The organism is Actinokineospora terrae, assembly GCF_900111175.1.
Lineage (GTDB): Bacteria > Actinomycetota > Actinomycetes > Mycobacteriales > Pseudonocardiaceae > Actinokineospora > Actinokineospora terrae.
Map to the genome: position 1 here is coordinate 342414 of NZ_FOGI01000009.1, position 57671 is coordinate 400084.

At 70.3% G+C, this 57671-nt stretch carries 54 protein-coding genes (2 of these 54 cut by a window edge); 28 read left to right on the forward strand and 26 right to left on the reverse strand.

The window, feature by feature from the left end; all coding sequences use genetic code 11:
* Together BMY07_RS22505 and BMY07_RS22510 are read left to right on the forward strand one after the other, a co-directional pair.
* Nucleotides 1-194: the 3' portion of a response regulator transcription factor gene (locus BMY07_RS22505; protein WP_092782060.1), read on the forward strand. The gene continues 520 nt to the left of window position 1, outside the view; 194 of the gene's 714 nt are visible here — the last part of the coding sequence; the start codon falls outside the window, past its left edge; it ends in the stop codon at nucleotides 192-194.
* Nucleotides 195-318: 124 nt separating this feature from the next.
* On the forward strand, nucleotides 319-2151 hold the full coding sequence (locus BMY07_RS22510) for an acyl-CoA dehydrogenase (RefSeq protein ID WP_092782064.1): 1833 nt from the start codon (nucleotides 319-321) through the stop codon (nucleotides 2149-2151).
* A 209-nt stretch (nucleotides 2152-2360) separates the two neighbouring features.
* On the opposite strand, the gene BMY07_RS22515 is transcribed toward BMY07_RS22510, so the two are convergent.
* From BMY07_RS22515 to BMY07_RS22555, 9 genes are all read right to left on the reverse strand, one after another.
* A complete protein-coding gene (locus BMY07_RS22515; RefSeq protein WP_245782568.1) occupies nucleotides 2361-3161 on the reverse strand; it encodes a DUF1206 domain-containing protein in 801 nt (266 codons plus the stop codon).
* A gap of 106 nt (nucleotides 3162-3267) precedes the next feature.
* Nucleotides 3268-5157 carry a VanW family protein gene (locus BMY07_RS22520; RefSeq protein WP_092782066.1) on the reverse strand — a complete coding sequence of 630 codons (1890 nt, stop codon included), beginning with the start codon at nucleotides 5155-5157 and terminating at the stop codon, nucleotides 3268-3270.
* 30 nt (nucleotides 5158-5187) lie between these two features.
* Nucleotides 5188-5481 (reverse strand): GroES family chaperonin, encoded by a 294-nt coding sequence (locus BMY07_RS22525; protein WP_092782310.1) that lies wholly within the window; start codon nucleotides 5479-5481, stop codon nucleotides 5188-5190.
* Nucleotides 5482-5551: 70 nt separating this feature from the next.
* Nucleotides 5552-7366 carry an NHL domain-containing thioredoxin family protein gene (locus BMY07_RS22530; protein WP_092782069.1) on the reverse strand — a complete coding sequence of 605 codons (1815 nt, stop codon included), beginning with the start codon at nucleotides 7364-7366 and terminating at the stop codon, nucleotides 5552-5554.
* A gap of 54 nt (nucleotides 7367-7420) precedes the next feature.
* A complete protein-coding gene (locus BMY07_RS22535; RefSeq protein WP_281245083.1) occupies nucleotides 7421-7843 on the reverse strand; it encodes an Imm1 family immunity protein in 423 nt (140 codons plus the stop codon).
* 99 nt (nucleotides 7844-7942) lie between these two features.
* A complete protein-coding gene (locus BMY07_RS22540; RefSeq protein ID WP_245782570.1) occupies nucleotides 7943-10141 on the reverse strand; it encodes a translocation/assembly module TamB domain-containing protein in 2199 nt (732 codons plus the stop codon).
* A 59-nt stretch (nucleotides 10142-10200) separates the two neighbouring features.
* On the reverse strand, nucleotides 10201-10950 hold the full coding sequence (locus tag BMY07_RS22545; protein ID WP_092782075.1) for an amino acid ABC transporter ATP-binding protein: 750 nt from the start codon (nucleotides 10948-10950) through the stop codon (nucleotides 10201-10203).
* Between the two features lie 7 nt (nucleotides 10951-10957).
* Nucleotides 10958-11788, reverse strand: coding sequence for an amino acid ABC transporter permease (locus BMY07_RS22550; RefSeq protein WP_092782077.1), 831 nt, complete (start codon nucleotides 11786-11788; stop codon nucleotides 10958-10960).
* Entirely contained in the window at nucleotides 11785-12624 is an 840-nt protein-coding gene (locus tag BMY07_RS22555) for an ABC transporter substrate-binding protein (protein WP_218150727.1), read from the reverse strand. The genes BMY07_RS22550 and BMY07_RS22555 overlap by 4 nt, the downstream gene beginning before the upstream one ends.
* 298 nt (nucleotides 12625-12922) lie before the next feature.
* On the opposite strand from BMY07_RS22555, the gene BMY07_RS22560 reads away from it, so the two are divergent.
* From BMY07_RS22560 to BMY07_RS22595, 8 genes are all read left to right on the forward strand, one after another.
* On the forward strand, nucleotides 12923-14038 hold the full coding sequence (locus BMY07_RS22560) for an ADP-ribosylglycohydrolase family protein (protein WP_245782571.1): 1116 nt from the start codon (nucleotides 12923-12925) through the stop codon (nucleotides 14036-14038).
* A gap of 82 nt (nucleotides 14039-14120) precedes the next feature.
* Nucleotides 14121-14666 carry a YbaB/EbfC family nucleoid-associated protein gene (locus BMY07_RS22565; protein ID WP_245782572.1) on the forward strand — a complete coding sequence of 182 codons (546 nt, stop codon included), beginning with the start codon at nucleotides 14121-14123 and terminating at the stop codon, nucleotides 14664-14666.
* Between the two features lie 14 nt (nucleotides 14667-14680).
* A complete protein-coding gene (locus BMY07_RS22570; protein ID WP_092782086.1) occupies nucleotides 14681-14989 on the forward strand; it encodes a type VII secretion target in 309 nt (102 codons plus the stop codon).
* Nucleotides 14986-16938 (forward strand): WXG100 family type VII secretion target, encoded by a 1953-nt coding sequence (locus BMY07_RS22575; protein ID WP_092782089.1) that lies wholly within the window; start codon nucleotides 14986-14988, stop codon nucleotides 16936-16938. Before BMY07_RS22570 ends, BMY07_RS22575 begins: the two co-directional genes overlap by 4 nt.
* Nucleotides 16938-17375 carry a hypothetical protein gene (locus tag BMY07_RS22580; protein ID WP_092782092.1) on the forward strand — a complete coding sequence of 146 codons (438 nt, stop codon included), beginning with the start codon at nucleotides 16938-16940 and terminating at the stop codon, nucleotides 17373-17375. Before BMY07_RS22575 ends, BMY07_RS22580 begins: the two co-directional genes overlap by 1 nt.
* Complete coding sequence (locus tag BMY07_RS22585; protein WP_092782095.1) at nucleotides 17372-17995, forward strand: hypothetical protein; 624 nt, start codon at nucleotides 17372-17374, stop codon at nucleotides 17993-17995. Before BMY07_RS22580 ends, BMY07_RS22585 begins: the two co-directional genes overlap by 4 nt.
* Nucleotides 17992-18420 carry a hypothetical protein gene (locus BMY07_RS22590; RefSeq protein WP_092782098.1) on the forward strand — a complete coding sequence of 143 codons (429 nt, stop codon included), beginning with the start codon at nucleotides 17992-17994 and terminating at the stop codon, nucleotides 18418-18420. The genes BMY07_RS22585 and BMY07_RS22590 overlap by 4 nt, the downstream gene beginning before the upstream one ends.
* A gap of 116 nt (nucleotides 18421-18536) precedes the next feature.
* On the forward strand, nucleotides 18537-19202 hold the full coding sequence (locus tag BMY07_RS22595) for an endonuclease V (protein ID WP_245782573.1): 666 nt from the start codon (nucleotides 18537-18539) through the stop codon (nucleotides 19200-19202).
* On the opposite strand, the gene BMY07_RS22600 is transcribed toward BMY07_RS22595, so the two are convergent.
* Nucleotides 19199-20620 (reverse strand): M20/M25/M40 family metallo-hydrolase, encoded by a 1422-nt coding sequence (locus BMY07_RS22600; RefSeq protein ID WP_092782319.1) that lies wholly within the window; start codon nucleotides 20618-20620, stop codon nucleotides 19199-19201. The genes BMY07_RS22595 and BMY07_RS22600 overlap by 4 nt on opposite strands.
* Nucleotides 20621-21066: 446 nt before the next feature.
* On the opposite strand from BMY07_RS22600, the gene pdhA reads away from it, so the two are divergent.
* From pdhA to BMY07_RS22615, 3 genes are read left to right on the forward strand one after another with little or no spacing between them, the layout of a single operon-like run.
* On the forward strand, nucleotides 21067-22272 hold the full coding sequence (gene pdhA, locus BMY07_RS22605) for a pyruvate dehydrogenase (acetyl-transferring) E1 component subunit alpha (RefSeq protein ID WP_092782104.1): 1206 nt from the start codon (nucleotides 21067-21069) through the stop codon (nucleotides 22270-22272).
* Nucleotides 22272-23297, forward strand: a complete 1026-nt coding sequence (locus BMY07_RS22610; RefSeq protein ID WP_092782107.1) for an alpha-ketoacid dehydrogenase subunit beta — start codon at nucleotides 22272-22274, stop codon at nucleotides 23295-23297. Before pdhA ends, BMY07_RS22610 begins: the two co-directional genes overlap by 1 nt.
* 3 nt (nucleotides 23298-23300) lie before the next feature.
* Nucleotides 23301-24725, forward strand: coding sequence for a dihydrolipoamide acetyltransferase family protein (locus BMY07_RS22615; RefSeq protein ID WP_092782110.1), 1425 nt, complete (start codon nucleotides 23301-23303; stop codon nucleotides 24723-24725).
* Between the two features lie 395 nt (nucleotides 24726-25120).
* Here BMY07_RS22615 and BMY07_RS22620 read toward each other — a convergent pair whose 3' ends face one another.
* Together BMY07_RS22620 and BMY07_RS22625 are read right to left on the reverse strand one after the other, a co-directional pair.
* A complete protein-coding gene (locus tag BMY07_RS22620; RefSeq protein WP_092782113.1) occupies nucleotides 25121-25720 on the reverse strand; it encodes a hypothetical protein in 600 nt (199 codons plus the stop codon).
* Between the two features lie 55 nt (nucleotides 25721-25775).
* Nucleotides 25776-26345: an SCP2 sterol-binding domain-containing protein gene (locus BMY07_RS22625; protein WP_245782574.1), complete on the reverse strand. Its 570-nt coding sequence runs from the start codon at nucleotides 26343-26345 to the stop codon at nucleotides 25776-25778.
* A 135-nt stretch (nucleotides 26346-26480) separates the two neighbouring features.
* Between BMY07_RS22625 and BMY07_RS22630 the strand changes: the two genes are divergently transcribed.
* Nucleotides 26481-27140 (forward strand): TetR/AcrR family transcriptional regulator, encoded by a 660-nt coding sequence (locus tag BMY07_RS22630; RefSeq protein WP_092782116.1) that lies wholly within the window; start codon nucleotides 26481-26483, stop codon nucleotides 27138-27140.
* A 665-nt stretch (nucleotides 27141-27805) separates the two neighbouring features.
* Here BMY07_RS22630 and BMY07_RS22635 read toward each other — a convergent pair.
* Together BMY07_RS22635 and BMY07_RS22640 are read right to left on the reverse strand one after the other, a co-directional pair.
* A complete protein-coding gene (locus BMY07_RS22635; protein WP_092782119.1) occupies nucleotides 27806-28609 on the reverse strand; it encodes a MaoC/PaaZ C-terminal domain-containing protein in 804 nt (267 codons plus the stop codon).
* Nucleotides 28609-29940: a 3-oxoacyl-ACP reductase gene (locus tag BMY07_RS22640; RefSeq protein ID WP_092782122.1), complete on the reverse strand. Its 1332-nt coding sequence runs from the start codon at nucleotides 29938-29940 to the stop codon at nucleotides 28609-28611. The genes BMY07_RS22635 and BMY07_RS22640 overlap by 1 nt, the downstream gene beginning before the upstream one ends.
* A gap of 77 nt (nucleotides 29941-30017) precedes the next feature.
* Here BMY07_RS22640 and BMY07_RS22645 point away from each other — a divergent pair, with 77 nt between their 5' ends.
* The 4 genes from BMY07_RS22645 (at nucleotide 30018) to BMY07_RS22655 (ending at nucleotide 34253) form a co-directional block, all read left to right on the forward strand.
* A complete protein-coding gene (locus BMY07_RS22645; RefSeq protein ID WP_092782124.1) occupies nucleotides 30018-31298 on the forward strand; it encodes an acetyl-CoA C-acetyltransferase in 1281 nt (426 codons plus the stop codon).
* Between the two features lie 112 nt (nucleotides 31299-31410).
* Nucleotides 31411-32604, forward strand: coding sequence for an ATP-binding protein (locus BMY07_RS22650; protein WP_092782127.1), 1194 nt, complete (start codon nucleotides 31411-31413; stop codon nucleotides 32602-32604).
* Nucleotides 32605-32885: 281 nt separating this feature from the next.
* Nucleotides 32886-33029, forward strand: a complete 144-nt coding sequence (locus tag BMY07_RS34485) for a hypothetical protein (protein ID WP_170224059.1) — start codon at nucleotides 32886-32888, stop codon at nucleotides 33027-33029.
* A 765-nt stretch (nucleotides 33030-33794) separates the two neighbouring features.
* Complete coding sequence (locus BMY07_RS22655; protein WP_092782130.1) at nucleotides 33795-34253, forward strand: hypothetical protein; 459 nt, start codon at nucleotides 33795-33797, stop codon at nucleotides 34251-34253.
* A 58-nt stretch (nucleotides 34254-34311) separates the two neighbouring features.
* On the opposite strand, the gene mctP is transcribed toward BMY07_RS22655, so the two are convergent.
* The 8 genes from mctP to BMY07_RS22695 all read right to left on the reverse strand — a co-directional run bounded on the left by mctP (nucleotide 34312) and on the right by BMY07_RS22695 (nucleotide 43916).
* On the reverse strand, nucleotides 34312-35946 hold the full coding sequence (mctP, locus tag BMY07_RS22660) for a monocarboxylate uptake permease MctP (protein WP_092782133.1): 1635 nt from the start codon (nucleotides 35944-35946) through the stop codon (nucleotides 34312-34314).
* Complete coding sequence (locus tag BMY07_RS22665; RefSeq protein ID WP_092782136.1) at nucleotides 35943-36212, reverse strand: DUF3311 domain-containing protein; 270 nt, start codon at nucleotides 36210-36212, stop codon at nucleotides 35943-35945. Before BMY07_RS22665 ends, mctP begins: the two co-directional genes overlap by 4 nt.
* Nucleotides 36213-36476: 264 nt before the next feature.
* Nucleotides 36477-36695, reverse strand: a complete 219-nt coding sequence (locus tag BMY07_RS22670; protein WP_092782139.1) for a hypothetical protein — start codon at nucleotides 36693-36695, stop codon at nucleotides 36477-36479.
* A gap of 161 nt (nucleotides 36696-36856) precedes the next feature.
* Nucleotides 36857-38680, reverse strand: coding sequence for a phosphoenolpyruvate carboxykinase (GTP) (locus tag BMY07_RS22675; protein WP_092782143.1), 1824 nt, complete (start codon nucleotides 38678-38680; stop codon nucleotides 36857-36859).
* A gap of 422 nt (nucleotides 38681-39102) precedes the next feature.
* Complete coding sequence (locus BMY07_RS22680) at nucleotides 39103-39825, reverse strand: DUF6802 family protein (RefSeq protein ID WP_092782146.1); 723 nt, start codon at nucleotides 39823-39825, stop codon at nucleotides 39103-39105.
* Between the two features lie 99 nt (nucleotides 39826-39924).
* Nucleotides 39925-41754: a dynamin family protein gene (locus BMY07_RS22685; protein WP_092782149.1), complete on the reverse strand. Its 1830-nt coding sequence runs from the start codon at nucleotides 41752-41754 to the stop codon at nucleotides 39925-39927.
* A complete protein-coding gene (gene grpE, locus BMY07_RS22690; protein WP_092782152.1) occupies nucleotides 41751-42248 on the reverse strand; it encodes a nucleotide exchange factor GrpE in 498 nt (165 codons plus the stop codon). The genes BMY07_RS22685 and grpE overlap by 4 nt, the downstream gene beginning before the upstream one ends.
* An 87-nt stretch (nucleotides 42249-42335) precedes the next feature.
* Complete coding sequence (locus BMY07_RS22695; RefSeq protein WP_092782155.1) at nucleotides 42336-43916, reverse strand: dynamin family protein; 1581 nt, start codon at nucleotides 43914-43916, stop codon at nucleotides 42336-42338.
* 168 nt (nucleotides 43917-44084) lie between these two features.
* Here BMY07_RS22695 and BMY07_RS22700 point away from each other — a divergent pair, with 168 nt between their 5' ends.
* Nucleotides 44085-45245 (forward strand): sensor histidine kinase, encoded by a 1161-nt coding sequence (locus BMY07_RS22700; protein WP_425426340.1) that lies wholly within the window; start codon nucleotides 44085-44087, stop codon nucleotides 45243-45245.
* Between the two features lie 21 nt (nucleotides 45246-45266).
* A complete protein-coding gene (locus tag BMY07_RS22705; RefSeq protein ID WP_092782158.1) occupies nucleotides 45267-45923 on the forward strand; it encodes a response regulator in 657 nt (218 codons plus the stop codon).
* A 390-nt stretch (nucleotides 45924-46313) separates the two neighbouring features.
* Here BMY07_RS22705 and BMY07_RS22710 read toward each other — a convergent pair whose 3' ends face one another.
* A complete protein-coding gene (locus tag BMY07_RS22710) occupies nucleotides 46314-47219 on the reverse strand; it encodes an SDR family oxidoreductase (RefSeq protein ID WP_425426341.1) in 906 nt (301 codons plus the stop codon).
* Between the two features lie 2 nt (nucleotides 47220-47221).
* The gene (locus tag BMY07_RS22715; RefSeq protein WP_092782164.1) at nucleotides 47222-47818 is read right to left on the reverse strand and encodes a TetR/AcrR family transcriptional regulator; all 597 of its coding nucleotides are present in this window, start codon (nucleotides 47816-47818) and stop codon (nucleotides 47222-47224) included.
* Nucleotides 47819-48068: 250 nt separating this feature from the next.
* Between BMY07_RS22715 and BMY07_RS22720 the strand changes: the two genes are divergently transcribed.
* The 8 genes from BMY07_RS22720 to BMY07_RS22755 all read left to right on the forward strand — a co-directional run bounded on the left by BMY07_RS22720 (nucleotide 48069) and on the right by BMY07_RS22755 (nucleotide 55034).
* Nucleotides 48069-49013: an ABC transporter ATP-binding protein gene (locus BMY07_RS22720; protein WP_092782167.1), complete on the forward strand. Its 945-nt coding sequence runs from the start codon at nucleotides 48069-48071 to the stop codon at nucleotides 49011-49013.
* 4 nt (nucleotides 49014-49017) lie between these two features.
* Nucleotides 49018-49785 carry a hypothetical protein gene (locus tag BMY07_RS22725; RefSeq protein ID WP_092782170.1) on the forward strand — a complete coding sequence of 256 codons (768 nt, stop codon included), beginning with the start codon at nucleotides 49018-49020 and terminating at the stop codon, nucleotides 49783-49785.
* Nucleotides 49785-50510 carry a hypothetical protein gene (locus BMY07_RS22730; RefSeq protein WP_092782173.1) on the forward strand — a complete coding sequence of 242 codons (726 nt, stop codon included), beginning with the start codon at nucleotides 49785-49787 and terminating at the stop codon, nucleotides 50508-50510. Before BMY07_RS22725 ends, BMY07_RS22730 begins: the two co-directional genes overlap by 1 nt.
* Before the next feature lie 147 nt (nucleotides 50511-50657).
* Nucleotides 50658-51608 carry an ABC transporter ATP-binding protein gene (locus BMY07_RS22735; protein WP_092782176.1) on the forward strand — a complete coding sequence of 317 codons (951 nt, stop codon included), beginning with the start codon at nucleotides 50658-50660 and terminating at the stop codon, nucleotides 51606-51608.
* On the forward strand, nucleotides 51605-52354 hold the full coding sequence (locus tag BMY07_RS22740) for a hypothetical protein (protein ID WP_092782179.1): 750 nt from the start codon (nucleotides 51605-51607) through the stop codon (nucleotides 52352-52354). Before BMY07_RS22735 ends, BMY07_RS22740 begins: the two co-directional genes overlap by 4 nt.
* A 169-nt stretch (nucleotides 52355-52523) precedes the next feature.
* Nucleotides 52524-53135, forward strand: a complete 612-nt coding sequence (locus BMY07_RS22745) for a hypothetical protein (protein WP_342741552.1) — start codon at nucleotides 52524-52526, stop codon at nucleotides 53133-53135.
* Between the two features lie 62 nt (nucleotides 53136-53197).
* Complete coding sequence (trmB, locus tag BMY07_RS22750; protein ID WP_218150732.1) at nucleotides 53198-53836, forward strand: tRNA (guanosine(46)-N7)-methyltransferase TrmB; 639 nt, start codon at nucleotides 53198-53200, stop codon at nucleotides 53834-53836.
* Between the two features lie 79 nt (nucleotides 53837-53915).
* Complete coding sequence (locus tag BMY07_RS22755) at nucleotides 53916-55034, forward strand: nitric oxide synthase oxygenase (protein ID WP_245782576.1); 1119 nt, start codon at nucleotides 53916-53918, stop codon at nucleotides 55032-55034.
* Between the two features lie 13 nt (nucleotides 55035-55047).
* Here the strand turns inward: BMY07_RS22755 and BMY07_RS22760 are convergent, their stop codons facing one another.
* Both BMY07_RS22760 and BMY07_RS22765 read right to left on the reverse strand, forming a co-directional pair.
* Nucleotides 55048-56571, reverse strand: coding sequence for a glycosyltransferase family 87 protein (locus tag BMY07_RS22760; protein ID WP_425426342.1), 1524 nt, complete (start codon nucleotides 56569-56571; stop codon nucleotides 55048-55050).
* Between the two features lie 301 nt (nucleotides 56572-56872).
* Nucleotides 56873-57671, reverse strand: the final stretch of a protein-coding gene (locus BMY07_RS22765) for a transglycosylase domain-containing protein (RefSeq protein WP_092782185.1). It continues 1526 nt past the right edge of the window; only the last 799 of its 2325 coding nucleotides appear in the window; its start codon lies off the right edge, out of view — the gene reads right to left on this strand; the stop codon is at nucleotides 56873-56875.

Consider the following 57671-nt stretch of genomic DNA (forward strand, 5'->3'; position numbering starts at 1 on the left):
TGCAGCTGATCGCCGACGGGCTGGAGAACCAGGAGATCGCCAAGGTGCTGTTCGTCTCGGTGGAGACCGTGCGGACGCACGTCAAGAGCATCCTGCGCAAGCTCTGCGCCAGGGACCGCACGCACGCGGTGGCCGTGGCGTTCAAGTCGGGTGTGCTCATCGCTCCCGCCCGCAGGCCGCGCACCGGCACGTGAGCGGGATCTCGACCACCGACCGGGTGAAGCACCCCCCGCGCCTTGCCGCTCCTACCAGCCGGTAATAGACTCAAGTTACCGATGAGTAGCCGCTGCTCACGAGCGTGACACACGGAGCGACGAGATGGGCCACTACAAGAGCAACGTCCGCGACCTCGAGTTCAACCTGTTCGAGGTGTTCGCCGTCGGGGACCGGTTGGGCAAGGGGGTCCTGGCGGAGTCGGACGAGGAGACCGCGCGGGGCGTGCTCAGCGAGTTGAACAAGCTCGCCGTGGGTCCGCTGGCCGAGTCCTTCGTCGACGCCGACCGCAACCCGCCCGAGTACGACCCGAAGACCTTCAGCGCCACGCTGCCGGAGTCGTTCAAGAAGTCGTACCAGCAGATGTGGGACGGCGAGTGGTGGCGGCTCGGCCTGACCAACGAACTGGGCGGCTTCGGCCTGCCGCCGACGGTCCAGTGGGCGGCCTCCGAGCTGATCCTCGGCGCGAACCCGGCGCTGTTCATCTACCTGGCCGGGCCGAACTTCGCGATGGTCGTGCACAACAACGGCACCGAGGAGCAGAAGCGCTGGGCCCGGCTCATGATCGACCGCGGCTGGGGCGCGACGATGGTCCTCACCGAGCCGGACGCCGGGTCGGACGTCGGCGCGGGCCGCACCAAGGCGGTCAAGCAGGACGACGGCTCCTGGCACATCGACGGGGTGAAGCGGTTCATCACCTCGGGGGACCAGGACCTGACCGAGAACATCATGCACCTGGTGCTCGCCCGCCCCGAGGGCCACGGCCCGGGCACCAAGGGCCTGAGCCTGTTCCTGGTGCCCAAGTTCCACTTCGACACCGAGACCGGTGACCTCGGCGAGCGCAACGGCGCGTACGTGACCAACGTCGAGCACAAGATGGGCCTGAAGGTGTCGACGACCTGCGAGGTCACCTTCGGCCAGCACGGCACCCCGGCCAAGGGCTGGCTGCTCGGCGAGGTGCACGACGGCATCGCGCAGATGTTCCAGGTGATCGAGTACGCCAGGATGATGGTCGGCACCAAGGCCATCGCGACGCTGTCCACCGGCTACCTGAACGCGCTGGAGTACGCCAAGGAGCGGGTCCAGGGCGCCGACCTGCCGAACATGCTGGACAAGACCGCACCCAGGGTCACCATCACCCATCACCCGGACGTGCGACGCAGCCTCATGCTGCAGAAGGCGTACGCCGAGGGCCTGCGGTCGCTGTACCTGTACAACGCGACTTTCCAGGACCAGCTGTGGACCCGCGAGGGTGACGAGGAATCCCTGAAGCTCGCCGAACGGGTGAACGACCTCCTGCTGCCGATCGTCAAGGGCGTCGGCTCCGAGCGCGCCACCGAGCAACTGGTGCAATCCCTGCAAACCCTCGGCGGCTCGGGCTTCCTGCAGGACTACCCGCTCGAGCAGTACATCCGCGACTCCAAGATCGACTCGCTGTACGAGGGCACCACCGCGATCCAGTCCCTGGACTTCTTCTTCCGCAAGATCATCCGCGACAAGGGCCAGGCGCTGGCGTTCGTGGCGGGCGAGATCACCAAGTTCCTGGACTCGGAGAGCGGCAACGGTCGCCTGAAGCGGGAACGCGAACTCCTGAAGCAGGCCCTCGAAGACGTCCAGGGCATCCTCGGCGCGATGGTCGGCCACCTGACGGCGTCGCAAGAGGAACCGCGCAGCATCTACCGGGTCGGCCTGCACAGCGTGCGCCTGCTGATGGCCACCGGCGACCTGCTTGTCGGGTGGCTGCTCCAGCGCCAGGCGGAAATCGCCCTGGCCCGGCTGGATGCCGGGGTCACTGGGCGCGACAAGGCGTTCTACGAGGGCAAGGTGGCCGTGGCGTCCTTCTTCGCCAAGAACGTCCTGCCTGAGCTATCGGCGGCCCGCAAGATCGTCGAGGCAGCGGACCTGGACCTGATGGACGTCGACGAAGCCGCGTTCTAGGAACTCGCTTGACGATGGCCCGCTACCTGCGTGGTGGCGGGCCATCGGCATCATCCGGGACGGCATCCACTGTCCACGATGGATGTTTCCGCACGGCATCTCTTGCCAGTTGGAGATCGCAGAGACACACGCCCGCGGATCGCCGAGAAGGCTCGATCACGGGGCGGTGAGGAGTTGGTTCAGCGCGTGCTGAAGTACCGCTCCGACGCTCAGGTGCGGTGGGCCTTGGCGGCGGCGATGGCGTAGGTGCCGAAGGCGGCGAAGCCTGCGGCTACCACCACCAGCAGCACGGTGCCGAAGGGTTGGTTGGCGAGGGTTCGGAGGGCGGAGTCGAGGCCGCCTGCTTCGGAGGCGTTGGCGTCGAGGGCGGCGATGCCCAGGAGGACGCCGACGATGGCGATGCCGAGGCCCTTGGCGATGTAGCCGATCTGGCCGAGGCGTTCGACCACGCGGGGTTTGGGGAGGTCGCTGGTGTCGAGGTCCTTCATGAAGGACTTGCGGAAGCCGGAGACGATGCTGGCGATGCCCGCGGCGATCACACCCACGGCGATGGCGCCGACGAGGAAGCGGCCTGCGGGCAGGGCCATCAGCTCGGCCGTCATCTGCTTCTGCTTCTGGTCGCCGCTCTGGCTGCCGTTGCCGGTGGCGATGCGGATGGCGGCGATGCCGAGGGAGATGCCGACGATGCCGCGCACGCCCGCGCCGAGGCGCTTGAAGACGCGCTTCCTGCCCTCGTGCCACTGGTAGCTCACGGCGGCCATCAGCAGCTGCCAAACGCCGAAGGCCAGTAGGCCGATGGCGAGGACCCACAGGATCACCGCGCCGAACGGGGTGCTGGCGATCTCCTGCAGCGCGCCGGTCTGGTCGGCTTCCTGGCCGCCGCCGCCGAAGGCGACCTGCAGGGCCAGGTAGGCGATGATCACGTACACGGCCCCGTAGCAGGCCATGCCCGCGCGGCCCAACCCCTTGACCACGTCGTTGTGGTGCGCGCTGTGCACTGCGCTGGTCATGCGGCCTCCTCGGTCACGGTCCGGGGATGACGTGTCACCTGATCGGGTCGGTCAAACGTGAAAGGCCCGGTGACCACACGCGGTCACCGGGCCTCGACGGGCGGACTCAGGCCGGTGGGGGCGGCACCTGCGGGGCGGGAGCGCACACGATCTTGGGCTGCGGGTTGTAGCGGACCGTGCGGGTGTCGCGGCGGACCTCGCGGCCGGTGGCGGCGTCGCGCAGGACGCGGGTGTCGGAGGTGGTGAAGCCGTTGGCGCCGTTGCTGGGGGTGCACTTGCCGGTGGTCGGGCCGGGCTTCTCCTGCGGGGTGGTCTCCGCGGAGCGGCCGCCGGTGATCGACTCGACGGAGTAGCGCTTGGTGCCCCAGATCTTCACCGTGATCGAGCCGGAGGTCCAGATGGTCTGGATGGCCACGCCGGTCGTCGCGTCGTTGGTGAACTTCAGGTCGATGACGCTGCTGCCGTCGTGGTTCTGGAACACCGTCGCCTCGCGGGCGGCCGGGTAGCGGCTGATGTAGTAGCTGTGCTCCTTGTGGCCCGCGTCCTTGAGACCGGCGAAGTACGAGGCGTTGTACAGCGTGGTGGCGAACTGCGAGATACCGCCGCCGACCTCACGGCCCGGTGCGCCGTCCTTGATCACGCCCGCCTCGACGTAGCCCTGGACCGAGGTGCGCGGGCCGGTGAACCCGTTGAGGCTGAACGTCTCGCCCGGCTTGACGATGGCGCCGTTGACCTTCGCCGCGACGGTGCGGATGTTGATCCCGGAGTCGGCGGCGAAGCCCTTGGTGCTGAACTCGCCGATGACCTCCTTGATGCCGAGCTGGGTGGCCTGCTCGGTGGTCACCTTGGCCGGGGTCTTGGTGTACTCGACCTTGAGCTCGCGGCCGTCCGGCTCCTTCAGCACGTCGAGCAGGGTGGCGAACGCGGTGTCGTACTTGACCCCGGTGCCGTCGACCGAGGGGGTGACCGTCGGCGCGCCGCCCTCGAAGACGACCTGCGCGTCCTTGCCCTCCTTCTCGGTGGAGGCGAGCTGCGGCTTGACCGCGTCGGTGACCTTGACCAGGTCGAGCTTCGGGTTCAGCCCGCCGCCGTCGACCGGCTCGAACACCAGCGCGGACGCGATCACCGCGGGCTCGATCCTGGCGTCCTTGCCCTCGCCCTTGACCACGACCGGCCCGGACACCGCGACCTTGGCGAGCTCGAACGCGGAGCGCACGCCCTCGGTCGTCGTCTTCACCGGCGTGGCGGTCACCGGCAGGGTCAGCGACCCGCCTGCGACCCAGCCGTCGACGATGATCGACTTGGCCTTCGCCGCGTCGAGCTCCTGGCCCGCGACCGGCTCGACCGCGACCGGGGTGGCGCCGTCGAAGCGGATGCCGCCCTCGGCCGGGGCGCGGGTGCCCGCCGCCTTGAGCCGGTCGATCGCCCCGGTCAGCGCCGCGTCGTCGGTCGCGGTGACCACGCCGACCTCGCGGGTGCCGCCGAACAGCGACGACAGCCGGGTGAACGGGTTGAGCGGCTGGTCGCCCGCCTGCTCCAGGGTCGCGCCCCAGTTCAGCGTCAGCCCGGACCTGGTCGGGTCCAGCTTCTCCTCGACCGAGCCGATCTTGAGCGACACCGGCTGGGTGAGCCGCGGCTCGATCTTGTTGCGCAGCTCGCGCTCGGCGTCGACCTGCGACAGCCCACCGACCTCGACGCCTGCCACGGTCGTCCCGCGCGGGACGTCACCGCTGCTGATCGCCAGGTCGATGCCGTAGAGCACGGCCAACGCGCCGACCACCGCGCCCGCGATGATGGCGGGCTTGCGCAGACCCCCGCGCTTGGCCGGTTCCTCGTCCTGCTCCTGCGGCGTGCCGAGCTTCTCGGTCGGACCGTCCAACGGCGACCCCACCGCCTGCGGTCCCACGTGCTGCGGCACCCGGGGCAGCAGGTCGGTCTGCTCGGTGTGCGACTCCGGCCATCTGGCCCCGTCAGGCCAGTCCTGGTCCTGCGGCACGGTTCACCTTTCCCCTCAGAGGTACCCCGGTCAGAGGTACAGCCCGGTCCCGTGTTCGGTGCGTTCGCTCGCCACGGCGTGCACGTCCCGCTCACGCATCACCAGGTAGGCCTGCCCGTGGACCTCTACCTCGAACTGGTCCTCGGGGTTGAACAGCACCCGGTCGCCCACCTTCACCGTGCGGACGTTCGTCCCCGCCCCCACCACGTCCCCCCACGCGAGCCGCTTGGCGACCTGCGCGGTGGCCGGGATGACGATGCCGCCGGTGCTGCGCCGCTCCCCCTCCTCGGGGGTGAGCCGCACGAGGACCCGGTCGTGCAGCATCTGGACCTCGAGCTTCAGTTCCGACACCGAGGAATGGTAACCGCCTGCTCGGGGTGGGCTTCCGGCGTGGTCAGGGCTGCTCGTCGAGCCCGCCCATGACCAGTGGCAGCCGGTGCGCGCCGGTGTCGGTCACCCGGACGGGGACACCCCAGTCCTGCCTGGTCAGGTGGCACGCGGCGTGCTCGGTGCCGTCGTCGTCGCAACTGGCGGCCTGCGCGACGACGTGCAGCACCCCCTCCGTCACACCGGCGGCGACGGTCAGCTTGCGGGTCAGGTCGGTGCCGACCCCGGCGCCGTCGACGAGCAGTTCCGGCGGCGACGAGGTGATCTCCAGGCGGGTCGACGGGCCGTACCGCTCGTCCAGCTTCTGCCCGGGCGGCGGGGCGAACACGACGGCGAGGTCGAGCACCCCGGCGGCGATGTCGGTCGGCGGCCTGCGGACCTGGTGGGCCTCGCCGTCGACCAGGTGCGCCGCGGCGACCGGGCGGGACAACCGGTGCGCGGCGGACTCGACGACGACCAGGTCACCGTCGACCAGCACGGCCCCGGAGGGCTCCGCGAGGCCGGTGGCGAGGGTGCTGACCTCGTTGGTCGCCGGGTCGTACCGCCGGATCGCGCCGTTGTAGGTGTCGGCGATGGCGACGGAGTGGTCGGCCAGGACGGTGACGCCGAGCGGGTGCTGCAAGAGGGCTTGGTCGGCGGGACCGTCGCGGTGGCCGAAGTCGAACAGGCCCTTGCCGATCGCGGTGTGGACGGTGCGGTCGGCGTCGATCCAACGCAGCGCGGAGGTCTCGGAGTCGACCAGCCAGAGCTTGTCGCCGTCAACGGCGAGGCCGGAGGTCTGGGCGAAGAAGGCCTGGTCGGCGGGACCGTCGTGGAGGCCCTCGACGGTCGTGCCCGCGAAGCGGCTGACCTCGCCGGTGCGGGGGTCGAAGAGGCCGAGCGTGTGGTTGCCCGCCATGGCGATGACCAGGCCTTGCGCGGGCTCCCACCAGACGAGGTCCCAGGGGCTGGTCAGATCGATCTCGAGACCGGGGCCATCGGTCGGGCCGTTGCGCCACTGCCTGCCCGTGCCCGCGATGGTGGTGACCTCGCCGGTGTCGGTGTTGATGCCGCGCAAGAGGTGGTTGACGGTGTCGGCGACTACGAGGTGGTAGCCCACTCTTACGTGCTCGGGCAGCACGGCAACGGCGGAGGGCTCGGAGAAGGTGGGCTCAGTGCCGTCTTGCCTGCCGCGCGCGCCGGTGCCGTAGGTGGTCACGACGGTGTCGTCCTTGAGCTCGACGATCCGGTGGTGCGCGGTGTCGGCGACGAGGACGGTGCCCTTGCCGGTGACCGTCGCCTTCGCGGGGAACCGCAACTCCGTCTCGGCGGGCGGCGGAGGCACGTACGGACCATCGCCGCGGTGGAGCGTCCCCTTCGCCTCGTGCTCCGCGACAACCTCGGCGATCACCCGCTTGAGCGCTTCCGCATGCCCCTCACCCGCGGCGACGTGCACGACGTAACCCTCGGGATCCACCAGCACGAGCGTCGGCCACGCCTTCACCGCGTACGCCTGCCAGGTGGTCAGATCGGGGTCGTCGAGCACGGGGTGGTGCACCTCGTACCGCTCGACCGCCGCCACCAGCGCCTGCTCATCCGCCTCGTGCACGAACTTCGGCGAATGCACCCCCACGGTGACCAGGACGTCCCCGAACTCCTCCTCGATGGGGCGCAGCTCGTCGAGGACGTGCAGGCAGTTGATGCAGCAGAAGGTCCAGAAGTCCAGGAGCAGGACCTTGCCGCGGAAGTCACCGAGGTGCAGGTCCTTGCCGCCGGTGTTCAGCCAGCCACGCCCGATCAACTCGGCAGCGCGGGACAGGCGACGGGGTTGTGCTGTGCTCACGGTGGAATCCAACACGCTGGCGGTTGCAGTCTGTTCCTGGGCCCAGGATGTGGGCTAGAGCTGCCGCCACTGGACGCAGGTGGGGCGGGCGGCAGTGGCCAGGAACTCTTTGAGGGCTTGGGTGAACAGGTCGAGGGCGAGTCCGGTGCCTGCTTCGAAGTCCGTGTGGTCGTAGTGGCGCGCAGGGGAGGTCGGATCGCCTATGGGGAGGCTGAAGGGGTGAACCGGGCAGTAGTGGGACAGGTACCCGAATCCGCTGTGGACTAGCGCCCAGAGCAGGTGATCGGGGACTGATTCGCCACTGAACTCCGAGACGACGGCTGGCCGGTCCAGGTGGAAGACCATGGCCGGGTCGGCACTCGGCTCGGACAACAGGACGACCAAGCGATCGACGTCATCCGGGGTGTGGGCAACGAACGTGCCGTCAGCGGGAAGTTCATGAGGATCATGAATCTCCCAGGCGGCTCTGAAGCTCAAGGTCTCTCCCCGGCGACTGGGTTGGATGTTCCGCTACAAGCATGGGTCTTTGGGTGGCTTGATCCAATCCCCACGGATCCTGGGAGAGCTGACCGCGGGTCAGGAGGTTCGGCGGAGCATGCGGGTTACGCCTGCGGCGACGGTGGTGGCGAGGATCCAGCCCAGGGCTATGAAGACGGCGGAGATCCATTGGGAGGGGCCGTCTACGGTCCATTTGTTCTTGTGGCCGAAGTCGACGATGGGGACTAGGAGGTCCAGGGTGTAGAGGACCGGGTTCCAGACGAGGTGGTCGTCGGTGTTGGATTCGTGGGGGGTTGGGATCAGGGAGAACCAGAGGGTTCCGGCGATGAGGAAGCCGAAGAGCCACGCGAGGGCTCGGGTGGGGCGGTAGCCGTAGCCGACCATCCAGCGTTGGAGCCAGCTCCACAGGCGGATGCCGGGGGCGGCTAGGCGAGCTCCGTCGGCCAGGGCGTTGTAGCGGCAGCGTTGTTTTTCCACCAGTACGGTCGCGGCGTGTTCTTCGTTGCCCGCGGCGCGGAGCATGTGGGCGAATTGGTCGTAGGGACCGGGGCGGTAGACGTCGCGCATGCCTTCGCGGAGCCAGTGGAGTCGGCGTTCGATCTCGGCGTCGTCGTCGAGTTCGACCGGGACGGTGAGGGCGTCGTAGCGGAAGTCCTCCAGTTCGATGCCGCCCCGGGCGCGCCAGAGGGTCTCGTTGTCGGTGAGGAAGGCGCAGCGGGCGTGGCGCAGGTCGATGCGGCCGCGGGGTGCGGTGGCGACGTCGAGGCGGAGTTCCTGGGTCTGGATGCCGAAGGCGTTGAGGGCCACCGGGTCGTGGTCGTTGCCCAGTTCGGCGCCGTGGAAGTTGGTCTCCCGCAGGATCTCCGCGCGGCGCATGCGGATCTCGCCGTGCGCGGCGAACGGTTCGGCGCAGATCAGGTCGCGGCCGATGTGCGACACGCGCAGGTCGAGCGACGGCTTCGGGGACGAGTCCCGCGCGTAGCTGCCCGGTGCGACGAACCGGCTGCCGCGCAGGTCCAGGTTCGCGCCGACCTTCGCGCCCGGCAGCAGCACCGAGCCGAACACCAGCAGCGACCGGCCGTCGAGGTTGCCGCCGACCGAGAACCGGCGCCCCTCGACGGCGTCCCCGTGCCGGTTGCTCAGCACGGCCCGGTCGAACAGCACGCTGCCCTGCACCTTCACGTCGACCAGCCGGATCTGCCCCGCGACCCGCGCGTCCCGGGCGTCGATGCCGCCGCGGACCTCGGTGCCGTCCAGGTGCAGCGCTCGGTCGGCGTACGGCCCGGGCGCCCCGGCCTGCTCGACGAACGCCTCCCGCCCGCCGGACAGGTCGACCCGCGAGTGCGACAGGCGCAGCGAGCCGCCGATGTGGGCGTTGACGATGCGGACGGTGCCGGTGCTGCTGAAGTCGCGGTCGAGGTTGACGTTGCCGTCGACCCTGGACCGGTCGGCGACGAGGGTGGCGTTGGGGTCGAAGAACGGGTCGTCCGGGGGAACCGGGCGGGAGTGCTCGGTGCGCGGGGTGAGCTGCGCGCCGCGCAGGGAGAAGTCGCTGTCGACGCGGGCGCTGGGCAGGAAGAGTTGGCCGTCGCAGCGGAACCGGGCGCCGGTGCGGGGGTCGGCCGTCAGGTGCAGGTTGCCGCCGACCTGCAGGCCGTTGCCGTTCATGGCGATGCCGCGCGGGTTGTCCAGGTGGGCGCCCGCGAAGTTGAGGTTGCCGCCGCTGCGCAGGCCGGGGATGCGGACCTCACCCCTGGCGACGAGGCTCGACGCCAGCAGCGCGCCCGCCAGGTGCAACCGGTCGCCGTGCAGGGCGGGGCCCTTGGTCGGGGCAAGAGTGGCGCCGGTGAGCACGAGGGTGCCGTGGATCTCGCCGTCGGTCAGGTCGAGGCTGCCCGCGATAACAGTGCCACCGACGAACTGCAGGTCGTTGTCGCTGCGCAGGTTGCGGCCCTGGAGCCCTGGCAGCCAGCAGTTCCGGAACTCGACACCAGCGAGGCGGGCCTGCCGCATGTCCGGCGGCTGCTCGAACCGGCAGCGGACAAACTCCAGCAGGTAAGGGAACTCCACCGCGCGTAGATCGAGCGGACCGACCAGGTAGCGGTCACTGACGCTGACTACCGGAACCGTCGTCGGTCTACGCCGCCGCAGCACCCCGCCGTTCTCCGGGTCTACACGCCGCACGACGTCTGGAGCCTGCATGACGGCCCACTCGGGCGGGTCGGGGGAGTGCGGGTCCAGCACACCCCCGACCTCGTCGGTCTCGCGTCCGGCCACGGCGTCCCCCTCCCCTCAGAAGGGAGAACGCACACCGGTCACGCTTCGTTCCCGGGGGATTACTCCGAGCGGTTGATCGGATCCAACACCCGGGCGAGGAACGTCTTGGTCCGTTCGTGTTGCGGCGCCGCGATGACCCGCGACGGCGGACCCTGCTCGACCACGACGCCGCCGTCCATGAACAGGACCTTGTCGGCGACCTCGCGGGCGAACTGCATCTCGTGCGTGACCACCAGCATCGTCATGCCCTCGGTGGCGAGCGTGCGCATCACCCCGAGCACCTCGCCGACCAGCTCCGGGTCGAGCGCGGAGGTCGGCTCGTCGAACAGCATGACCTCCGGCCCCATCGACAGCGCGCGGGCGATGGCCACGCGCTGCTGCTGGCCGCCGGAGAGGGTGGCCGGGTAGGCGCGGGCCTTGTCGGCCACGCCCACCTTCTCCAGGTTCTCCATCGCGGTCCGCTCGGCGTCGGCCTTGTCGCGCTTGAGCACCTTGCGCTGGGCGATGGTGAGGTTGTCCAGCACGGTGAGGTGCTGGAACAGGTTGAACTGCTGGAACACCATGCCCACGCGGCGGCGGGCGGCGTTGATGTCGCAGTCGGGGTCGGTGATCTCGACACCGTTGACCACGATCCTGCCGCTGTTGGGCTGTTCGAGGAGGTTGACGCAACGCAGCAAGGTGGACTTACCGGAGCCGGACGGTCCGATGACGCAGACCACCTCACCGGACTCGACCGTCGCGTCGATGCCGCGCAGGACCTCGAGGTCGCCGAACGACTTGTGCAGGCCGAGGATCTGGACAGCGCTCATCGGGGGCTCACCTGGCCTTCTGTTGCTTGGCTTCCAACCGGCGCACCACGTAGCCCAGCGGCAGGGTGATCACCAGGTAGGCGGCACCGGCCAGCACCAGCGGGGTGGAGTCGGCGTACTCGGTCGCCAGGTCGCCGCCGAACTTCGACAGCTCGGTGGTCAGCGAGGTCACGCCGAGCACAAACACCAGCGAGGAGTCCTTGAACAGCAGGATCAGCTCGTTGGTCAGCGGCGGGATCACGATCCGCAGCGCCTGCGGGATGACGATCGACACCATCGCCCTGGTGTGCGACATGCCCAGCGAGCGGGCCGCCTCGGTCTGCCCGCGCGGCACCGCCTGGATGCCCGCGCGGAACGTCTCGGCCATGTACGCCGAGGCCACCAGCCCCAGCGCGACGGCGACCGTGCCGTACTGGTCGAACGGGAACTTCATCCCGGGGAAGGCCACCGGCAGGCCGAAGCCGAAGATCAGGAAGACGACCAGGGCGGGCAGCCCGCGGAAGACCTCGATGTAGGCCAGCGCGAAGCCCCGGTACACCGCGATCGACGACAGCCGCGCGAGCGCCACGACCAGCCCGAGCACGAACCCGACCACGTACGCCGACAGCGTGTAGATGACCGTGTTCTTGAGCGCGATGGTGATCAGCTCGGGGAACGCCTGCTTCGCGACCTCGAGGTCGGCGAAGTTCTCCACCACCGCTTTCCAGTCGGCGGACAGCGCGATGAAGAGCACCGCGGCGGCGAAGATCGCGTACTGGGCGCTGCGGGCGATCCGCTGCCGCTTGCGCGGGCTGAGGCGGGCCCGGGGTGCCGGGCCCGCCTCCTGGCCGTGGCTCACTTGCCCGACGGGGTCGACTTGGGCTTGGAGCCCATCCACTGCTCGTACGACTTGGCCCAGGTGCCGTCCTTGATGGCGGCGTCGAGCGCGTCGTTGAGGGTCTTGAGCAGCTCGGGGTTGCCGCCCTTCTTCACCGCGATGCCGTACTGCGCGCCGGTCTCGATCTCGGCGCCGATCTCGAACTTCTCGCCGAGGCCCTGCTTCTTGAGCCACTCGTTGACCACGGGCAGGTCCTGCAGCACCGCGTCGACCTGACCGGCCTGGTAGGCCTGCAACTGCTTGCCGGAGTCCTCGAACTCGGTCGGCGTGAAGCCCTTCCCGGTGGCGTAGTCGAGGCTGGTGGTGCCCCGCTGCACGCCGATCTTCTTGTCCTTGAGCTGGTCGAGGCTGGTGATGCCGGAGCCCTTGGGCACCAGCAGCGCGATGACCTCGTCGAAGTACGGGTTGGTGAAGTCGAGGTTCTGCTTGCGCTCGTCGGTGATCGTCATGCCCGCGGCGGCCACGTCGCACTTGCCGGAGTTCAGCGCGGCACCGCTCTTGATGACGTCGAACTGGATGTCGACGATCTCCTGGGTGACCCCGAGCTTCTTGGCCGCGAGGTCGACCATGTCGACGTCGAAGCCGACGGTCTTGTCGCCCTGCTTGAACTGGAACGGCGGGTACGGCAGGTTCGTGCAGGTCTTGATCTTGCCTGCCTCGACGAGCTTGACCCCGTTCGCCGCGGTGTTGCCGCCGCTGGAACCGGTGGTGCCGCCGTCGGAGCTGCCGCAGGCCGCGACCGCGAGTGCGAGCGCGGGCAGCAGGGCGAGCACCTTCAGCTTGGATCGACGCGCCACGGTGTCACTCCTCATTCATCTCAGGTGCGAGGTGGGACGCATACTGCCATCCAGTGCCGAAACTGTGCACTACTCGTCGGTTTGTCACATGTACGCATCCTATTTGTTGCGTAGACGAGACGCCGGACGCACTTTTTCCCGCCTCAGAGCCTGCTTGCCGAAAGATGCGCGGCATCCGGACCGCCGGGGTGGAGCAGAGGCGCCGGTGTGAGATCTCCCTTCGAGTCCGCATCGCAACAGATCGCGAACAGATGGCGCCAGGGGTGCTCGTCACCAGATGCCACTACGCTTCCCATACGTGGACGGTGATCTGCCCTACGAGCGCGTGATTCCCGCTGACCGGTGGCTCGGCTCCCTGCTGGCCGGCGCGGTCGGCGACGCATTGGGCGCGCCGATCGAGTTCCTCTCCATAGACGAGATCCGTGGTCGCTTCGGCGAGGCGGGGGTAACCGGCTACGAGGAGGCCTACGGTGGCCGTGGCCGGATCACCGACGACACGCAGATGACCCTCTTCACGCTAGAGGCGATGATCCGCGGTCACCTCGGTAGACGCCTCATGTTCTTCGAGCAGCAGCCCGCGTCGGTGATCCAGCACGCCTACCAGCGCTGGTACCACACGCAGGGCACCCCGTGGCACCAAGCGGGCGGCTCTTACGCCATGGAAGCCGAGCCGGACGGTTGGCTTATCCGCGAGCGCGGGCTCTACCACCGCCGTGCTCCCGGGGCGACGGTCCTTACCTCGCTCAAGGGCTTCGCCGCGGGCAACGACCGCGGCACGCTCTCGCACCGCATCAACGACTCGAAGGGCTGTGGCGCGGTCATGCGCGCCGCGCCGTGCGCGTTGTGGTCGGAGGACCCGCTCGACTCGTTCGTCGTGGCCGCCCAGTCCGGCGCCCTCACCCACGGCCACCCCAGCGGATACCTCACCGCGGGCGCGCTGGCGTTCCTGGTGCACCGCCTGCTCGACGGCACCGACCTGCCCACCGCCATCGCCGAGGTCCGGGCTGAGTTGATCACCTGGGAGGAGTCGGCGGAGACGGTCGACGCCATCGACGACGCCGTGGACATGGCCGGGCGCGGCAGGCCGAGCGCGGAGACGCTGGCCAAGCTCGGCGGCGGCTGGGTCGGCGAGGAGGCGCTGGCCATCGGGCTGTGCGCGGCGCTGGTGGCCGACAACCTGCCCGACGGGCTGCTGCTCGCGGTCAACCACTCCGGCGACAGCGACTCGACCGGCGCCATCTGCGGCAACCTGCTCGGCGCCGCGCACGGTGTCGGCGCGCTGCCCGACGAGTGGCTCGCCGACCTGGAGCTGCGCGACGTCATCGAGGAGCTGGGCCGGGACGCGCTGATCGAGTTCAGCCCGACCAACTCACTGGAGCAGGCGGGCTGGCGGGAGCGCTACCCGGCCTGGTGAGTGCGCGGAAGGGACTGACAAGCCGGGCGCGGTCGGGGACACTGGCCGCGCCATCGCCACCGAGCAAGCCCGGGAGCCACGCGTGAGCCAGCCGTCGTTCGGCGGGGACGGATTCCAGACCGAGCAGGAGCTGCGCCGCTGGTCGGCGGGCGTCGCCGCCAAGGCGGAGCGCTACCAGGTGATGCAGACCGAGGTCGCCCGCGTGTCGGTCACCGAGTCCGACCGCGACCGCGTGGTGACCGTGACCGTGGACGCCACCGGCGCCGTCACCGACCTGGTGATCAGCGACGACGCCCGCGAGATCAGCGGCGCCGAGCTGTCCACCCTGGTGCTGCGCACGATGCGGGCGGCCCAGTCCCGGATCACCGGGGCGGTCGCCGAGGTCATGGAGCGGACCGTCGGCGACGACCCGCAGACCGTGGCCGCGGTGGTCGGGTCGTACCGGGACAGGTTCCCGGAACCGGAGCCCGAGCCGGAGCGTCCAACCGCGAGCACCGTCGACGAGATGCGCCTGGGGCGGGTCGAGGACGGTGAGGAACCACCGAGACAGCGACCGACCCGGTCGACCCGCCCGAGCACCGACGACGACCCGGACGATGACTGGGGCGGACCCTCGATCCTGCGCTGAGAAGGAGTCCAGCGGTGCCCGACGGATACGGCGTCCTCACAGATGAGCTGGGCGCGCACGCAGGCAGGCTCGACGCGCTCAACGACCGGCTGGAGCAGGCGTTCGACGCGGCCGACCAGGTGCACCTGGGCAGCGAGGCCTACGGGGTGATCTGCCAGTTCTTCGTGCCGATCGTGCAGGCGGTCAGCCGGCCCGCGGTCGACTCGATCCGCGAGACGGCCACGACCATGGAGGCCACCGCGAACGGCGTTCGCGAAACCGCGGGCTCTTACGTCAACACCGAGCGCGCCAACAGCCAGCCCTTCTCCGGTGGTGCCAGGTGACGAACCCCCTGGTCGCCGCGCGCGAGGACTCCACGAAGAGCTACACGGGCATCGGCCTGGTCGAGTCCGCGGCCGACATCTACAACGGCGTGCAGAACGGGTCCTGGGTCGAGGGCGGGCTCGGCGCGCTCGGCGGCGGCCTGGAGGTCCTGTCGCTGGCGCTGGACCCGATCGGCACGCTCGGGCAGTACGCGATCTCGTGGGTGATCGAGCACGTCGCCCCGCTGCGCGACGCGCTGAACTGGCTGGCAGGCGACGCCGACCAGATCGCCGCGTACGCCACGACCTGGAAGAACGTGTCGCAGGCGGTCGGCGGGATCGCCACCGACCTCGGCACCGAGGTCGCCAACAGCACCTCCGCCTGGACCGGTCCGGCCGCGGACGCCTACCGGGCGAACACCGCGGCCCAGGGTCAGCACATCACCGCGGCCGCCTCCGGCGCCGGGACGATCGGCACCGTCGTCGAGGTGGTCGGCGCCCTGGTCGGCGTGGTCCGCGGCATCGTGCGCGACCTAGTGGCCGAGTGCATCTCGACGCTGCTGCTGCGGCTGCCGCAGTGGCTGGCCGAGGCCGGGCTGACGCTGGGCCTGGCCACCCCGCACATCGTCGCCTCGGTCGGGGCGCTGGTGTCGAAGTGGGTCGGGCGGATCACCGAGGTGATCACCAAGCTGATCCGGTCGGTGGAGAAGCTGCGGCCGATCCTGGCGAAGCTGGGCGAGATCTGGGAGGCGATCAAGTCGGGGCTGCGCGGTCTGCGCACCACCCCGCGCGGCGCCGACACCCCGTCCGCGCCGGACGCCGTTCGCAAGGCTCCTACGCACGTCGACCCGCCGTCGACGACAGGCCAACCGAACCTGACCACCCCCAACACGCCGAACGCGCCATCGACGTCCACTGCGCCGAGCGGGTCATCGGCTCCGACGACGACAACGAGCAGCGCGCCTCCCACGCCTTCTACTACTACGGCACCCAGCGGCACGTCCTCGCCGTCGACCACACCGTCTTCGGTTACGCCTACCGTCACGCCGTCGTCTTCGACCGTGCCCAGCAGTTCGGTCTCACCGTCGACTACGCCTTCGTCGGCCACCCCCACGGTCACGCCGTCGTCGTCCACGGTGCCGAGCGGGTCGTCCACGCCGCCTGCCTCTTCGACTACCGGTGGCGGCGGGGGCGGGACCCCGCCGGTCAAGCCGACCACCCCGGGGTCGTCCGGTCCGCACTGGACGGACACCGTGCGCGGCAAGTTCACCGACGCCGAGTGGGCCGACTTCAAGAAGGCCATGGACAAGCTCGGCGCCGACCCCAAGGCGGGCGACGTCCCCGGCTCCGGCCAGCTCACCCCGCACGAGCGGGACCTGATGGCGCGCGCGATGAAGGAGGTCGAGGTCACCAACGGCACGCTGATGCAGAAGGTGATCCCGGACGCCGACGTCGCCAACTACCTCAACGGCAAGTACACCGAGGTCGGCGGCTTCGTGGCCCGCCACCAGGACGCGGGCGTGCTCAACACCCCGGCCGACCTGATCAACGGCAACCGGCTCGACTACACCGGCACCCCGTACGACGTGAAGCAGCCGACTATCCACACCATCGAGTTCCCCGCCTCCGACGCCTCGCTGTACCGGACACCGGTCGGCGCGCCCTCGGTCGACCCGTCGGTGCCCGGCGGGCTCGGCGCGACCGACCCGAAGGTGCTGGCCGCGCGCGACGACATGGTCAACGCCGTGCAGAACGCGGGCGTCCCGCCGGACCGGTACAGCCCGTCGATCAACCAGTGGCCCTACACCGGCGCCGGGGTGACCGCGCACCCGACGATGGGGGTGCCCGAGTTCCAGATGTCGAGCCGGATGCCGATCCCGGACGGCGCGACCATCAACCAGTTCGACGCGGCGGGCAACAAGACCGTCGTCGCGGTGTATGACAGTGTGCTCGGGTGGGTGAAGCCGTGATGAGGTACGCCGGGCCGCGGTCCGGTGAGTTCGCCGTGGTGCGGGGGGTGACGCACCCGTGCACGTACTCGCCGAACAACGACCGGGTCGTGCTCAAGACCCAGCAGGCCGACAACCCGGACGCGACCCTGTTCTCCTGGCACGAGCGCTACGGCGGCTGGGTCGCCGACCTCACCTCCGCCGACTGCGACCGGGTGTACTCGGCCAGGTCGTTCGGCAGGTGGCAGGGGCACCGGGTGGCCGTCGAGTCCGTCGTGGACGGGGTCGCGGCGGTCACCTACGCCGACTCGAACGGCGGCTGGGCCGCGGAGAACGGCTTCACCGAGGTGGACAGGTACGAGTACCGCCGCGAGGTGCCCGCCGCCGAGCTCGGGGACGTGCACGAGGAGCAGCGGGACCTGGGGTTCACCCGGTGGCGTGAGAGCACGTTCGAGTGACGGGGAGTCTGAGCGACCACGAGCGGGCGCTGACCGCGCGGGTCCACGCCATCGTGACGCTGGCGCCGGACACGTGGCTGGTCAAGGTCCTCGCGCCGTGGTCGGTCGAGCGCTACCTGCGGCACGAGGTGTCGCCCGGCGCGGTCGGCGCGCACCCGCCGTTCGACTACCGGCTGGTCAGCGGCACCGTCGGCCGCCTGCAGGACTGCGGCAACCTCCGCACCCCGCGCGACTTCCACCAGGCGTTCCGGCTGGACTACGCGGGCAGCCCGTTCCACCCGGACATGCCCGTGCTGCACACCATGGAGTTCACCGCGGGCGCCCCGGACCGGTACGTCGTGCCCTTCGGCGCGCCGACCGGACCTCGCGAACCTGCGTACGCGATGACCGCGGCCGCTCTAGCTGCGGGTGTGGACCCCAACTCTGTCCGCACCGAGTTCGCGCCTTGGCCGTTCACCGGTACGGGACTCACCGCGGGCGGGCCGTTGGCGCTACCTGAGTGGTGGAAGCAGCCTGGCGTGATCCCTAGAGGCGCGCGCATCGTGGCTTACACACCGCGTGGACCCCACCCGGTCGCCCTGTGGACAGCGTCCACCTGGACTCCCTTGGACCCTCGATGACCTACCAGCGCCCCCGCACGGGCATCATCGCCGTACTCGACGGCCGCGAGTATCCGGCCAGCGTCGAGGGCGGGCAGGTCACGCTCACCAGCCCGGGCGATCCGGTCGACCCGCGGTTCACCCGGACGGCTGGCGGCTGGGAGTTCGTGGTGACGCTGGACGTGCTGGAACGGCTGGACGAGGTCACCACGCGCGCCGAGCACCTCGGCCACGACTGCCTGGTGGTCGGCATCTCGCCTGAGGGGTCGGCTGGGCTCTACTACCTGGGCCCCGACAAGACCCGGGCCGCCGCGGACGGGTTCGTCCAGATCGACCCGGGGACGTGGGCCAAGAACACCCAGGTGGGCGACCTGACCAACTTCCGCGAACACCACGCCGATCTGCTCTTCCCGATCTGGCTCAACCAGGCTCCGTCTCGCTCCTGACCTGCGGGAACACTGCGCGCCGGGGGGTGTGGGCGAAGATCATCCGGTGCTGAGCAGCCCCCGATGCACAGCCTTCCGGGGCGGGGTGACAGGACGGGTGGCGAGGGTGGCGGGCTGTGGATAGCGGCGGGGTTGTGGACAACTTCGGGTGGGGATGGCCGGATTCCGAGGTCGAGGCCGTCGCGGTGCAGGAAGGGCTGCGGGGGCGGGTTCGGGCTGCGACGCCGGAGGGGTTCAGGCCCAGGACTGCTACTGGGCTTGATGTCCACTACACCGACGTTCTCACCGCTGCGGTGTGCACGGTCGACCTTGAGACGTTGGAGCTTGTCGACTCGGCTATCTTCCAGGGCCCCGAGAGCTTCCCGTACGTCCCGGGTCTCTTCGCGTTCCGCGAGCTTCCGCTGCTGCTGCGAGCCTTGGACAAGCTGACAACCCCACCGGAAGTCCTTGTCTGCGACGGCCAGGGGTTGGCTCATCCGCGCCGGTTTGGGCTGGCCTGTCACGCGGGTGTACTCACGGGCATCCCGGCTCTAGGCGTGGGCAAGAACGCGCTGGGCGACTTCGACCAGCCAGGACCGCGTAGAGGCAACTGGTCAGCGCTGACTGACGACGGTGAGGTTGTCGGTCGGGCATTGCGCACGCAGGACAACGTCAAGCCGGTGTTCGTGTCGGTCGGCCACTTGATGGACCTCGACACCGCCACTGACCTGGTGCTCACCCTCACGCCGCGGTACCGCCTGCCGGAAACGACCCGGCAGGCGGACCACCTGGCGCGGAGCTAGGACCTGGCGTGCGCGTCGAGGATGTGCGCGACCGCCTCGGTGACCTTTTCGGCTTGTTTCACGTGAAGCCATTCGTCCGGGACGTGGGCGTTGCTGTCCGAGCCGAGGGCGCCGGTGATGACGAACTGGGCGTCCGGGTAGAGCCGGGCGAGCAGGCCCATGAACGGGATGGAGCCGCCGAGGGACACCGTCTGCCACGGGTTGCCGAACACCTCGTCGGACAGCGCGTCCAGGCTGGCGCGCAGCCACGGCGCCAACTGCGGGGCGTTCCAGCCGTCCGCGGCCTCGGTGCGCGACAGCTCGACCGTGGCGCCGTAGGGGACGTCCGAGGTCAGCGAGTCGCGGACGGCCTCGAGGGCGGCCGCGGAGTCCGCGGTCGGCGGGAGGCGGAAGCTCAGCGTCAGCGTGGTGAACGGGCGCAGGACGTTGCCCGCGTCGACCGGCACCGGGAAGCCGTCCGCGCCGATGACCGACAGCGTCGGGCGCCAGCCGTTGTTCAGGACCAGCTCGACCTCGTCCTGGTCCACCGGCTGGGTGTCACCGTGCAGGGGGAACACCGTGCGGAACGTGCCCGGCGCGGCGGCCACCGACTGCGCGGCCTCGTCGGCCCGGTCGTCCGGGATGTCGACGTGCATCTCCTTGATCAGGATCTCGCCGGACTCGCTGTCCTCGATGCGGTCGAGGAGCCTGCGGATCACCCGGAACGAGCTCGGCACGATGCCGCTGGCCAGGCCGGAGTGCTGACCCGCGTCCAGAACGCGCACAGTCAGGTCTACCGACGCGAGTCCGCGTAGCGAGGTCGTCAGCCACAGGCGCTTGTAGTCGCTACCGCCGGAATCCAGGCACACGACCAGGGAGACCTGACCGAGCTGGTCGGAGAGGTGTTCGAGGTAAGCGGGCAGGTCAGGGCTACCGGACTCCTCGCCGGTCTCCAGCAGCAGCACACACCTGCTGTGGGACCCGCCGCCCGCGCGAACGGCCTCGATCGCGGCAGTGGCCGCGTACCCGGCGTAACCGTCGTCCGCGGAACCCCGCCCGTAGAGCCTGCCGTCGCGCAGGACCGGCTGCCAAGGTCCGAGGCCCTCGCTCCACCCGCCCACCGGCGGCTGCTTGTCGAGGTGCCCGTAGAGCAGCACGGTGCCCTTGTCGTCACCGGTGGCGGGGACGTCGAGCAGCAGCACCGGGGTGCGGTCGGGCAGGGAGACCACCTCGACGCGCGCACCGGGGATGTCGCGCGCGGTGATCCAGCCGCGCAGGTGCTCGACGGCGGCGTCGAGGTGCCCGTTGGCGGCCCAGTTCCCGTCGAAGTGCGGCGAGAGGGCGGGTATCGCGACGAAGTCCGACAGGCTGGGCAGGATCTCTGCCTCCCACAACTCCCGGACGGTCTGCTGAACGGCTGTCTTGTCCACGGTCGCGATACTGCCACCAGAACCGGCGGTCGACCCCACCGCGGCCGGACGTCTCAGGGGTTCATCAGGCTGGGTCGGGCAGGGTCGGGGTCGGCGCGCGGCCGGATCACGTTCCCGCACCGCGCCGCGCGCCCCATCTGTGACACAGGTCACCGGCAGGTCACGTGCCGGTCGCGGGCGTGTCGACCCCGTCCGCGTGAGCTGCCCCGACCCCCCTCTCCTGGGACCCCCTACGGTCGGTGGTCCAAGCGTTTTCGCAGCTCAACGACACCCTGTGGACAAATCAGGGCGTGCTCGGGCTCACTGCTGCACACTCTCCCGTGTCAGGATGTGAGAGCAACGCCGTCAGTGCCGACGGTGGCCAACGCCCCAACCCAACGGCGGTGGTGGCCGGCGGCGCGGCCGTCTGCCGTCGCCACGAGCGACTGCGCGGCACAGACACGAGGAGAACGCGCATGTCGTCCCCAGAACAGTGGACGCACCCGGAACCCCGGGAAGGGCCTGCCGCAACGGCAGCGGCCCCGTCAGCAGAGCAGGTGATCGCGGGTTTGCGTGCGACCAGTGAGGGCGGACCGGAACTGGTCCAACTGCTGACGCCGGAGGGCGAGCGGGTCGAGAACCCCGAGTTCGACCGGTACGTCGCCGACGTCACGGCAGAGGACCTGCGTGCGCTCTACCGGGACATGGTCCTGGTGCGCCGCGCGGACCGGGAAGCCAACGCGCTGCAGCGCCAGGGCCAGCTCGGCATCTGGGTCCCGCTGCTGGGCCAGGAGGCCGCGCAGATCGGCGCCGGGCGCGCGCTGCGCGACACCGACATGGTGTTCCCCAGCTACCGCGAGCACGGTGTCGCCTGGTGCCGGGGCATCTCCCCCAAGGAGATCCTGGGCATCTTCCGCGGCACCGACCACGGCAGCTGGGACTCCAACGCCAAGCGCTTCCACCCCTACACGATCGTGATCGGCAACCAGGTGCTCAACGCCGCCGGTTACGCGATGGGGCAGCGGTTCGAGGGCAAGGTCGGCGACGGCGACAGCGAAGCGACCATGGTGTTCTTCGGCGACGGCGCCACCAGCCAGGGCGACGTGCACGAGGGCTTCGTGTGGGCGGCGGTCTACGACGCGCCGCTGGTGTTCTTCTGCCAGAACAACCAGTGGGCCATCTCCGAGCCGACCGAGCGCCAGTCCCGGCTCCCGCTCTACCAGCGCGCCCGCGGCTACGGCTTCCCCGGCATCCGGGTCGACGGCAACGACGTCCTGGCCACCCTCGCGGTGTCGCGGTGGGCGCTCGACGAGTGCAGGCACGGCAACGGCCCGGTGCTCATCGAGGCGTTCACCTACCGGATGGACGCGCACACCACGACCGACGACCCCACCCGCTACCGGCACTCCGACGAGTTGGAGGCCTGGAAGCTCAAGGACCCGATCGAGCGGGTCCGGGTGAACCTCGTCCGGCACGAGCACGCCGACCAGGACTTCTTCGACTCGGTCCAGGCCGACGCGGACGCACTGGCCGCCGACCTGCGCGAGTTCTGCTTCACCATGCCCGAGCCGCCCGTCAGGCAGATGTTCGACCACGTCTACGCCGAGGCCAGCCCGTTCGTCGACGCCCAGCGCGACGAGTTCCTGGCCTACCAGGCCAACTTCGCCGGAGGTGAGCACTGATGGCCGCACCCGTGATCAGCAAACCGAACGGGTCCGCGACGACCCAGTCGCTCACCCTGGGCAAGGCGCTCAACCTCGGGCTGCGCACCGCCATGGAGGCCGACCCCAAGGTCATCGTGATGGGTGAGGACGTCGGCAAGCTCGGCGGCGTCTTCCGCATCACCGACGGGCTGCAGAAGGACTTCGGCGAGCACCGCGTGCTGGACACGCCGCTGTCGGAGTCCGGCATCATCGGCACCGCGGTCGGCCTGGCCGTGCGCGGGTTCCGGCCGGTGTGCGAGATCCAGTTCGACGGGTTCATCTTCCCCGGCTTCGACCAGATCGTGTCCCAGGTGGCCAAGCTGCACGCGCGGACCCTGGGCCGGGTGCGGGTGCCGCTGGTGATCCGGGTGCCCTTCGGCGGTGGCATCGGCGCCGTCGAGCACCACTCCGAGTCTCCCGAGTCGTACTTCGCGCACACCGCGGGCCTGAAGGTCGTGGCCTGCTCCAACGCCGTCGACGCCTACTGGATGATCCAGCAGGCGATCCAGAGCGACGACCCGGTGCTGTTCTTCGAGCCCAAGCGGTACTACCACTCCGGGTTCATGAAGGCCGAGGTCGACACCACCGCCACCCCCGACCCGCTGTTCGCCTCGCGCCTGGTGCGCGCGGGCAGCACGGCGACCGTCGTGGCCTACGGGCCGTCGGTGAAGGTCGCGCTCGACGCGGCGACCGCGGCCGAGGAGGAGGGGCGCTCGCTGGAGGTCATCGACCTGCGGTCGCTGTCCCCGCTGGACCTGCAACCGGTGTTCGAGTCGGTGCGCAGGACCGGTCGGCTCGTCGTGGTCAGCGAGGCGCCCTCGGAGGCGTCGCTGACCTCGGAGATCGCCGCCAGGGTGCAGCAGGAGTGCTTCTACTCGCTGCAGGCCCCGGTGCTGCGGGTGACCGGGTTCGACACCCCGTACCCCCCGGCCAAGCTCGAGGAAGACTTCCTGCCCGACCTCGACCGGGTGCTCGACGCCGTCGACCGCTCGCTGGCCTGGTGACCCGTGCCTGACTTCAAGAGCTTCCCGCTGCCCGACACCGCGGAAGGGCTGACCGAGGCCGAGATCCTGAACTGGCACGTCCAGCCAGGGGACACGGTCACCGTCAACCAGATCATCGTCGAGATCGAGACCGCCAAGGCCGCCGTCGAGCTGCCCTGCCCGTGGGCCGGTGTGGTCACCGAGCTGCACGTCCAGCCAGGGCAGACGGTGGACGTCGGCACGCCGATCCTCACCATCGACGTCGACCCCGGTGGCGCCGCGGCGCCCGCTCCCGCGTCGACCCCGGCTCCGGCCGCGGCCGACGAGGAGGAGATGAAGCCGCTGGTCGGCTACGGCGCCAAGACCGTCACCGCCAAGCGGCGCGCCCGCAAGGGCCCGGCCGTCCCGGTCGAGGCCGCCGCGGCCGCGGCGCAGAGCACGGTGGCGGCCGCGTTCGAGCACCACCAGGGCCCGGTGCCGGACAGCCCGCCGCCGAGCACCCCGGTGCGGCCCGCCATCCCGGTCGTGCCCGACAGCCCGGCCGCGCTGGTGGACCTGCCCGGCGGGTACGTGCCGCTGGCGAAGCCGCCGGTCCGCAAGCTGGCCAAGGACCTGGGCGTCGACCTGCGCGAGCTCACCGGTACCGGCGACCGCGGCGTGATCACCCGCGCCGATGTCGAACGGGCCGCGACCAACGGCTCGGTCGTGCCGGAGCAGGAGCCGACGCCGGTCGGTGGCGTGGTCCGGGAGCGCGGCGAGCGGCGGGTGCCGATCAAGGGCGTTCGCAAGGTCACCGCGCAGGCCATGGTCGCCAGCGCCTTCACCGCGCCGCACGTCACGGAGTTCCTGACCGTGGACGTCACGCCGATGATGGAGCTGCGCGCCAAGCTCAAGGACCACCCGGACTTCCGCGGCGTCAAGCTCACCCCGCTGGTGTTCTGCGCGAAGGCCCTGGTGACCGCGATCAAGCGGACCCCGGAGGTCAACAGCAGCTGGGACGAGGCGGCGCAGGAGATCGTCTTCAAGGACTACGTGCACCTGGGCATCGCGGCGGCGACACCGCGCGGCCTGATCGTGCCGAAGATCCGCGACGCCGACACCCTGTCGCTGCGCGAACTCGCGGTGGCCCTGGAGTCGCTGACCACCGTCGCGCGGGAGGGCAAGACCCCACCGGCCGACATGGTCAACGGCACCATCACGATCACCAACGTCGGCGTGTTCGGTGTGGACACCGGCACCCCGATCATCAACCCGGGCGAGTCCGCGATCCTGGCCTTCGGCGCCATCCGCGACACCCCCTGGGTGGTCGACGGCCAGATCACCATCCGCAAGGTCTGCCAACTGGCCCTGAGCTTCGACCACCGCCTGGTCGACGGCCAACAGGGCTCGGAGTTCCTCGCCGCGGTCGGCGCCCTCCTGGCCAACCCGGCACTGGCGATCACGTACTGAGTCCGGAGTCCTGACAGCGCGGGGCCGTGGGAGATGAACTCCCACGGCCCCGCGCCGTTCACCGGGTCGGCACGGTTCTCGGCTCAGAAGGCTGACTTCCAGAACATCCGCCCAGCCCCGCAGTCGATCGAGCCCGTGAGTTGCGGGCAATCACGTCTCGCGCGCCTGGCTAGAACCACCTTCTGCGGCCTGCCCCGAATCGGCCGACCTCGCAGCTAGCGAGCCTGACCAGTGGCGGCGAGGTCGGACACCGCGTCCGGCAGGCGAGTTGGGCTCCGGCGAAGTCGCGCAGAATCCTGCATTCCCGGGCTCGCTGCCAGGTGAACCGGCGTTGGCGATCACCGACTCCAACGGCACGGGGCGGTGGGGAGTCAGTTCCCACCACGGGCGCGCGCTTACCGGGTCGGGCCGGTGGCGGCGAGGTCGGACATGGCGGCTTGGAGGATGCGCTTGGCTTCGGCGAGGCCGTGGTCGTCGATGAGGTCGCGCAGGCAGCGGCAGTCGCCGAGGTCGCGGGCTTCGGTGGCGCACAGGTAGACGCCGAGGACGTGCAGGGAGCGGGGGAGCAGGTCGTCGGTGCCCAGGTCGCGGTGCCGCTGGGCGAGGTGCCTGGTGACCTGCAGGGCGACCGGGCCGGGGGCCTGGGCGCGGGTCGCGGCGTCGTCGGTGGCGGCGAGTTGGGCGAAGCGGGTGCAGGTGGACGAGGCGTCGGAGCCGGTGAGGGCCTGCCAGGTGTCGGGCGGGATGGCGAGCCGGGCGCGGGCGGCGACGATGGCCTGCCACTGCTCGGTGGCGATCCGGACGCCCTCGGTCCTGGTCGCGGCGCGCATCGGGGTGCGGGGTGCGCGGGTCGTCTGCCGGGGGACGACGGGAGGTGCCGGCTTGGCGAAGAGCAGGCCGAGCCAGGTGTGCGCGCGGCAGCGCTTGCCGCGCCGGGACACCGGGGCGACGCAGGGTTCGCCGTCGTCGGTCTTGGTGCTGCCACAAACCGCCACGGGTGGCATGGTCCGGGTTCGGCGCCTGGCTGTCACGCGGCGTCCCCCGAACAGGTCACGGCAGGTCGAAGTGGCCGATGAGCCCGGCCGCGAAGGCGATGTCGCCCTTGACCTTCACCCGGCCCGACAGGAACAACACGGGTAGCGCCACAGCACCGGTGATGGCGCGCAGGAAGTCGGCCGGGTCGATGGTGATGGTGACCCGCGGGTCGGCGGTCGGGTCGGGGCCGGAGGTGCACCGGCCACGGTCGATCACCGTCTCGAACCGGTCTTCGCCACCGGGGCCGGTGAACCGCCAGTGGACGACCGCGCGCAGGTCGTCGTTGGCGAGGTGCTCGGCCATCCTGCGGAACAGCTCGGCGAACACGACCGGCCGCAGGTCGGGGTGGGCCATCAGGGCGTCGACCTGCTCGCGGGAGGCGCGGCCGAGGAAGCGCAGGAAGGTCTCGGTGCGCATGCCTGCCAGGTCGATGCCGGTGCCCGCGTCGCCGAGCATGTGCAGGACCTCGATGAGCTGCACGAACTGCTCGGCGGTGAGCCGCGCCGGGTCGACGGCGTCGGCGAGGCCGTCGAGGTCGACCACGGTCACCGGGGGCAGCCGGTTCCAGCGCCGCCGCCTGCTCACCGGCGGCGGGGGTCGTCATCTCGGCGCGGGGTGATCGCCCGACCGATACCATCCCGCATGGGACACCTCCCGTACCTACTGAACGGTAGGCTACGGGCGGGTAGGTGGGTCGGCAAGAGCAGCGGGAGGTCCGGCGTGAGCGTCGACGAGGAGCGTCGACCGGCGCGCGCGAAGCGGCTGCCCCGGGAGGTCCGGGAGCGGCAGATCCTCGACGCCGCGGTCACGGTGTTCTCCCGGCACGGCTACCACAACGCGTCGATGGACGAGATCTCCGACGTCGCCGGGGTCTCCAAGCCGATGATCTACGCCTACCTCGGCCACAAGGAAGACCTGTTCGCCGCCTGCATCCGGCGCGAGGCCTCGCAGCTGATGGAGGCCATCGCGGGCGGGGTGCGCGCCGAGGCCCCGCCGGACATGCAGCTGTGGCACGGCCTGCGCGCCTTCTTCCGCTTCGTCGGCGACCAACGCGAGAGCTGGCGCGTCCTGCACCGCCAGGCCACCTCCCAGGGCGGCCCGTTCAGCGAAGAACTCCTGGCCATGCGCAGCCGCGCGATCACCCTGGTCGACGCGCTGCTGGTCCGCTCCGCCACCAGCCGAGGCCTGAACGAGACCGCGACGAAGTCCACCGAAGCCCTGGCCGCAGCCCTGGTCGGCGCAGGCGAGTCCCTGGCCGACTGGTGGCTCGACCACCCCGACGTCCCCGAGAAGGTCGTCGCCTCCTGGCTGATGAACCTCGTGTGGATGGGCCTCGGCAACCTAGTCGACGGCGCCATCTGGACCCCAACCGGCGAGTAGAGGCCCCGCCCGGCCAGAGTCCGGAGCCCCATCTCCGAACATGTCGACCACGGCAATCTGTCAATAGGCCCAGGTCGGGAGCAGTGGATAGATGAAGGGGATATGGACAGATACTTGTCCTGAACGATCGTCGGCCCACACCCGCCCCCAAACGACGTTGGCCGAACAACGCTCCTCGGAGTCGCTGGTGCCAACTGCTCGATGGGGTGGACTTGTTTTGTGTGGGGGAGCAGTGCCCGTAGCGTCGTCCACGCGGCAGGGCCTGCTTTTCGGCCCCTGCTTTGCGGTCCTGCCACGGGTACTGCCGGGGCCACGCACAAAACAAGTCCACCCCATCGAGCAAAGCTCGAAACTCGCGCCCCAACGCAATGCCGAAGGCGAGGTTCAGTCGTCGATGGCGAAGCCGAATTTGAGAGCCGCCAGTCCCTCAGCTCAAGATCAAACCCGCCAAGGCACCCCCCGATATACAGCTTACCGACCAGCACAGACAAACCGCCCCGAGCGACCAGACACCCTGTGGACAACCAACTCCACAAGATCAAACCGCCCCAAGCACCCCCCATTTCCAGCCTAACGAACCACCCCACCCCACTGAAACACCCAACCCAGCACCTGTGGACAACCCCACCCCATGTGGACACTCCCACCCATGTGGACACCCACCATCAGAGCGAACCGACCACCCCACTCAAATAAGGCCGAGTCCCCCCAACATCAGTCAACCCAAACCGCCCAGTCCCCTGGTCCGCATAGAACCCAACCACACCAGGCAGCAACACCGGCAACTTGAACCGAACATCCACCTCAAACCCACCACCCAACCGCCCCTCAAACGCAGCCAAGCACCGCGCCTTGCTCCACATCCCATGCGCAATGGCCCGGCGAAACCCAAACACCCGAGCGGCAAGCGGATGCAGATGGATCGGATTACGATCACCCGACACCGCCGCATACCGCCGTCCGATGTCTCCAGGGACGTGCCAACGCGAGGTAGGCATCGGCACCGGATCCGGAACAGAACCCCCAGAACCAGGCCCACGGCGCAGATACGTGCTCGTCCCGCGCCACACCACAGCCCCATCCACCGACGCGGCACTGATCATGTCGAACTGCGTCCCCTTGGGGTGCGGCCGCAGGTTCTCCCCGTGCACCCGCAGGTCAACCCGCTCCCCAACCCCCACCGGACGGTGCTGCACGATCCGGTTGGCCACATGCACCGTCCCGATCAACGGAAACGGGAAGTCGGCATCCGTCATCAGCTTGACCTGTAAGGGAAAAGCGACCACGTGCAGGTAAGTCGCAGGCAGTTCGTCGCTCAGCCGGAACCCGCAGACCTGGTTGTACGAAGCCAAGTGCTCGGCATCCACCCCAACACCGACGCGCTCATAGACCCGGGTAGGCAACTCACCGCCGCGCTTGGTGAATCCGGTCAAAGCCTTGAGGTAAAGGCCACCCAGCCCGGGAGACATCACGCCCCCAGCAGGCTCTGGCCGCAGACGCGGACGGTGTTGCCGGTGAGGGCGCCGGAGGCGGGATTGGCGTACCAGGCGATGGTTTCGGCGACGTCCACGGGGAGGCCGCCTTGGGCGAGGCTGTTCATGCGGCGGCCTGCTTCGCGGATTACCAGGGGTACTGCGGCGGTCATCTTGGTTTCGATGAAGCCGGGGGCCACGGCGTTGATGGTGATGCCGCGTTCCGACAGAGCCGCTGCGTGGGCGTTGACCATGCCGATGACGCCTGCCTTGCTGGTGGCGTAGTTGGCTTGGCCGGTGTTGCCCGCGATTCCGGCGATCGAGGAGACGCCGATGATGCGGCCGCCGTTGTGGAGCACGCCTGCCAGGAGTGCGGTGTTGACCCGGAGTTGGCTGGCGAGGTTGACCGAAAGCACGGCGTCCCAGGCGGTGTCCTTCATGTTCGCCAGCTTCTTGTCGCGGGTGATGCCCGCGTTGTGGACGACGATGTCGACGCCGCCGTGGCGGGTTCGCAGGTGGTCGGCGAGGCGGGCGGGGGCGTCGGGGGCGGTGATGTCGAGTTGGACGGCGGAGCCGCCGATGTGGTTGGCGACCTCGGCGAGGGCGTCGCCTTGGGCGGGGACGTCCAGGGCGACCACGTGGGCGCCGTCGCGGGCCAGTACCTCGGCGATGGCGGCGCCGATGCCCCGGGAAGCGCCGGTCACGAGGGCGACCTTGCCCGCCAGCGGCACGGCCCAGTCCTCCGGTTCCACTGCTGTGCCACCGAAAGCGCCGATCCGGATCACCTGCGCGTCGACGTACGCGGACTTGCCGGACAGCAGGAACCGCAGGGTCGACGCGATGTCCCCCTCCGCACCCGGCTCCACATAGACCAGTTGGGCCGTCGCGCCGCGCACGAGTTCCTTGCCGACCGAGCGGACGAAACCCTCCAGGGCGCGTTGGGCGATCTGCTCGTCCGCGTCGGCGATCCGCTCCGGCGGCGTCCCCAGCACCACGACCCGACCGCACGTGCCGACCGACCGCAGCACGGGGTGGAAGAAGTCGTACAGCTCCCGGAGTTGCTCTACAAGAGTGATCCCCGTGGCGTCGAAGACGAGCGCGCCGTAGACGTCCGCGTCGGTCCGGACCTCGACCCCGGCGGACTGGCACACGGCGGCGACGTGGTCGCTCAGGCGGCCGCCGGGGGCGGAGCCGAGCAGCGCGGGGCCGTCCAGCACCGGGTCGCCGGGGCGGTGCCTGCGCAGCGGGGTCGGGTTCGGCAGGCCGAGCCGCTTGACCAGGACCCGACCGAGGCCGGAGTTGCTGAACCGCTGGTATCGGTCTGCCATCGGGGCGCGCCTCCTAAACTACTCTTGAGTAGGTTAGGATCGTAGCGCAGTCCCGACCCCTCGTTCTGGAGGACGCAATGGCCCCGAGTCCCGTGCGCCGAGTGGCGGTCCTCGGCGGGAACCGCATCCCGTTCGCCCGGTCCAACGGCCCGTACGCCCGCGCGTCGAACCAGGACATGCTGACCGCAGCGCTCGACGGCCTGGTCGCCCGGTTCGGCCTCCAAGGGCAGAGGCTCGGCGAGGTCGCGGCGGGCGCCGTGCTCAAGCACAGCAGGGACTTCAACCTGACCCGTGAGTGCGTGCTGGGCAGCAGGCTCGCCGCCGACACCCCCGCTTACGACGTCCAGCAGGCCTGCGGCACCGGCCTCCAGGCCATCGTCCAGGTCGCGAACAAGATCGCCCTCGGCCAGGTCGACTCGGCCATCGCGGGCGGGGTCGACACCACCAGCGACGCCCCGCTCCAGGTCAACGAGGACCTCCGGCGGATCCTGATCTCGCTCAACAGCGCCAAGTCCGCGGGTCAACGACTCCGGCTGCTCGCCAAGATCCGCCCGGGCCACATCGTCCCGGACATCCCGCGCAACGCCGAGCCGCGCACCGGCCTGTCCATGGGCGAGCACGCCGCGCTGACCGCCCAGCGGTGGGGGATCAGCCGGGAGGCGCAGGACGAACTGGCCGCCGCCAGCCACCAGAAGTTGGCCGCCGCCTACGACCGCGGGTTCTTCGACGACCTGGTGACCTCCTACCAGCGCCTGACCCGCGACCAGAACCTGCGCCCGGACTCGACGGCCGACAAGCTCGCCAAGCTCAAGCCCGCGTTCGGCGGCGAGAACGGCACGATGACCGCGGGCAACTCCACCCCGCTCACCGATGGCGCCTCCGTGGTGCTGCTGTCCAGCGAGCAGTGGGCCAAGGAGCACAGCTTCCCGGTGCTGGCCTACCTGACCTTCAGCGAGACGGCCGCGGTCGACTACGTCCACGGCGACGAGGGCCTGCTGATGGCGCCCGCCTACGCCGTGCCGCGGATGCTGGCCCGCGCCGGGCTCACCTTGCAGGACTTCGACTACTACGAGATCCACGAGGCCTTCGCCTCCCAGGTGCTCGCGACGCTGGCCGCGTGGGAGGACGTCGAGTTCGCGAAGGACCGGCTGGGGCTCGCCGAGCCTCTTGGGGCGATCGACCGGTCGAAGCTCAACGTCAACGGTTCGTCCTTGGCCGCGGGACACCCGTTCGCCGCGACCGGCGGTCGGATCGTGGCGACCCTGGCGAAGCTGCTGCACGAGCGCGGGTCCGGCCGCGGTCTCATCTCGATCTGCGCGGCGGGTGGCCAGGGCGTCACGGCGATCTTGGAGAAGTAGCCACCTCTACAACTATCTACCTCCAGCCCTAGAGATCCCAAGACAGTCCGAGTGGGCGGGCGCGCCGAGGGAAATATCGGGCTGGCGCTAGACACCCCGATACCGTCGCAGGATGGACCCGGTGCGCAACCCCTTCGCCCCCGGCGCGGGTCAGCGCCCACCGGAGCTCGCGGGCCGCGAGAAGGAGCTCCAGGCCTTCGAGGTCGTGCTGGAACGGGTCGCCAGGGGCAGGCCGGAGCGCAGCCTGGTGCTGACCGGCCTGCGCGGGGTCGGCAAGACCGTCCTGCTCGGCGAGCTGCGGTCGATGGCCGTCCGCCGCGGCTGGGGTGCGGGCAAGATCGAGGCCAGGCCGGACGCGGACCTGCGCCGCCCGCTCTCGGCGGCCCTGCACCGGGCGATCCGCGACCTCGCCGTGCGCCACCGGGCGCCGGAGCGGGTGGAGCAGGTGCTCGGCGTGCTCAAGGCGTTCGCGCTCAAGTCGAACCCGGACAGCGCCAAGCTGCGCGAGCGGTGGCAGCCGGGCATCGACGTGCCCGCCACCCAAGGCCGGGCCGACTCCGGCGATATCGAGATCGACCTGGTGGAGCTGTTCACCGAGGTCGCCGAGCTGGCCCAGGACGTGGGCACCGGGGTCGCGGTGCTCATCGACGAGATGCAGGACATCGGCGCCGACGACATCTCCGCGCTGTGCGCCGCCTGCCACGAGCTGTCGCAGTCCGGCGCGCCGCTGGTCGTGGTCGGCGCGGGCCTGCCGCACCTGCCCGCGCTGCTCTCGGCGAGCAAGTCCTACTCGGAGCGGCTGTTCCGGTACGTGCGCATCGACCGGCTCGACCGCGCCGACGCCGACCAGGCCGTGCTCGTCCCGGTCGACCGGGAGCAGGCCGGGATCACCCCGGACGCCCTGGCCGCCCTCTTCGAGCGCTCCGGCGGCTACCCGTACTTCATCCAGGCCTTCGGCAAGGCCGCCTGGGACGCCGCGCCAGCCGACCCGATCACCGCGGAGGACGTGCTGGTAGCGGCCCCCGAGGCGGAGGTGGAGCTGGCGGTCGGGTTCTTCGGTTCGCGCTACGAGCGGGCCACCCCGGCCGAGCGGGAGTACCTGCGGGCGATGGCCGAGCTGACCGACGGGAAGGACGAGAGCGCCGGGACCTCGGACATCGCGGTGTTCCTCGGGCGCAAGCCGTCGTCGCTCTCGCCCGCGCGCGACAGCCTGATCAAGAAGGGCCTGGTCTACTCCGCCGAGCGCGGCCGGATCGCCTTCACCGTGCCGCACTTCGGCCGCTACCTGCTGGGGATGGAGGAGTGACGCCGCTTCTGGCGCACTCTCGCACTATCTAGCCCAGTTCCTAGATTTCCCTATACACCGCGATCGACGCTCGCGGTGCGCCCGCGCGCGTTAGCACGTTGTTCCCCAGGTCACAAGAAACCGGACACTATCCGGTGAGCTCCAAGTCACTACCGATGATTCATCGGTGTGTGCGCCAGTTCACCGGACAGATGCGTGCTTTCCGGGGCCAGAAGGTGCATACTTGAGCCATGCCACTCAGCCAGAGCGGTTAGCAGGACCTCAGAGGGGAAGCAAGCGCAATGAACGTGACCGCGAAGATCCGAGCCCGCCGCGCCCAGGCCCGCACGCGCAAGGCCGTGAACCGCGCGATCGACCAGGCTGCCACGCCCGCGATGCGCCACGAGCTGATCGCTCTCGCGCAGACGCAGAACGTCTGGCGCTAACCACAAGCGAGCGCCGGGGATGTGATGCAGGGCACATCTCCGGCGCGTTGTAACACGGCCGGGGCGCTACACGATGTTCCGGTTGACCCCGTAGTGCTGGCGGACCCCCGACCTGGCAGCACTACGGGGTTTCCTTATGCCCCAAGGTTCCCGCCGTGACGTGAGGTTCCCGCCGCGGCCGCGGCTCGGCCCCCGGTGGGCGCTGGAGCACCGCGGCACTGGACCGGGTCCCGCCGCCGGGACCCCGCACGTCGCACACCCCCGCCGAGAAGTGGCCCGGTTCGCCCATCGGCGAACGGCACCGCCACCCCGCCGCGGAGTTCACCCGTCCGCTCGCCGGTCGACCGTTTGCCGTCGATCAAGTGTCGGCCGCGCACGACCAACGGAGCGTGACCGAATTTCACCCGTCACCGTGGGATTGCGCCGTGTGGATGAAGTGGACACGGGCACCGAGCGTCGCCGCGTTGCTCCGCCTGGATTGCCGGGTATGACCTCGATTGGGCCGACCGCGTCGGCACTACTCCACCCGTTCAGTTCTACAGCCGACTGATGGCGGTTGTCGTAGGCCATCCGCAGTAGCAGTGGGTCAGGACATCACCCGATAGGTGAGGCGGATCACAAGGATGCCGCTCACCGACGAACACGCTCCGCTTATCGTCTACTAGCCAGTAGTTACCTACCCGTCAACGCTCAAGCGCGAAACTGATCGGTAGTCGCAGTACCACGAAGGAGCCTGACACCTTGGCCGTGACAGGAACGGAGTCCGTGGGCACGGATGTCCGTCGCACGTTGCACCTCACCTTCGAAGACCCGGCACTCCCGGCACGGCCCGTGCCACGCCGGGCGGTGGACCGGGCCAGGGCCGACGTCGTCGGCAAGGCAGGCCGGGTCAACACCGTCCACCGGGTCGAGTTGGCCGACGCCGTGAACCGGGTCGGCAGCACTACCGAGGTCCCCACCGCCGATAGCACTGACGCCGCCGAACAGGTCGAGACCCCTGTGGTCGAGACAGCGGCCGCGCCGGTGCGCCGCCTGAGCCCGCACGCGCGGGCGATGGTCCTCGCCGAGCGGTTGCTCGGCAGCTGGGCACCGACGCTGCACCTGGCGATGCTCCTGCTCGCCTGCGTCAGCGCCGGTCTTGTCGTGCTCGCCGTGTTGACCGGGATCGTGCCCGCGCTGCTGAGCGCGGGACTGCTCGTCGCCATCGCCGCGATGCGCCGCTGATCGATGCCGAAGGGGGCGGGATCCGGGCTACCACCGGACCCCGCCCCCTTCGCCGGTCCTAGTGCGCGGCGACCGGCCGCAGCTTCGCCGAGTCCTCGTCGACGTGGTAGTCGGCAGGCTCGGTCTGGTCAATGCCGTTGAACACCTTGAGCTTCCCGGCGACCAGCGTGATCAGCACGGCCACCACCAGGTTTGCCACCAGGGCAACGAAGCCGACGTAGATCTGCACCGTCGACCCACCGAACGGGTGCCAGCCGAACAGGTTCAGCTCACCGAGCTTGAGCGCGGACGCGCCGAAGTGCTTGCGCTTGCCGTCGGCGCTGGGGATGTTGAAGAGCATGATCATTCCCCAGCCCATGCCCGCGATCCAGCCGCCGACCAGGCCCCAGATGTGGAACCACCGGGTGTAGAGCGCGATCGCCACCGCAGGCAGCGTCTGCAGGATCATCACGCCGCCGATGAGCTGCAGGTCGATGGAGAACTGCGGGTCGATGAACAGCACGAAGGCCACCGCGCCGAACTTGACCACCAGCGAGGCGAACTTGGCCTGCTTGGCCTCGTCCTTCGGGGTGGCGTCGCGGCGGATGTACTCCTTGTAGATGTTGCGGGTCCACAGGTTCGCCGCCGCGATGGACATGATCGCTGCGGGGACCAGGGCGCCGATGCCGATGGCGGCGAAGGCGATCCCGGCGAACCAGGCCGGGAACTGACCGGCGAACAGGTTCGGGATGATCGTGTTGGTGTCCGGGTTGCCGGTGGCCTGGTTGATCAACGGCTTGGTGCCCGCCGCGATCGCCACGAAACCCAGCAGCGCCAACAGCCCCAGCAGCAACGAGTACGCGGGCAGCGCCGACATGTTCCGCTTGATCACCTTGCGGCCGCGCGAGGCGAGCACGCCGGTGAGCGAGTGCGGGTAGAGGAACAGCGCGAGCGCGGACCCCAGCGCCAGGGTCGCGTACTGCAACTGGTTGTTGGCGTTGAGCAGCAAACCGTCGCCGGGTGCTGGCGTCGCCTTGAACTTGGCGTCGGCCGCGTCGAAGATCGCGCCCCAGCCGCCGAGCTTGATCGGCAGGTACACCACGGCCACGATGATCACGATGTAGACCAGGATGTCCTTGACGAACGCGATCAGCGCGGGCGCGCGCAGCCCGGACTGGTAGGTGTAGACCGCCAGGATCACGAACGCGATGAGCAGCGGCAGGTGCCCGACGATGCCGGACCCGTTGAGCCCCAACGTGCGCAGCACCGCCTCGAGCCCGACCAGCTGCAGCGCGATGTAGGGCATGGTCGCCACGATCCCGGTGATCGCCACCAGCAGCGCCAGCACCGACGAGCCGTAGCGGCCGCGCACGAAGTCGGCCGGGGTGACGTACCCGCGGGCGCGCGAGACCGACCAGATCCGCAGCAGCGGCATGAACGCCAGCGGGTACAGGATCACCGTGTACGGCAGGGCGAAGAAGCCCGCCGCGCCCGCGCTGAACATGAGCGCGGGCACCGCGACGAAGGTGTAGGCCGTGTAGACGTCGCCGCCGATGAGGAACCAGGTGATCCACGAGCCGAACCTGCGGCCGCCGAGCCCCCACTCGTCGAGGTGGTCGAGGGTGGCCCCCGCCTTCCACCTGGCCGCGACGAACCCCAGGACGGTCACCACGCCGAACAGGACGACGAAGACGACGAGCTCGGTCCACCTCATCGGCCTGCCCCCTCGTCCAGGGTGTCCACGTCGCGGTCGGGCCCCGGTGCGGGGGTCGTGGGTTTGTCCTTGGTCATGACGAAGACGATCGAGGTGGCCAGCACGCCGACGGCGACGCCCGCCAGCTGGAACCAGTAGTAGAACGGCATGCCGAACAGCTCGGGGCCGGTGCGGTTGAAGATCGGCGTGATGAGCAGTCCGAGCGGGATCAGCAGCAGCAGGTTCCACGAACTCCAGCGGATGCCGGAGCGGCCGGGTTGTGTCATCGGTGTCTCGCTCTCCGTGACGGGAGTGGTGCCGCGAAACACTAAGGCCCGAGTGGCCATCTCGTCACCAGGTAACTCGCTGTGAGTCCATTTGGCCGTTTGTTGGCGACCGGACGCGCCAGCCGAGCCGCAGCCGTCCACCGCTCTCCACAGGCTGTGCACAACCCTGTCCACAGCTTGTGGACAACTCTGCGACGGCTGTGACGTGTGGGACCAACGAGTAAGTCCGGGCCCGCGCGCGGCTGTCCCCAGGTCGATCCCCGGTCAGTCCACAGCGCCGGGCACCCGGGTGGCGAGCTGGTCGGCGACGATCAGCAGGCACGGCAGGCACCGGGCACCCTCATGCGACCGGGTGACCTTGGCGTACGGGACGGTGTGCGCGCAGGCGGCCTCGACGAAGCTCGCGGGCCGCTCCCCGGCGGGGAAGGCGTGCACGCGGTCGTCGTACCCGGACCGCTGCCAGCGCCAACGCTGCTCCGACACCTCAACCCACCTCCCGGTCCTGCCTCACCTGTCCAACCTCGGGTGAACGGCGCACACTGTCCCAGATCGGGCACGACTCGGCTGTGACCCACAGAACAGCGCACACGCAGAACCGGCCCCCACCACGTGAAGTGGTGGGGGCCGGTTCTGTGTATTGGCTCTTAGCCCAACCGCTGCTTGAGCGACTCCAGCTCGTCGCGCAGCGGGGTCGGCAGCTTGTCGCCGATCTTGTCGAACCACTCCTCGATCAGCGGCAGCTCGGCGCGCCACTCCTCGGCCGAGACCTCGAGCGCGGCCTCGATGTCGGCGCGGTCACCGTCGACACCGTCCAGGTCGAGCTCGTCGGCGGTGGGCACCCAGCCGATCGGGGTCTCCCGCGCGGCCGCCTTGCCCTCGATGCGCTCGATGGCCCACTTGAGCACGCGGCTGTTCTCGCCGAACCCGGGCCACAGGAAGCGCTTGTCCTCGCCGCGGCGGAACCAGTTGACGTAGAAGATCTTCGGCAGCTTGGTCGCGTCCGCGCGCTTGCCGGTCTCGATCCAGTGGTTGAAGTAGTCACCGGCGTTGTAGCCGATGAACGGCAGCATCGCCATCGGGTCGCGGCGCACGACGCCGACCGCGCCGACCGCGGCCGCGGTGGTCTCGCTCGACAGCGTCGCACCCATGAAGGTGCCGTGCTGCCAGTCGCGGGACTCGGTCACCAGCGGGATGGTGGTGGCCCGGCGGCCGCCGAAGAAGATCGCCGAGATCGGCACGCCCTGCGGGTCGTCCCACTCGGCCGCCTTGGTGTCGCACTGGTCGATCGGGGTGCAGTAGCGCGAGTTCGGGTGCGCCGCCTTCTCCGTCGACTCAGGAGTCCAGTCGGCCTTCTTCCAGGAGGTGAGGTGCTCCGGCGCGTCGCCGATGCCCTCCCACCAGATGTCCCCGTCGTCGGTCAGCGCGACGTTGGTGAACAGCGAGTTGCCCTTGGCGATGGTGCGCATCGCGTTCGGGTTGGTGTGGTAGTCGGTGCCCGGCGCCACGCCGAAGAAGCCGTTCTCCGGGTTGACCGCGTAGAGGCGACCGTCCGCACCGAAGCGCATCCAGGCGATGTCGTCGCCGATGGTCTCGACCTTCCACCCGGGGATGGTCGGCTCGAGCATCGCGAGGTTGGTCTTGCCGCAGGCGCTGGGGAACGCGGCCGCGACGTAGTAGACCTTCTCCTCGGGCGAGGTCAGCTTGAGGATCAGCATGTGCTCGGCGAGCCAGCCCTCGTCGCGGCCGATGACCGAGGCGATGCGCAGCGAGTAGCACTTCTTGCCCAGCAGCGCGTTGCCGCCGTAGCCGGAGCCGTAGCTCCAGATGAGCCGCTCCTCCGGGAAGTGCACGATGTACTTGGTGTCGTTGCACGGCCACGCGACGTCGGCCTGGCCCGGCTCGAGCGGAGCGCCGATGGAGTGCAGCGCGGGCACGAAGTCGCGCTCGGTGCCGTCGGCGTCGATGAAGCGGTCCAGCGCCTTGGTGCCCATCCGGGTCATGATCTTCATCGAGACCACGACGTACTCGGAATCGGTGATCTCCACGCCCAGCATCGGGTTCTCCGCGGTGAGCGGGCCCATGCAGAACGGGATCACGTACATGGTGCGACCGCGCATCGACCCCCGGTAGAGCTCGGTGAGGGTCGACTTCATCTCCGCCGGGTCCATCCAGTTGTTGGTAGGACCGGCGTCGGCCTCGTCGACCGAGCAGATGTAGGTGCGCTCCTCGACCCGGGCGACGTCGTTCGGGTCGGAGGCCGCGTAGAACGAGTTCGGCTTCTTGTCCAGGCGGGTGAAAGTTCCCGCGTCGACCAGCTTGTCGGTGAGCCGGGTCCACTCTTCCTCGGACCCGTCGACCCAGACCACCTGCTCGGGGGCGGTCAGTTCAGCGACCTCGCGCACCCACGCCAGGAGTCGTTTGTGCGTCGTCGGTGCCTGGTCAACGCCAGGGATTGTCACTGCCGTCATCTCGCCTCGTCTCCTGACTGAACGCCGAAATGCCGATCAGGACACCACCGAGCTGACCGGGGACGGCGGCGTCCTAACCGAATGGCTGAGCCCCCGCCCATGTCGAGCGGGTGCGTGCCGTGAAGGAATGCATATGAGGCTAGCGGGGTGACGGCGAGGTAACCGATACCTTGCCTGTCGGTTCTCTCACAAGAACGATAAGGGAATCGATTCAGTACCCACTTGCGAGCCGCTCAATCAACCGATCGGACGTCCGGATACCGGACAGTCGTGACCCACAGTGAGTTCGCACCCGGTTGACCTGGGCAAACGGGGCCGGAAAAGCAAGATCCCGGCACGCGTGGGCGCACCGGGATCTCACCCAGCGTGGTCTGCGATCAGCGGGTGGGAATCATCTCGCCCGCTGGTCGTAACGCCGGGACTCAGCCCTGCCAGTTGGCGTCCGAGCCGGAGGTCTTGCCTGCGGAGTCCGACTCGTAGGAGCCGTCGGCGTTGATGTGGCCGGTCTCGACGGTGCTCCACTCGTCCTCGCCGGTGTGCTGGGCCACGGTCACGTCGCCGTCGGCCTCGATGACGACGGCCTCGTCAGCGCCACCGTCACCGTCGCTGTCGGTGAAGACGTAGGTGTTGCCCTGGTCGTCGGTCACGACGGCGGTGTCGTTGGTGCCGTCACCGTCCGCGTCGTACTGCGCCTCGCCCGCGTCGACGTCACCGGACTTGGTGTCGACGGTGATGTTGTCGCCGGAGCCACCGGCGTGCGCCGGGGTGGCGGCGTCGTCGTCGCTGCCGGACTTGGCACCGCCGTGCTCGTCCGCGCCGTCGCCGCCGGGGGCCTCGACGGAACCGGTGTTGGCCTCGGTCCACTCGCCGGAGGCCTCGTCGTACTCGGCGGCCGCGAGCACGTTGCCCTGCTCGTCGAGCTGGATCGCGGTGTCGGCGGTGCCGTCGCCGTCGGTGTCGGCGAAGGCGACGTAGCCCTCTTCGGTCTGCACGACCGCGGTGTCGTTGTCACCGTCCTGGTCGTAGTCGAAGTTCTCCTGAACCTCGTACTCCTCGCCACCGACCTCGACGGTCAACTCGTCGTGGCCCGCGTCGGCCGTGGTGTCGGTCGCGGTGTCGTCGGCGCCGGTCTCGTCAACGTACACGGGTAGCCCCCTCTGGCTGATCCCTTGGCGGGATGCTCAATGGCTTGTTGTTGGCGGTATGACTGACGCTTCGTCCCGCTGGTTCCCGCCGTTACGCGGTTAGTTCTTGTCGCGAACGGACCGGATACCGGCAAGGAGCCGCTCCGCCCGTTCTCGCCCGGCGACCACGTCTGTCAGGCGCTTGTTTACCACGGTCACGCGCTTCTGCCGCTCGCTCACGTCAAGTCGTAATGCTTTGTCGACCTCGCGCAGCTGCTCCTCGATCCCGCTGATCCGCTTGCCGAGCGCCTCGTCGAGGGCAAGGGAGAGCTGGGATTCCGCGTCGATCAACTGCTCGGACACCAACTGGTCCAATGTGGACCGGGCATCGGCGATGGAGTCGTTGAGCCACAGCTTCATGTGCTGCTTGTCCGCGGTGTGCTTGCGGGTGCGCGCGATCCACCACCCGGCGCCAAGGCCGATGACGATGGTGGGCACCAACAGGATCGGCGCCGCGATCGCGCCTGCCAGCGGGATGACCGCCATCTTGCCCGCGCCGATGCCGCCGGAGACGCCCATGAACACCAGCAGCTTGTCCTCGGCGGTCGGCAGCCGCTTCTCCGCCGCGCGCAGCACCACCTGCGAGGTTCCGGCGCGGGCGAACTGGCCGCGGATCACCTCCAGCTCGTCGGCGCTGAACAGTTCACTGAGGACGGAGTCGGCCACCTGGTTGAGCCTGCCGCCCACCGACTCCGACACCTTGCCGCTGACCATCTGCATGGCGGCGTCGACGTGCGCGGGCAGCCCCCTGAGCTGGTCGCGGTCGGCGGCGTCGATGGCCTGGCGGAACCAGGACTGCAGGTCGCGCATCTGGCGGCTGACCTCGTGCGCGTTCTCCAGCCGGGCGCGCTGCACCTCGCTGCGCAGCTTGACCTGCCAGCCCCTGGTCGACGATCGGCGCTCCGCGGTCAGCTCGTCCTTGCGGGCGCGCAACGCCTCCGCCTCCGCCTCACCGGTGGTCAGCGCGCGGCGCTCGTTCTCCAGGGTCACCTTCAGCTCACCGAGCGCGGACGACAGCGCACGCAGGGTGTTGGCCTCGCCGAGCATCGCGGAGCGGCCGACCAGCAAGCCCTGCAACGACTCCACGAGTTCGGCGATGCCGGAGCGCTCCTTGAGCATCGCCGCGGCCTCGGGGGTGGGCGCCTTGCCCGCCAGCTCGAACATGCGCGAGGAGACCGGGTGGAAGGTGGCGTCCTTGAACCGCGGTGCGTGTTCTGCCAACAGGGCTTGGTTCGCCTCGAGGACTTGCCGCCAGCCGCGGTAGGCATCCACTTTGGACAGGACGAAGACCACGGTCTCCACCCGGTCGCCGACGCCTGCCAGGAACGACAGCTCGCCCACGGTGAACGGGGCCGAGGCGTCCACGACGAACAGCAGCGCGGTGGCCGACGCGGCCGCCTCGATCGCCAGCTCGCCGTGCGCCGAGTCGAGCCCGCCGACGCCGGGGGTGTCCACGACGACCAGCTTCTCCAGCAGCGGCACCGGACCGTCGACCTCGACGTAGCGCGGTGGCAGCTCGCCGTCGGGCAGCTCGTGCGCCGCCGACACCCAGTTGACCAGCTCGGCGATGTCCACCGGCACCGGCGCGAGCTGCCCCGGGTAGCAGGCGCGCGCCTCCCACTGCTCCGCGTGGCCGAACACCAGGTAGGTCGCGGTGGCCACGTCGGCGTCCACAGGGGACAGGCCAGGCGTGTCGATCATGGCGTTGACCAGGGAGCTCTTCCCCCGGTTCGTCTCGCCGACGACCACGACCGACGGCTTCTTGCGCCTGCGCGCGCGGACCTGCTCCACCCACTGCGCCGACTCGGGCGCGGCCTCGCGGAGCAGGGTGAGCAGCTGCTCCCTGGTCTGGGCGACCTGCTTGGGCAGCGAGACCTTGGGCTGGGTCATGCGCTGCCGACCCGGCCGGTGTAGACGGTGACGATCGGCGGCCGCAGCAGCTGGCCGCGGTCGCTGAACCCGACCACCTCGGTCTCGGCGACGGTGCCCTGCAGCGCGGCGTCCTCGGTGACGAGCGTGCCGCCCGCCTCGTGGAACGCCGGGTCGAACCGGTCGCCGTCCGGGCGCACCGCCCGCACCCCGACCGCGGCCAGCCCCTCCTCGATCCGTTCGGCCACCCCGGAACTGCGCGCCCGGTCGTGTGCGTACAGGCACAGCGACACCAGCGACAGCCGCTCGGCGATGGCCTGGTCGTAGACCTCCGGCGCGATGCTCACCAGCGCGGGCTCCACCCGGAAGTCGTCGCTGAGCTCCTCCTGCGGCACTGCTTCCCCCTCCTGCTCGACGACCCGGTCCGGCTCGCGGTCGACCTCGGCGATCACCGCGGCCCTGACCTCGATCGTCGAGTCCTCGTCCTTGCGCTTGTTCTTGAACCAGGAAGCCATCCGCCTCACCCAGCCTGTCGGCGCCCGTGTGCCGCCGAATCGTATAGCCGGCCGCGCCGCGGGCAGCGGCGTTCGCGCACAGCGGGATCAGCTCGCGGTCTGGGCCTTGAGCTGCTGCCAGATCAGGAAGTACGCGCGGTGCACCACGTGCGCCACCCGGCTCTGCGCCGGGGTCGCGCCGAAGGACGCGAAGGAGCGCCACCACCCCGCGCGTTCGAGCGCGTACGCGGCGAGTTCGTTGTGCGGGCGGCCTTTCATGCCCAGCTGCTCGCCGACGTCGGCGTTGCTGCCGACCCGCAGCACCTCCTCGCCGAGGTCGTCGGGCATGTCGACCGCGCCGGAGGTGACCAGGGTCAGCGCCTCGAGCAGGCGCAACTGGTGGGCCTCGGGCTTGGCGAGCAGGACCTCGATGGCGTCGTGCACGCGCTGGCGCTCACCCGGGTCACCGGAGGCGTGGGCGAGCGCGGTGACCGACGCGAGCGCGGCGGCGGCCTTGATGCCGTCGGCGCGGGCGCGGAACACCGCGTCCAACCTGGACCGGACCCCGGCCAGACCGGAGGCGTCGAGCAGGGAGCGGCGCAGCGCGCCCGCGGTGAGGTCCGGGTCGGCGCGCAGCGCGTCGACGGCGTGGCGGATGCCGAACAGGTCCAGCTTCTCCAGCAGGCGCACCCTGGTGCCGGTCGGCACGTCGCACTCCCACGAGGTGAAGATGTCCGCCGAGATCAGCATCGTCTCCCAGACCGCGTCGTCGAGGCGGGCCAGCAGCCGCAGCGCGTCGGCGTCGGCCGAGGTGAACCCGCCGGACTCGGCCGACTCGGCGATCAGGCCGATCACCGGGATCACGTCGGCGACCCTGGGCTTGAGGGTGGCCGCCTGCTTCTCGGCCAGCAGCGTCGCGGCCTTCCACACGTCGCCGTCGCTGCCGGTGACCGACTCCGGGGTGATGGTGTCGGCCTTGTTCAGCACGGCGATGGCGTTGACCGGACCGGCCTCGCGGCTGGCGGTCGCGGCGGTGAACGCGGCCAGCGCCTGCTGGTCGTCGGCCCGCACGCCCTGGGTCACCACGTAGAGGACGGCCTCGGCACCGGCCACCGCGTTGCGGGAGGTGTCGTCGAGCTCGTCGTCGCCGTCGTCCTCGACCTCCTCGCCGTCCTCCTTGCGGTGCTTGGCCGCGCCGAGCAGCAGTTCGGTGCGCTTCACCGAGGCCAGGTCGAGCGACCCGAGGCCGGGGGTGTCGATCACGGTCAGGTCCCGCAGCACCGCGTTGGTCAGGTAGGCCTCCAGGTGCGAGACCTTGTCGAAGTCCACCTCCAGGTCGGCCGGGATCATGCCGCCGACCTCGAACGGCAGGACCTGCTTGGTGCCGTCGAAGAACACCAGCTCCACCCGGTCGACCGTGCCGTACTGGAACCGGGTGACCAGCCGAGTGCACTCCCCGACGTCGGTCGGCGCGATCCGTCGCCCGATCAGGGCGTTGACCAGCGTGGACTTCCCCGACTTGATCCGGCCTGCCACCGCGACCTGCAGCGGGGCGGACAGCCTGCGCAGCACCTCCCGGAACCCGGCCGCGGTGCGCGCGGACACCTGCGGCTGCAGCCGCTGGCACAGGTTGGCCACCGACGCCGACAACGGTCCGGCGAGGTGCTGCTGCTCGGTCGCGCTCGACAAACCCACTCCTCACCCAGTACGCCCCGCGAATCGTGCCATGCGCGCACCGCCGCCGTCCGCGAACTCCTCGCTCAGCCTGCGGGCGGAGACCACGATGCGACGCCGGGCTGACGCGACCGGCAACCGGCTGTGCCTACTCTCGTCACCGTGCGGAGGCTCAGTCTGTGGATGAAGGCGCACCCGATGGCGGGTGACGTCATCATCGCCGCGATGCTGGCGGCCCTGGAGTCGATCTCGCTGTTCGCCCACGTCGGCGGGGTGCACCCGGTGGCCTACTGGCTGGTCGGCCTGGGTCTGCTCGGTCCGCTGGTGATCCGCAGGCGCGACCCGCTGCTCGCGGCGTACCTCATCCTCGCGGCGGGCTTCGGGCAACTGCTCACGCACGGGCCGAGCGCGGACGGGGTGGACGTCAGGATCCGGGTGGGCGACATCGCGCTCGGCATCGCGCTCTACACGACCGTCGCCTACGTCGGCCGCAGGCAGGGCGCGCTGTACGTCGTGTGGCTGACCATCGGCACCGCGGCCTGGGCGTCGTGGCGGATGGACCTGCCGCAGTCGATCCTGCCGACCCTGGTGATCGTGGTGATCTTCGCGTTCTGCTGGGTGCTCGGCGAGTTCTCCGGCGCCAGGCGGGCTTACCACCTGGAGGTCGAGCGGCGGCTCGCGCTGCTGGAGACTGAACGCGACCAGCAGGCCAGGATCGCGGTCGGCCAGGAACGGGCCCGCATCGCGCGCGAACTGCACGACGTGGTGGCGCACGCGGTGAGCGTGATCGTGGTGCACGCCGACGGCGCCGCCTACGCGGTGCGCTCGAAACCCGAGGTGGCCGAGCGGGCCATCCACACCATCTCCGCCACCGGCCGCGAGGCGCTGACCGAGCTGCGCCGCCTGCTCGGGGTGCTGCGCAGCGACGAGGGCGAGACCGACCGCACCCCGCAGCCGGGCACCCAGTCCATCTCGGACCTGGCCGAGCGGGTGCGCGCCACCGGCGTCCCGGTGCGCCTCGACCTGACCGGCGAGCTGGACGACCTGCCAGCCGGTGTCGGCCTCGGCATCTACCGGATCGTGCAGGAAGCGCTGACGAACACGATCAAGCACGCCGGTCCCGGCGCGAAGGCCGCGGTGCAGGTCCGCCGGGTCGGCGACCGGGTCGAGCTGGACATCAGCGACATCGGCCCCGGCATCCCCCGGCACGGGCTGACCGCGGGCGGCAACGGCCTCATCGGCATGCGCGAACGCGCCAACGTCTTCGGCGGCACCCTGCAAGCGGGGCCGCACGCCGACGGCGGCTGGCGGGTGCGCGCGGTGCTGCCGGTGACCACCGCGTAGGGGAGGGCTACCTTGGGCCGCGTGATCAGGGTTGTGCTGGTGGACGACCAGGAGCTGATGCGGGTCGGGTTCCGCATGGTGCTCGGCGCGCAGGAGGACATGGAGGTCGTCGGCGAGGCAGGCGACGGCAGGGCGGCGATCGACCTGGCCGACAAGCTGCGCCCCGACGTCGTGCTGATGGACGTCCGGATGCCGGTGCTCGACGGCGTCGAGGCCACCAAGGTCATCACCGAGGCGGGCACCTCGAAGGTCCTGGTGATGACCACCTTCGACCTCGACGAGTACGCCCTCTCCGCACTGCGCAACGGCGCCAGCGGCTTCCTGCTCAAGGACACCCCGCCCGACGCCCTGGTCTCCGCCCTGCGCTCGGTCGCCAGCGGCGACGCCGTGGTCTCCCCGAGCGTCACCCGCCGCCTCCTCGACCGCTTCCTCGGCCCCGGCGGCGGCGAACTCCGCGACGCCTCGATGCTCGACGTGCTGACCGAGCGCGAGCGCGAGGTCCTGGTGCTGATGGCCCAGGGCCTGTCCAACACCGAGATCGCCCGCAAGCTCTTCCTCTCCGAAGCCACCGTCAAAACCCACGTCGGCCGCGTCCTGTCCAAACTGGAACTCCGCGACCGCGTCCAAGCCGTGGTCCTCGCCTACGAAACCGGCCTGGTCCGCCCCGGCGACGTCTGACCCCCGGCCCAGCCCTGGCCCCTCGCCGAGCCCAGACCTGCCACGGCCGCAGCCCCACCCGACTTCCCCCGAGCCTCGGGCTCGGCCCCGAGCCCACCCCGGCCCGCGGCCCCAGCCACCTTCCGGCCGCCGTTCCGGAGGCCCTCCCCGCCTACCCCAGCCCCCACCCTCTCCGGGGGGCGGCCCCGGCTCCATTCTATCGGGCCACGGTTGCAGGGCCAGGGGGTTGGCGTGAGCTGTGGACAAGTCGGGTGTTGTGGATGGACAAACGCGCAGGTCGGGGGATCGGGCTCGGGTGGCGGCGGGCGAGGTTCAGCCGAACGGGGCATGGACTGGGGTTGGGCACGGGGTGGTTGAGGCCTCAAGGCCGGGGCGATCAGAGTGTGCGGCTCAGCGGTAGGTGGAGGCGTCCACTGTGGTCGGGTCGAGGCCTGCCTTGATGACCTCGTCGTGCCAGCGGCCCCAGTCGGGGCGGGTGCCGTCGAGGTCGGTGAAGCCGTATTCGCGCATGAGGGTCCAGCTCGCCAGGGTGCGGCCCGCGAAGCGGGACACCTCGGGGTCCGCGGCCAGGGCGGCGATGGCGCGGCCGATGTAGTGCGGGGACTCGGCCATGATGTAGTTCGGGTCCTTCTCGACACCGTCGCGCCAGTTGGCCTCGGTGACCTCGAAGTGCTCCAGCATCATCTCCGAGCGCAGGAACCCGGGCGTGACCGACAGCCCGGTGGCGCCGACCGCGGCCAACTCCTCGCCCAGCCACCGCCCGATCGCGCGGACGCCCGACTTCACCAGGTAGTACGGGATCCCGACCGGGCCCGGGTAGTCCTCGACGTCCCCGTCGGTCACCTCGACCACCAGACCGCCCGGTCGCGCGACCACCAGGGGCAGCAGCCGGTGCAGGGTGATCAGGTGCGTGTCGAGGCCGTTGCGCACCACGCCGATGCCCTTGTCCAAATCGGACTCCCACCACGGCGTGTCGAACTCGACGAACGGGTCGCCGCCCCACACGTCGTCGACCAGGACATCGATGCGCCCGTGGTCGGCGGCGATCCGGTCCCGCAGCGCGTCCACATCGGACACCGAGGTGAAGTCGCAGCGGACCGGGATGCCGGTGCCGCCCGCCGCGTCGACCAGGTCGGCGGTGTCCTCGATGGTCTCGGTGCGCCGCATCGGCGACGCGGACGAGCGGGTCGTGCGGCCGGTGACGTAGACCGTCGCCCCCGCTGCCCCGAGTTCGACCGCGATGCCCCGACCGCAGCCCCTGGTCGCCCCGGTGACCACGGCGACCTTTCCCTGCAACGTCATCGATTCCCTCCTTCGTCCCCGCGGCGCCAGGCCCCCAGCACCGCGTCCACGTCCGCGCCGAGCCGGTCGGCCAGCGTCCCGTGCGGACGGACCGACCAGTCGATCGAGATCCCGTTGACCAGCGACAGCAGCACCCGGACGGCCACGTCCGGCGCGGGTGCTCCCGGCAGCGAGCCCGCCGCCCGGTCGAACGCGCGGGCCAGTTCGGCACTCATGACCTCGAAGTGCGTTGCCAGCTTCGCGCGCAGGACCGGGTCGATCAGGTCGTGCCCGAGTTGTCCCAAGTGGTTGGCCGCGGTGTCGGCGTCACCCAGCGAGATGAAGGTGCCCACCGCCGCGGCCCGCAGCCCGGCGACCGGATCCGCCGCCGCGTCGGCCGCCGCCCGCATCGTGCGGGCCACCTCGGCCGTCGCGTTGTCGAAGACGGCCTGGACCAACCGGTCCTTGGAGCCGAACCGGGTGGCCACCGTCCCGACCGAGACCCCGGCCTCGGCGGCCACCTGGGCCAGGGTGAACCCCGGTCCGACCCGTCCGACGACCACGTGCGCCGCGTCGAGGAGCCGCTGGTCGGTGATGGTCCTCGGGCGCGGCACGCCATTATTGAACCATGGTTCATTAACCGTGTCACCCAGCCGGACCGGCATCGCGGATCAGGGTCCACTCAGGGTCGTCACCGATACCCGGGGCGCGCCGGGACGCGGGAGGCTACGCCTGTGAGTTGACCGGACCGGGGGACCACAGGACGACGCGGGAACACACCCGCGACGGCCACCCTGGTACCGGACAGCGGGGGAAGCGCTTGGGGGACGAGCGCACAGCGACAGTCGCTAGAAGGAGCACACCATGATCGAGGCAGTCGGCCTCACCAAGAGCTACGGCAAGACGCTCGCCGTCGACAACCTGTCGTTCTCGGTTCCGACCGGGCGGGTGACCGGCTTCCTCGGTCCTAACGGCGCGGGCAAGTCGACCACGATGCGGATGATCCTCGGGTTGGACACCCCGACCGGGGGATCGGCGCTGATCGACGGGAAGCGCTACCGCGACCTGCACCAGCCACTGCGGACCGTCGGCGCGCTGCTCGACGCCAAGTGGGTCCACCCCAACCGCTCGGCCCGCGCCCACCTGCAGTGGCTGGCGCGGTCGAACAAGCTGCCCGCCAAGCGCGTCGACGAGGTGCTGGAGATCGTCGGCCTCACCGCGGTGGCAGGCAAGCGCGCGGGCGGGTTCTCGCTGGGCATGTCCCAGCGGCTGGGCATCGCCGCCGCGCTGCTGGGCGACCCGCAGGTGCTGCTGTTCGACGAGCCGGTCAACGGCCTGGACCCGGAGGGCATCCTCTGGATCCGCAAGTTCATGCACCGGCTCGCCGAGGAAGGCCGCACGGTCTTCGTCTCCAGCCACCTGCTCTCCGAGATGGCGCTCACCGCCCAGGAGCTGGTGGTGATCGGCCGGGGCAAGCTGATCTCGCAGAGCAGCACCGAGGACTTCGTCGCGCAGGCGACCGAGAACACCGTCCTGGTGCGCGGTCCGCAGCTCGGCCACCTGCGCACGGCGCTGGGCCAGGCCGGTGCGTCCGTCCGGGACGAGGGCGCGGGCCTGGTCGTGTCCGGGATGGACTGCGCCGACATCGGTGAGCTGGCGGCGCGCACGCAGACCGTGCTGCACGAGCTGAGCCCGCAGCGCGGGTCGCTCGAGGAGGCGTTCATGCAGCTGACCGGCGACTCCGTCGAGTACCACACCGAGATCGCCGACGCTCCCACCCCGGCGACCCTCGTGCCCGCGGGGAAGTGACGTCATGACGCTGCTCGCGGTAGAACGGATCAAGCTCTTCACCACCCGCTCGCCGTGGTGGTGCACCCTCATCGCCCTGGTGCTCACCATCGGCTTCGGCGCTCTCATGGCGGGCACCTCGGACGAGGCCATCGCCCCGCTCAACGTCGCCGCCACCCAGTTCGGCTACGGCTTCGGCCTGGTCGTGGTGATGGTGATGGCGACGCTGGCGATCACCACCGAGTACCGGTTCTCCACCATCCGGGCCACCTTCCTGGCCGTGCCCAACCGCCCGTCCACCCTGGTCGCCAAGGCCACCGTGGTCGCGGTGCTGGCCGCGGTCGTCGGTGAGATCGCCGCGTTCGGGTCGTGGGGCATCGCAGGCGCGATCAAGCCCAACGTCGACCTGGCGATCAACACCGCCTACGAGTGGCGCGCGGTGGCGGGCGTCGGACTCGTCTACGCGCTGTCCGCGGTCGTCGCGGTCGCCGTCGGCGTGCTGATCCGGCACTCCGCCGGGGCCATCGCGGTCCTGCTGATCTGGAACCAGCTGGTCGAGCCGCTGGTGCAGCTCATCCCCAGGGTCGGCGACGACATCCACAAGTGGATGCCGTTCAACATCGCCAACAAGCTGGTCACCGGCAACCCGGACCCGACCACCCGCGACGTGCTGCAGGGACCGCCGCCCTCGGACGCGGTGCTCGGCCCGTGGCCCGCGATCGGCGTCTTCGCCGCCTTCGCCGCCGTGCTGCTCGGCATCGCCATCGTCGTGGCCAACCGGAGGGACGCCTGATGACCACCCTGCTCGCCACCGAGCGGATCAAGCTGTTCACCACCCGCTCGCCGTGGTGGTCCGCCTTCCTCGCGCTCGGGCTCACCATCGGCTTCGCCGCGCTGGTGGGGCTCAACCACAACGGCGGACCGCTGACCGTGGAGCACAGCCAGTTCGGCATGCAGTTCGGCCTGATGGTCGTCTCGGTGATGGCGGCGCTGGCGATCACCACCGAGTACCGGTTCGCCACCATCCGGGCCACCTTCCAGGCGGTGCCCAAGCGCACCTCGGTGCTGGTGGCCAAGACCGCCGTCGTCGCGGTGCTGGCCGCGGTGATCGGCGAGGTCGCGGCGTTCGGCTCCTGGGTGACCACCTACGCCATCGACGGCGGCCCGGAGATGGCGATCACGACCGGCGCCGACTGGCGGATGGTCGCCGGGGTCGGCCTGGTCTACGCCATCGCCTCGGTCATCTCGGTCGCGGTCGGCACGCTGGTCCGCCAGTCGGCCGGGGCGATCTCGATCCTGCTCATCTGGCCGCTGCTGGTGGAGAACCTGGTGCAGCTGATCCCCGGGATCGGCGACGACATCCACGACTGGATGCCGTTCACCGTCGCGGGTCGCTTCCTCAACGGCACCGGGCCGGACGCCCCGATGGGCCCCTGGGCCTCGCTCGCCTACTTCGCCGGTGTCGCCGCCGTCCTGCTGGTGGCCTCGCTGGTGGTCGCCAACAAGCGAGACGCCTGATCGAGCACGGTCCCGCCGGTCATTCGGGGAGCGGCAGGACCTCTTTTCCGGGGATGCGGAGCCCGGGTCGCCACCACGGCGGCCCGGGCTCCGGCACTTTCCCGGTCAGGCCTGCGGGCGTGGGGGATTGGTGCCAGTATCGGGCGCATGATCGAGGCGACCGGTCTGACCAAGCACTACGGCCGCACCGTCGCGGTCGACAACCTGTCATTCACCGTCAGCGAGGGCAAGGTCACCGGCTTCCTCGGGCCCAACGGCGCCGGCAAGTCGACCACGATGCGGATGATCCTCGGCCTCGACCGCCCGACCGCGGGTGACGTGCGCATCGACGGGCAGCACTACTGGGACCTGCACCAGCCGCTGCGCACCGTCGGTGCCCTGCTCGACGCCAAGTGGGTCCACCCCAACCGCTCCGCGCGCGCCCACCTGCGGTGGCTGGCCGCGGCGACGAAGCTGCCCAAGCGGCGCATCGACGAGGTGCTCGACCTGGTCGGGCTGACCGCGGTGGCCGACAAGAACGCGGGCGGCTTCTCCCTGGGCATGTCCCAGCGGCTCGGCATCGCCGCCGCCCTGCTCGGCGACCCGAAGGTGCTGCTGTTCGACGAACCGGTCAACGGCCTCGACCCCGAGGGCATCCTCTGGATCCGCAAGTTCATGCACAAGCTGGCCGACGAGGGCCGCACCGTGTTCGTCTCCAGCCACCTGCTCTCCGAGATGGCGCAGACCGCGCAGGACCTGGTCGTCATCGGCCGCGGCAAGCTCATCCACCAGGGCACCGTCGACGAGTTCATCGCGCACGCCACCGAGAGCACGGTCCTGGTGCGCAGCCCGGAACTGGAGAAGCTCGGCGAGTACCTGCTCGCGGCAGGCGCCGGGATCAGCGACGACGGCGACGCGCTGCGGGTGTCCGGGATGGACAGCCCGGCGATCGGCGAGCTGGCCGCGGCGCGGCAGATCACGCTGCACGAGCTCAGCCCGCAGGTCGGCTCGCTGGAGCAGGCCTTCATCCAGCTGACCGGCGACAGCGTCGAGTACCGGACGGTGGAGACCGGCAGGCTGGCACCCGATGTCGCCGCGAGCCAGGAGGAGCGGGCATGAGCGTGCTCAACGCCGAGCGGATCAAGTTGCTCTCCACCCGCTCGCCGTGGTGGTGCGCGCTGCTCGCCATCGCGCTGCCGGTCGGGCTGACCGCGCTGATCGCCAGCCAGGCCCAGATCCAGCCGGGGGACGCGGGCAACGGGGTCTACATCACCCAGATGCTGTCCAGCCTCGGGCGCGCGGTGGTGCTGGTGATGGCGGCGCTGTCGATCACCAGCGAGTACCGCTTCGGCACCATCCGCAGCACCTTCCAGGTCGTGCCGCACCGGGCCACCGCGCTGCTGGCCAAGACCGCGGTGACCGCGATCCCGGCGATGCTGATCGGCGCCGCGGTCGGCTTCGGCAGCTGGGCGGTGTTCCAGGCGATCAACTCCTTCCCGGAGCTCGCGCTCGACACCGCGCAGGACTGGCGCGCGGTCGCCGGTCAGGTGCTGGTCTTCGGCATCACCGCGGTGCTGGCGCTGGGCGTCGGCATGCTGATCCGGCAGACCGCGGGGGCCGTCGCCGTGCTGCTGGTCTACGCGCTGCTGGTGGAGGGCCTGATCGGGCTGATCCCCAAGATCGGCGACGACATCCAGCACTGGCTGCCGTTCTTCGCCGCCGACCGGTTCCTCGGCCTGCAGGACGACATCCCGCAGCTGCGGGACCTGCCGCTGGGCCCGTGGGGCTACCTGGCCTACTTCGCCGCCGTCGCGGCCGCGGTGCTGGCCGCCGGAATCTTGTCGGCGCAGCGCCGCGACGCCTGAAGGACTTCCGACCCTGGCCTTCGGGCCCGAATTTTCCTACAACAAGCATCAGGATTAAGACCACGTTAAGTAGGTGTGAGTCAGAGCACAGGCGGAAGACTTCGGTCGGCTCCCGGGGTCAGATGGACTCACGGACCCGTCTCGGAACCCGTGGAGGTGGACCTTGACGGTGCTTGACGCCAGCACGAACGACAGCGCCGCGAACGCCGGGCGGCAGCACGCCGTGCCCGCGCAACGCGGACTGCACGTCGAACCGCTGATCGGCCTGGAGTGGTCGGAGGCGCTGGAGCAGCCGGGCGGCCCGCCCGCGGCCACCCCGGCCGATGCGCGCCGCGCCTGGGTGCACCGCGCGCCGGAGGCCCAGGTGATCGCCCTCTACCGCGCGGTCGTGGCCGCGGATCCCGCCTTACCCGCGCCGTGGTGGCTGCGCGCGATCGCCTCGGGCGAGCTGAGCTCCCGCCGGGAGGGGTTCGCCGTCGAGGACAGGGTCGCCAAGCTGCTGGACGCGAGACCGGGCTGGGTGTTCGTGCCGTGGGGCGTGGACGGCGACTCGGGCTACTGGGAGTACATGCCCTCGGAGCGCACCCTGGCCGAGCCGGGGATGCCCACCACCCTGGCGCACACCCACCGCCACCCCGGCTGGATCGACGTGATCGGCGTGCACGCGGGCAGCCCGCCCGAGCCGGTCCGGGTGCAGGGGCTGCCGGACCTGCGCGCGAACCTGTCCCGGCTGGAGTCCCTGCGACCGGAGCAGCGGCCGGATGGCACCCTGGGCGGGTGACACCGACCGACCAGGTTTCCCGCAAGCGCTCGATCGTCAGCTTCGTGCACCGGGGCGGTCGCATGACCGTCGGCCAGGACCGGGCGTGGCAGCGGTCCTGGCCGCACCTGGGCAAGCAGGTCCCGGAACTGCCGCAGGGCCCGCTCGACACCGACTCGTGGTTCGGCCGCGCGGCGCCGCTGCTGCTGGAGATCGGCTCCGGCATGGGCGAGACCACCTCGCTGCTCGCGCAGGCCGAGCCGGGGACGAACTACCTGGCGATCGACGTCTACCAGCCCGGCCTCGCGCAGCTGATCCTGCGGGCCGAGGCGATGGGGCTGACCAACCTGCGGATGCTGCGCGGCGACGCCGTCGTGCTGCTCGGCGCGCACATCGCCCCCGGCTCGCTCTCGGCGGTGCGGCTGTTCTTCCCGGACCCGTGGCCGAAGAAGAAGCACCACAAGCGACGGTTGGTGCAGCCGGACTTCGTGGCGCTGCTGGCATCGCGGCTGGCGCCCGGCGGCACGGTGCACATGGCGACCGACTGGGCCGAGTACGCCGACCAGATGCTCGAGGTGCTCTCGGGGCAACCGCTGCTGCGCAACCGGTTCGACGGCTGGGCACCCCGGCCGGACTGGCGTCCGGTGACGAAGTTCGAGTCGCGCGCCCGGGAAGAGGGGCGAATCAGTCGCGATCTCATCTTCGAACGAGTGAATGACTGACCGACAGTCACATCGCTCTCGGCAGGACCACACGACCGAGTAGTCGAGGCCGCAGGTTTGCGTACCGATATCCAGTGATGTGACCGCCCTGCGCGACGAGCCTGTCCTGCCCACCGCCCCCCGCGCCACCCTGCCAACCACCCCCCGCACGACCCTGTCCGCCGAGGTACCAACGGTCACCACCGCGCCGGTCAGCCCAGCACCGGTCAGCCCGGCCCCCGCGGCCCGCGCGCGGTCCGTCGGCAACCCGCTGTACCAGGCGGCCGAGCACTTCCTGCGCGCCTTCCACGAGGCCAGGCCCAAGGCCGGGCCGCTGGACGCGCGGCTGGCCAAGGTCCGCGCCGAGATCGCCGCGACCGGCACCTACCGGCACACCCCGGCCGAGCTGGCCTACGGCGCCCGGCTCGCGCTGCGCGAGAGCGGCTGGTGCCCGGAGAGCATCCCGTGGCGCGGCCTGCTGGTCCGCGACCTGCGCGAGGTCCGCGCCGCGGCGGACGTGGCCGCCGAGTGCGTGCGGCACCTGCGGATGGCCACCGGCACCGGCGTCATCCGACCGGTGGTCAGCGTGTTCGCGCCGGACTCGCCGTGGCGGCCGGGCCCGCGCATCCGCAACGACCAGCTGGTCAGGTACGCGGGCTACCGCGAGCTCTCGCACGTGCTCGGCGACCGCAGGTACATCGACTTCACCACCGGCGTCGGCAAGCTCGGCTGGCGGCCGCCGACCCCGCGCGGCGCGTTCGACCTGCTGCCGCTGGTGGTCGAGTGCGGCGACGACGGGGTGCGGCTGTTCCCGATCCCGCGCGACGCGGTGCTCGAGGTCCGGCTCACCCACCCGGAGCTCGCCTGGTTCGCCGAGCTGGGGCTGCGCTGGCACGCGGTGCCGGTCATCGCGAACACCCGGCTGCGCATCGGCGGCATCGACTACCCGGCCGCGCCCTACAACGGCGTCTACATCTGCCGCGCCATCGGCGAGGACGTGCTCGGCGAGGACGCCGCCTACGGGATGGCCGCGGTCGTCGCCGAACGGCTCGGCCTCGACACCACGCGCGAGCGCACCCTCTGGCGCGACCGCGCGGCGCTGGAGCTCAACCGCGCGGTCCTGCACTCGTTCGACAAGGCGGGCGTCAGCATCGAGCACTCCGCCGACGTCTACCTCCCGGCGAGCGACCACCGGGACCGGCACGCATTCCTGCGGTGAGGACAGTCCCGCGCTAGGCGGTCGGGACCGGCTCGCGCTCCTCGGGGGCCTCGGCCTGCGGCGGCGCCTCGTGCTTGCGCGAGCGGATGACGACCTTGTCCGGGGCACCCTCCAGGACGCCACCGGCCGGGTCGTCGCCGGGGAAGCGCCGGACCAGGTCGCGCTCCGGGTGGTAGATCTCGTAGAGGATCACGACGCAGATGACGATGACCGCCAGGTCGCGCAGCACCACCGTGCCGAGGAACCACTCCTCCGGCAGGCCCTTGTTGCTCTCGCCCAGGTAGTACATCATCCGCGGCGCCCAGACCAGGGCGTCGATGGTCATCCAGGCCAGCAGCAGCTTCCACCTGGGCAGCGCCAGCACCGCGATCGGCACCAGCCACAGGCTGTACTGCGGGCTCCACACCTTGTTGGTCAGCAGGAACGCGGCGACCACCAGGAACGACAGTTGCGCCACCCGCGGCCGGGTCTTGGCGTGCAGCGCGACGAACGCGATGCCCGCGCAGGCCGCCACGAACAGCAGCGCGCTGACCAGGTTCAGCCAGGTCGGCGACTCGCCGAAGGGCACCTGGCCGTCGAAGCCCTCCCAGCCGGTGAACTTCATCAGCACGTTGTAGAGCGAGTCCGGGTCGGCGCCGCGCTCGGAGTTGCGCCGGAAGAACTCCCACCAGCCCTGCCGGTACTGCTCGGGGATGATCAGCCAGGCGTTGCAGATGGTCCAGGTGAACGCGGCGAGACCGGTGGCGTTCCACCAGTCCTTCATCCGCCCGGAGCGCAGGCACAGCACCAGCAGCGCGCCGAGCAGGAACGCCGGGTAGAGCTTCGCCGCGGCGCCGAGACCGATGAGGACACCGGCGACCCCCGGCTTCTTGCGCGACCACGCCAGCAGCGCGGCGGCGGCGAAGGCCGTGGCCAGGGTGTCGAAGTTGGTGAAGGCGTGCACGGCGACCAGCGGCGAGAGCGCGATGAACGCCGCGTCCCACGGTCGATGTCGAGCCGTGCGGCCGGTCGTCCAGATGGTGATCAGCCACGCCAGCGACAACCACAGCACGCTGAAGGTGAAGTAGATGACCACCGGCAGCGCCGTCGGCAGCCAGCCCTGCTTCGCGACCTCGATGTAGCCGTGCGTCAGCTTGGCGTTGACCCACTGGAACATGCCGGTGAGCACCGGGTACTCCATGTACCGCAGCTGCTGGGTCGGCTTGCCCTCGTCGTCGTACCAGGAGGTCTTGTAGGGGAACGTGTCCGGCTTGTCCAACCGCTCCGCTGTGTAGAGCGGGACGATGTCGGAGTAGCACATCGCCACGAACGGCCGGTTCGACCGCCAGTCCAGCTCCAGCTTGTCGCCCGAGTTGTACTGCTGCACGCACGCGGCCTTGGTGAACCAGCCCAGCGCCAGCCCCACCACCGCCAGCAGCAGCGCCACCCGCAGCGGCGTCCAGAACCAGTGCCTGCCGACCACCGCGTGCCTGCCGAGCGGGCCGCCGATGGGGCCGGACGCACCAGCGGCCATCGACTCCGACCAGGACGGGCGCACCCGCTCCTGCTCGCTCAACGACGCGGTGTCGGCGACCTGGCCGACCCCGGGGACGACCTCGACGGGGGCATCGCCCCGGGTCGGGGAGTCGCCCGCGGCCGGGGACTCGGCCGACGGCTTGGTCCCGACCTCGACCGGTCGCTCGGCCTCGTCTGGCCGCTCTGGATCGCCTGGCACGCGGCGATGCTACGGCCTGCGGTGTGCGGATGGGGTAGGGCGGCGGGGCAAAAAACACCCGGGGTCGGCGGGCGGTGAGCCCCCGACCCCGGGATGGTTCGGTGATCTAGCCAGTAGCGCCCGGCTAGTTGTTACCCGGTAGTGGTATGTCGGTCGTGGTCGGCTTCGGCTTCGTCCGGGTGGTGGTCGCCGACGGGTTCGGGTCGTCGGTCTCCGTCGTCGTGGTGGTCACCGGCGGCTGCGGGTCCGTCGTGGTCACCGGCGGCGGCACGTTGTCGGTCGTCGTCGGCTTCGGCACGCTGGACTGGGTCGGCTTCTCCGGCTCGCCGATGGGCACGAACCGGGGGAAGTTCTCCTTCGGCGCGTCGGCGAGGTAGGCGTTCATGAACTTCTGCCACGCCTTGCCCGGCAACCCGGAGCCGTAGACCGTCTTGCCGTCCGCCGCCTTGAGCGGGGCACCGTTCTCGGCGCTCAGCGCGGCGGCCGCCGACACCTGCGGGGTGTAGCCGACCATCCACGCCTTGGCGTTGTCGGCGGTCTCCACGCCCTGCGGGTTGGTGTACTGGTGCGTGCCGGTCTTGCCTGCGCACGGCCGGTCCTTGGCGCACTCGATCTTCGAGGACTTCGGGATCGGCAGCAGCGACTCGGTGACGTTGCGGGCGATCTTGGAGTTGGTGTCCGGGTTGTTCGGGTCGAACGCCAGCGCCTCGGCGTAGGACGGCTCGGCCGAGGCCTCCCAGGCCGCGCCGCCGTCCGGGTACTCGACCTTGGCCACCAGGTGCGATGGCCTGCGCACCCCGCCGGAGGCGAAGGTGGCGTACGCGGTGGCCATCTCCCTGGCGCTGACCAGGGTCTGGCCACCGCCGATGGCGATGTTGAGGTCGAGCGCCTTGGACAGGTCCGAGGTGATGCCCGCTTCCTTG

Coding starts and splice junctions, on each gene's coding strand:
- BMY07_RS22730 (WP_092782173.1), top strand. CDS start 49,785: ATGACCACCCTGCTCGCCACCGAGCGGATCAAGCTGTTCACCACCCGC.
- BMY07_RS22510 (WP_092782064.1), top strand. CDS start 319: ATGGGCCACTACAAGAGCAACGTCCGCGACCTCGAGTTCAACCTGTTC.
- BMY07_RS22635 (WP_092782119.1), bottom strand. CDS start 28,609: ATGTCTCCCGGGCTGGGTGGCCTTTACCTCAAGGCTTTGACCGGATTC.
- BMY07_RS22515 (WP_245782568.1), bottom strand. CDS start 3,161: ATGACCAGCGCAGTGCACAGCGCGCACCACAACGACGTGGTCAAGGGG.
- pdhA (WP_092782104.1), top strand. CDS start 21,067: ATGTCGTCCCCAGAACAGTGGACGCACCCGGAACCCCGGGAAGGGCCT.
- BMY07_RS22640 (WP_092782122.1), bottom strand. CDS start 29,940: ATGGCAGACCGATACCAGCGGTTCAGCAACTCCGGCCTCGGTCGGGTC.
- BMY07_RS22725 (WP_092782170.1), top strand. CDS start 49,018: ATGACGCTGCTCGCGGTAGAACGGATCAAGCTCTTCACCACCCGCTCG.
- BMY07_RS22580 (WP_092782092.1), top strand. CDS start 16,938: ATGAGGTACGCCGGGCCGCGGTCCGGTGAGTTCGCCGTGGTGCGGGGG.
- BMY07_RS22645 (WP_092782124.1), top strand. CDS start 30,018: ATGGCCCCGAGTCCCGTGCGCCGAGTGGCGGTCCTCGGCGGGAACCGC.
- BMY07_RS34485 (WP_170224059.1), top strand. CDS start 32,886: ATGAACGTGACCGCGAAGATCCGAGCCCGCCGCGCCCAGGCCCGCACG.
- BMY07_RS22610 (WP_092782107.1), top strand. CDS start 22,272: ATGGCCGCACCCGTGATCAGCAAACCGAACGGGTCCGCGACGACCCAG.
- BMY07_RS22545 (WP_092782075.1), bottom strand. CDS start 10,950: ATGAGCGCTGTCCAGATCCTCGGCCTGCACAAGTCGTTCGGCGACCTC.
- BMY07_RS22665 (WP_092782136.1), bottom strand. CDS start 36,212: ATGACACAACCCGGCCGCTCCGGCATCCGCTGGAGTTCGTGGAACCTG.
- BMY07_RS22650 (WP_092782127.1), top strand. CDS start 31,411: ATGGACCCGGTGCGCAACCCCTTCGCCCCCGGCGCGGGTCAGCGCCCA.
- BMY07_RS22735 (WP_092782176.1), top strand. CDS start 50,658: ATGATCGAGGCGACCGGTCTGACCAAGCACTACGGCCGCACCGTCGCG.
- BMY07_RS22685 (WP_092782149.1), bottom strand. CDS start 41,754: ATGACCCAGCCCAAGGTCTCGCTGCCCAAGCAGGTCGCCCAGACCAGG.
- BMY07_RS22525 (WP_092782310.1), bottom strand. CDS start 5,481: ATGCTGCACGACCGGGTCCTCGTGCGGCTCACCCCCGAGGAGGGGGAG.
- BMY07_RS22740 (WP_092782179.1), top strand. CDS start 51,605: ATGAGCGTGCTCAACGCCGAGCGGATCAAGTTGCTCTCCACCCGCTCG.
- mctP (WP_092782133.1), bottom strand. CDS start 35,946: ATGAGGTGGACCGAGCTCGTCGTCTTCGTCGTCCTGTTCGGCGTGGTG.
- BMY07_RS22700 (WP_425426340.1), top strand. CDS start 44,085: ATGAAGGCGCACCCGATGGCGGGTGACGTCATCATCGCCGCGATGCTG.
- BMY07_RS22720 (WP_092782167.1), top strand. CDS start 48,069: ATGATCGAGGCAGTCGGCCTCACCAAGAGCTACGGCAAGACGCTCGCC.
- grpE (WP_092782152.1), bottom strand. CDS start 42,248: ATGGCTTCCTGGTTCAAGAACAAGCGCAAGGACGAGGACTCGACGATC.
- trmB (WP_218150732.1), top strand. CDS start 53,198: ATGACCGTCGGCCAGGACCGGGCGTGGCAGCGGTCCTGGCCGCACCTG.
- BMY07_RS22590 (WP_092782098.1), top strand. CDS start 17,992: ATGACCTACCAGCGCCCCCGCACGGGCATCATCGCCGTACTCGACGGC.
- BMY07_RS22675 (WP_092782143.1), bottom strand. CDS start 38,680: ATGACGGCAGTGACAATCCCTGGCGTTGACCAGGCACCGACGACGCAC.